Origin of the sequence: Spirillospora sp. NPDC052242 (genome assembly GCF_040679555.1) — a bacterium.
Lineage (GTDB): Bacteria > Actinomycetota > Actinomycetes > Streptosporangiales > Streptosporangiaceae > Spirillospora.
This window is the reverse complement of the sequence record NZ_JBFAUZ010000066.1, coordinates 1-46,530: the sequence shown is the minus strand read 5'-3', so window position 1 is coordinate 46,530 and position 46,530 is coordinate 1. Positions and strand designations below refer to the sequence as shown.

The 46,530-nt window shown below is 72.8% G+C and carries 41 protein-coding genes; 13 read left to right on the top strand and 28 right to left on the bottom strand.

Annotated elements, in window-relative coordinates; genetic code table 11:
• The first annotated feature begins 555 nt into the window (after nucleotides 1–555).
• The 3 genes from AB0L25_RS37000 to AB0L25_RS36990 all read left to right on the top strand — a co-directional run bounded on the left by AB0L25_RS37000 (nucleotide 556) and on the right by AB0L25_RS36990 (nucleotide 2,237).
• Complete coding sequence (locus tag AB0L25_RS37000; protein WP_034517076.1) at nucleotides 556–864, top strand: CD225/dispanin family protein; 309 nt, start codon at nucleotides 556–558, stop codon at nucleotides 862–864.
• 3 nt (nucleotides 865–867) lie between these two features.
• Nucleotides 868–1,347 (top strand): DUF2752 domain-containing protein, encoded by a 480-nt coding sequence (locus AB0L25_RS36995; RefSeq protein WP_500177788.1) that lies wholly within the window; start codon nucleotides 868–870, stop codon nucleotides 1,345–1,347.
• 65 nt (nucleotides 1,348–1,412) lie between these two features.
• Nucleotides 1,413–2,237 carry a patatin-like phospholipase family protein gene (locus AB0L25_RS36990; RefSeq protein ID WP_500177786.1) on the top strand — a complete coding sequence of 275 codons (825 nt, stop codon included), beginning with the start codon at nucleotides 1,413–1,415 and terminating at the stop codon, nucleotides 2,235–2,237.
• Between the two features lie 40 nt (nucleotides 2,238–2,277).
• Here AB0L25_RS36990 and AB0L25_RS36985 read toward each other — a convergent pair whose 3' ends face one another.
• The 14 genes from AB0L25_RS36985 to AB0L25_RS36920 all read right to left on the bottom strand — a co-directional run bounded on the left by AB0L25_RS36985 (nucleotide 2,278) and on the right by AB0L25_RS36920 (nucleotide 16,740).
• Nucleotides 2,278–3,636, bottom strand: a complete 1,359-nt coding sequence (locus AB0L25_RS36985; protein WP_500177784.1) for a nucleobase:cation symporter-2 family protein — start codon at nucleotides 3,634–3,636, stop codon at nucleotides 2,278–2,280.
• A gap of 140 nt (nucleotides 3,637–3,776) precedes the next feature.
• Entirely contained in the window at nucleotides 3,777–4,592 is an 816-nt protein-coding gene (locus AB0L25_RS36980) for a crotonase/enoyl-CoA hydratase family protein (RefSeq protein WP_500177782.1), read from the bottom strand.
• Nucleotides 4,593–4,625: 33 nt separating this feature from the next.
• Nucleotides 4,626–5,552, bottom strand: a complete 927-nt coding sequence (locus tag AB0L25_RS36975) for a phosphotransferase (RefSeq protein ID WP_500177781.1) — start codon at nucleotides 5,550–5,552, stop codon at nucleotides 4,626–4,628.
• Between the two features lie 23 nt (nucleotides 5,553–5,575).
• The gene (locus AB0L25_RS36970; RefSeq protein ID WP_500177779.1) at nucleotides 5,576–6,067 is read right to left on the bottom strand and encodes a metallophosphoesterase family protein; all 492 of its coding nucleotides are present in this window, start codon (nucleotides 6,065–6,067) and stop codon (nucleotides 5,576–5,578) included.
• 257 nt (nucleotides 6,068–6,324) lie between these two features.
• Entirely contained in the window at nucleotides 6,325–7,026 is a 702-nt protein-coding gene (locus AB0L25_RS36965) for a hypothetical protein (protein ID WP_500177777.1), read from the bottom strand.
• Between the two features lie 252 nt (nucleotides 7,027–7,278).
• Nucleotides 7,279–8,355, bottom strand: a complete 1,077-nt coding sequence (locus AB0L25_RS36960; RefSeq protein WP_500177776.1) for a 2-hydroxyacid dehydrogenase — start codon at nucleotides 8,353–8,355, stop codon at nucleotides 7,279–7,281.
• On the bottom strand, nucleotides 8,352–8,984 hold the full coding sequence (locus AB0L25_RS36955; protein ID WP_500177774.1) for a histidine phosphatase family protein: 633 nt from the start codon (nucleotides 8,982–8,984) through the stop codon (nucleotides 8,352–8,354). The genes AB0L25_RS36960 and AB0L25_RS36955 overlap by 4 nt, the downstream gene beginning before the upstream one ends.
• Nucleotides 8,981–10,468: an FGGY-family carbohydrate kinase gene (locus AB0L25_RS36950; RefSeq protein ID WP_500177772.1), complete on the bottom strand. Its 1,488-nt coding sequence runs from the start codon at nucleotides 10,466–10,468 to the stop codon at nucleotides 8,981–8,983. Before AB0L25_RS36950 ends, AB0L25_RS36955 begins: the two co-directional genes overlap by 4 nt.
• On the bottom strand, nucleotides 10,465–11,970 hold the full coding sequence (locus AB0L25_RS36945; RefSeq protein WP_500177770.1) for an FGGY family carbohydrate kinase: 1,506 nt from the start codon (nucleotides 11,968–11,970) through the stop codon (nucleotides 10,465–10,467). Before AB0L25_RS36945 ends, AB0L25_RS36950 begins: the two co-directional genes overlap by 4 nt.
• A 12-nt stretch (nucleotides 11,971–11,982) precedes the next feature.
• Entirely contained in the window at nucleotides 11,983–13,245 is a 1,263-nt protein-coding gene (locus tag AB0L25_RS36940) for a sugar ABC transporter permease (RefSeq protein ID WP_500177768.1), read from the bottom strand.
• Nucleotides 13,238–14,083, bottom strand: coding sequence for an ATP-binding cassette domain-containing protein (locus tag AB0L25_RS36935; RefSeq protein ID WP_500177766.1), 846 nt, complete (start codon nucleotides 14,081–14,083; stop codon nucleotides 13,238–13,240). Before AB0L25_RS36935 ends, AB0L25_RS36940 begins: the two co-directional genes overlap by 8 nt.
• A gap of 28 nt (nucleotides 14,084–14,111) precedes the next feature.
• Nucleotides 14,112–15,185, bottom strand: a complete 1,074-nt coding sequence (locus AB0L25_RS36930; protein ID WP_500177764.1) for an ABC transporter substrate-binding protein — start codon at nucleotides 15,183–15,185, stop codon at nucleotides 14,112–14,114.
• A 268-nt stretch (nucleotides 15,186–15,453) separates the two neighbouring features.
• Complete coding sequence (locus tag AB0L25_RS36925; protein WP_500177763.1) at nucleotides 15,454–16,242, bottom strand: DeoR/GlpR family DNA-binding transcription regulator; 789 nt, start codon at nucleotides 16,240–16,242, stop codon at nucleotides 15,454–15,456.
• A 108-nt stretch (nucleotides 16,243–16,350) separates the two neighbouring features.
• Complete coding sequence (locus AB0L25_RS36920) at nucleotides 16,351–16,740, bottom strand: hypothetical protein (RefSeq protein ID WP_378303830.1); 390 nt, start codon at nucleotides 16,738–16,740, stop codon at nucleotides 16,351–16,353.
• 175 nt (nucleotides 16,741–16,915) lie between these two features.
• On the opposite strand from AB0L25_RS36920, the gene AB0L25_RS36915 reads away from it, so the two are divergent.
• Both AB0L25_RS36915 and AB0L25_RS36910 read left to right on the top strand, forming a co-directional pair.
• Nucleotides 16,916–17,386 (top strand): RrF2 family transcriptional regulator, encoded by a 471-nt coding sequence (locus tag AB0L25_RS36915; protein WP_500177760.1) that lies wholly within the window; start codon nucleotides 16,916–16,918, stop codon nucleotides 17,384–17,386.
• Nucleotides 17,386–18,594, top strand: coding sequence for a globin domain-containing protein (locus AB0L25_RS36910; RefSeq protein ID WP_500177759.1), 1,209 nt, complete (start codon nucleotides 17,386–17,388; stop codon nucleotides 18,592–18,594). The genes AB0L25_RS36915 and AB0L25_RS36910 overlap by 1 nt, the downstream gene beginning before the upstream one ends.
• A 6-nt stretch (nucleotides 18,595–18,600) precedes the next feature.
• Here AB0L25_RS36910 and narI read toward each other — a convergent pair whose 3' ends face one another.
• The 5 genes from narI to AB0L25_RS36885 are packed head-to-tail and all read right to left on the bottom strand — an operon-like array spanning nucleotide 18,601 to nucleotide 26,740.
• Entirely contained in the window at nucleotides 18,601–19,359 is a 759-nt protein-coding gene (gene narI, locus AB0L25_RS36905) for a respiratory nitrate reductase subunit gamma (RefSeq protein ID WP_500177757.1), read from the bottom strand.
• Complete coding sequence (gene narJ / locus AB0L25_RS36900) at nucleotides 19,356–20,054, bottom strand: nitrate reductase molybdenum cofactor assembly chaperone (protein ID WP_500177755.1); 699 nt, start codon at nucleotides 20,052–20,054, stop codon at nucleotides 19,356–19,358. The genes narI and narJ overlap by 4 nt, the downstream gene beginning before the upstream one ends.
• Nucleotides 20,051–21,787, bottom strand: a complete 1,737-nt coding sequence (gene narH, locus AB0L25_RS36895; RefSeq protein WP_500177753.1) for a nitrate reductase subunit beta — start codon at nucleotides 21,785–21,787, stop codon at nucleotides 20,051–20,053. The genes narJ and narH overlap by 4 nt, the downstream gene beginning before the upstream one ends.
• A gap of 2 nt (nucleotides 21,788–21,789) precedes the next feature.
• The gene (locus AB0L25_RS36890; protein ID WP_500177751.1) at nucleotides 21,790–25,506 is read right to left on the bottom strand and encodes a nitrate reductase subunit alpha; all 3,717 of its coding nucleotides are present in this window, start codon (nucleotides 25,504–25,506) and stop codon (nucleotides 21,790–21,792) included.
• A gap of 31 nt (nucleotides 25,507–25,537) precedes the next feature.
• Nucleotides 25,538–26,740, bottom strand: coding sequence for an MFS transporter (locus tag AB0L25_RS36885; protein WP_500177749.1), 1,203 nt, complete (start codon nucleotides 26,738–26,740; stop codon nucleotides 25,538–25,540).
• A 145-nt stretch (nucleotides 26,741–26,885) separates the two neighbouring features.
• Between AB0L25_RS36885 and AB0L25_RS36880 the strand changes: the two genes are divergently transcribed.
• A complete protein-coding gene (locus tag AB0L25_RS36880; RefSeq protein WP_500177747.1) occupies nucleotides 26,886–29,747 on the top strand; it encodes an FAD-binding and (Fe-S)-binding domain-containing protein in 2,862 nt (953 codons plus the stop codon).
• 47 nt (nucleotides 29,748–29,794) lie between these two features.
• Here AB0L25_RS36880 and AB0L25_RS36875 read toward each other — a convergent pair whose 3' ends face one another.
• Entirely contained in the window at nucleotides 29,795–30,529 is a 735-nt protein-coding gene (locus AB0L25_RS36875) for an IclR family transcriptional regulator (RefSeq protein ID WP_500177745.1), read from the bottom strand.
• Nucleotides 30,530–30,644: 115 nt separating this feature from the next.
• Between AB0L25_RS36875 and AB0L25_RS36870 the strand changes: the two genes are divergently transcribed.
• The 4 genes from AB0L25_RS36870 (at nucleotide 30,645) to AB0L25_RS36855 (ending at nucleotide 34,712) form a co-directional block, all read left to right on the top strand.
• Nucleotides 30,645–31,439 carry a 2-keto-4-pentenoate hydratase gene (locus AB0L25_RS36870; RefSeq protein ID WP_500177743.1) on the top strand — a complete coding sequence of 265 codons (795 nt, stop codon included), beginning with the start codon at nucleotides 30,645–30,647 and terminating at the stop codon, nucleotides 31,437–31,439.
• Nucleotides 31,436–32,332, top strand: a complete 897-nt coding sequence (locus tag AB0L25_RS36865) for an acetaldehyde dehydrogenase (acetylating) (RefSeq protein WP_500177741.1) — start codon at nucleotides 31,436–31,438, stop codon at nucleotides 32,330–32,332. The genes AB0L25_RS36870 and AB0L25_RS36865 overlap by 4 nt, the downstream gene beginning before the upstream one ends.
• Complete coding sequence (dmpG, locus tag AB0L25_RS36860; protein ID WP_500177739.1) at nucleotides 32,329–33,381, top strand: 4-hydroxy-2-oxovalerate aldolase; 1,053 nt, start codon at nucleotides 32,329–32,331, stop codon at nucleotides 33,379–33,381. The genes AB0L25_RS36865 and dmpG overlap by 4 nt, the downstream gene beginning before the upstream one ends.
• A gap of 272 nt (nucleotides 33,382–33,653) precedes the next feature.
• Complete coding sequence (locus AB0L25_RS36855; RefSeq protein ID WP_500177738.1) at nucleotides 33,654–34,712, top strand: PP2C family protein-serine/threonine phosphatase; 1,059 nt, start codon at nucleotides 33,654–33,656, stop codon at nucleotides 34,710–34,712.
• A gap of 21 nt (nucleotides 34,713–34,733) precedes the next feature.
• Here AB0L25_RS36855 and AB0L25_RS36850 read toward each other — a convergent pair whose 3' ends face one another.
• From AB0L25_RS36850 to AB0L25_RS36830, 5 genes are all read right to left on the bottom strand, one after another.
• Nucleotides 34,734–35,654: an NADP-dependent oxidoreductase gene (locus tag AB0L25_RS36850; RefSeq protein ID WP_500177737.1), complete on the bottom strand. Its 921-nt coding sequence runs from the start codon at nucleotides 35,652–35,654 to the stop codon at nucleotides 34,734–34,736.
• A 29-nt stretch (nucleotides 35,655–35,683) separates the two neighbouring features.
• Nucleotides 35,684–38,488, bottom strand: coding sequence for a hypothetical protein (locus AB0L25_RS36845; protein ID WP_500177735.1), 2,805 nt, complete (start codon nucleotides 38,486–38,488; stop codon nucleotides 35,684–35,686).
• Nucleotides 38,489–38,544: 56 nt separating this feature from the next.
• Nucleotides 38,545–38,853, bottom strand: a complete 309-nt coding sequence (locus AB0L25_RS36840) for a hypothetical protein (RefSeq protein ID WP_500177733.1) — start codon at nucleotides 38,851–38,853, stop codon at nucleotides 38,545–38,547.
• 9 nt (nucleotides 38,854–38,862) lie between these two features.
• Nucleotides 38,863–39,519 carry an HAD family hydrolase gene (locus AB0L25_RS36835; protein WP_500177731.1) on the bottom strand — a complete coding sequence of 219 codons (657 nt, stop codon included), beginning with the start codon at nucleotides 39,517–39,519 and terminating at the stop codon, nucleotides 38,863–38,865.
• A gap of 150 nt (nucleotides 39,520–39,669) precedes the next feature.
• The gene (locus AB0L25_RS36830; protein ID WP_500177729.1) at nucleotides 39,670–39,972 is read right to left on the bottom strand and encodes a hypothetical protein; all 303 of its coding nucleotides are present in this window, start codon (nucleotides 39,970–39,972) and stop codon (nucleotides 39,670–39,672) included.
• Nucleotides 39,973–40,409: 437 nt separating this feature from the next.
• On the opposite strand from AB0L25_RS36830, the gene AB0L25_RS36825 reads away from it, so the two are divergent.
• Nucleotides 40,410–41,117: a hypothetical protein gene (locus AB0L25_RS36825; RefSeq protein ID WP_500177727.1), complete on the top strand. Its 708-nt coding sequence runs from the start codon at nucleotides 40,410–40,412 to the stop codon at nucleotides 41,115–41,117.
• 443 nt (nucleotides 41,118–41,560) lie between these two features.
• On the opposite strand, the gene AB0L25_RS36820 is transcribed toward AB0L25_RS36825, so the two are convergent.
• From AB0L25_RS36820 to AB0L25_RS36810, 3 genes are all read right to left on the bottom strand, one after another.
• On the bottom strand, nucleotides 41,561–43,273 hold the full coding sequence (locus AB0L25_RS36820) for a cyclic nucleotide-binding domain-containing protein (protein WP_500177790.1): 1,713 nt from the start codon (nucleotides 43,271–43,273) through the stop codon (nucleotides 41,561–41,563).
• Nucleotides 43,274–43,373: 100 nt separating this feature from the next.
• Nucleotides 43,374–43,760: a hypothetical protein gene (locus AB0L25_RS36815; protein ID WP_500177726.1), complete on the bottom strand. Its 387-nt coding sequence runs from the start codon at nucleotides 43,758–43,760 to the stop codon at nucleotides 43,374–43,376.
• A 9-nt stretch (nucleotides 43,761–43,769) separates the two neighbouring features.
• Entirely contained in the window at nucleotides 43,770–43,955 is a 186-nt protein-coding gene (locus AB0L25_RS36810) for a hypothetical protein (protein ID WP_500177725.1), read from the bottom strand.
• 925 nt (nucleotides 43,956–44,880) lie between these two features.
• Here AB0L25_RS36810 and AB0L25_RS36805 point away from each other — a divergent pair.
• Both AB0L25_RS36805 and AB0L25_RS36800 read left to right on the top strand, forming a co-directional pair.
• Nucleotides 44,881–45,870 (top strand): GIY-YIG nuclease family protein, encoded by a 990-nt coding sequence (locus tag AB0L25_RS36805; RefSeq protein WP_500177724.1) that lies wholly within the window; start codon nucleotides 44,881–44,883, stop codon nucleotides 45,868–45,870.
• Nucleotides 45,871–45,900: 30 nt separating this feature from the next.
• A partial coding sequence (locus tag AB0L25_RS36800) for a BCCT family transporter (protein WP_500177723.1) occupies nucleotides 45,901–46,530 on the top strand: 630 nt, incomplete at its 3' end.

Here is a 46,530-nt window from a genome sequence, read left to right as displayed (position 1 = left end):
CCTCGGGGGTGATCCGGCCTGCCGGCCGAATCGTTAAAGGCACTGGCTTTTAACACGCTGTTGAGTTCTCAAGAAACGGACACCCACCGCGCTCGACCGGCTTTCGTCGGTCTCGGCCCCGGGGCGACTTCTCTTACTTTATCGGTTCCGGCCGGTTTGTCAATTTCCGGCTTTTCCCGATGCCTTTCGGGTTCCGCTTGCGCGGTTCCTTCCGGGCGGTGTCGCTATTTCATCAGATCCGGCCGGTTTGTCAAAATCGGCTGTTTCCGACCCACCGTGGGACCCCGGGCACGGCGAAGCCGCTCCGGCGGAGTCTGGTCGGTGGTTTCCCCGGTCGGCCGGCCGCCGCTCGGGCGTCCTGCATCCGTAAGGGGACGAGGGGTTAACTTACGCGGTCGGGTCGGCGACGTCAAATCGGCGCGCGGGGGCCTTCGCCGAGGCCGGACGGACCGTGCCTCAACTGTGTTGAGGGGGACGTTTACCTGCTCAGGGGGAACCAGGCATGCTTGTTGACCATCTACTTGATGGAAACCCAGCCCACAGGGAAGGAACCACATGAGCTACTACCCGCCACCCGCCCCCGGTGGTCCCGGTTCGTACGGCGTCCCGCCGGCGCCGCCGCCGAACCACCTGGTGTGGGCCATCCTGACGACGCTGTTCTGCTGCCTCCCGGCCGGAGTCGTGTCGATCGTCTTCGCCGCGCAGGTCAACGGCAAGTGGAACAGCGGTGACCACGCGGGCGCCATCGCGGCTTCCAAGAACGCGAAGACCTGGGCGATCGTCTCGGCGATCGTCGGCGTGGTCGTCGGCGTCATCTACTTCATCTTCAGCGTCGCGCTCGCCAGCAGCAGCACGACGTACTGACGGATGACTCAGGAGCATCGGCTCGCCCCGCCCCGGCGGGGCGGGCCCTCGCCCGATCGTCACGGCGCGTCCCGCGGTCTGACCGCGGCGGCGCGCCGTCTGCTCTCTCCCCTGGGGGTCGCGGTGCTGGCCGTCGGGGCGGCCGGGTACGTCGCCGCGGTCGACCCGAACGAGCAGGGCCACTATCCGACGTGCCCGTTCCTCGCGCTGACCGGCTACCAGTGCCCGGGGTGCGGAGCGCTGCGCACCGTGCACGCCGTGGCGCACGGGCAGCTCGGTGAGGCCGTCGCGCTGAACGTGTTCACGGTCACGATGCTGCCCGTGCTGGTCTTCTTCTGGGTGCGCTGGGCCGTCGCGCGGGCCCGGGACCGCCCCACCCGGACCAAGGCGGCCGACTCGCGCCTGATCTGGGCCTTCTTCGCCGTCGTGCTCGTCTTCTGGGTGGTGCGCAACCTCCCGTTCGGCGCGGCGCTCGCCGCCTGACACCGGACGCGGCCGCCGTTCGGCCCGCCCCTACGCTCGGACGGTCACAGGGGAAAGGAACGGACATGAGCGACAACGGACGCGCACTCGTGCTCGGGGGCGGCGGCGTGGCGGGCATCGCGTGGCTGACGGGCGTGCTCACCGGGCTCGCCGACGAGGGGACGGACGTGACGGACGCCGGTCTGCTGATCGGCACGTCGGCGGGTTCGGTCGTCGCGGCGCAGGTCGCCGGGGGGACGCCAGTCGCGGAGCTGTTCGAGCGGCAGGCGGACGCGGGGCTGCAGAACCGGGAACCGGCGCCGTCGGGCGTCCACGAGTTCGCGGAGGTCTGGACGCGGCTGGCGTCGGAGCTGGACGACCGCGTCGAGCTGCGGCGCGCGATCGGGGCGCGGGCGCTCGCCGCGGAGACCGTCCCGGAGGACGAGCGGCGCGCGGTGATCGCGGGACGGCTGCCGGTGCACGCGTGGCCGGCGCGGCCGCTGCTGGTCACGGCGGTGAACGCGCTGACCGGGGAGCCGCGGGTGTTCGACCGGGAGTCGGGCGTCGAGCTGGTGGATGCGGTCGCGGCGAGCTGCGCGGTGCCGATGATCTGGCCGACGGTGACGATCGGCGGCGTCCGGTACATGGACGGCGGGGTGCGTTCGGCGGTGAACCTGGACCTGGCGGAAGGGTGCGGGCGGGTGCTGGCGCTGGCCCCGCTGGACGACGGCACGCTGGACGAGCAGGTCGCCGGGATGTCGGGGAAGGTGGAGGTGGTGCGTCCCGACGAGGCGTCTCTCGCGGCGTTCGGGTCCGATCCGCTGAACCCGTCGGCGCGGACGCCGTCCGCCGAGGCGGGACGCGTGCAGGGGCGGGCCGTCGCGGCGGCGGTCGCGGCGTTCTGGGAGTAGGCCGTGCGGCCCGCGGCGGGTTCCGCCGCGGGCCGGGGCGTCAGCTCGCGGGGGCCTTCTCGGCGTCGTCCTCGGGCGGGGGCGTGCGGGCGAGCACGTTGAACACGAGGTTGAGGACGATCGCGGAGATCGCGCCGAGGGTGATGCCGCTGTTGAGGATCGCGGAGATCTCGCGGGGCATCTGCGCGAAGACCTCGGGCGCGGCGGCGGGGAGCAGGGCGAGCGCGATGCTGACCGCGACGACGAGGGCGTTGCGTTCCTGCCGCAGGTCGACCTTGGAGAGGGTCTGGATGCCGACGACGCCGACCATGCCGAACATCGCGACGGCCGCGCCGCCCAGGACGTCCGGCGGGATGGACGCGACGTAGCCGGCGGCCTTCGGGAACAGCCCGAGGACCATCATGATCACGCCGGCGGCGACGACCACGAAGCGGCTGCGGACGCCGGTGAGGCGCACGAGACCGACGTTCTGCGCGAAGCAGGTGTAGGGGAAGGCGTTCAGGACGCCGCCGAGGAAGGTGGAGACGCCGTCGGCGCGGAGCGCGCGGGTGATGTCCTCGTCGCCGACCTCCTTGCCGACGATCTCGCCGGTGGCCTTGGAGTCGCCGACGGTCTCCACGACGGTCACCATCATCACCAGCAGCATCGCGACGATCGCGCCGATGTGGAAGGTGGGCATGCCGTAGTGGAAGGGGGTGGTGACGCCGATCCAGTCGGCCTCGCCGACCTGGTCGAAGGTGGTGTCGCCGAGCGCCCAGGAGACGAGGGTGCCGCCGACGAGGCCGAGGAGGACGGCGATGCTGCTGAGGAACGGGCGGTGCATCCGGTAGACGGCGAGGATGAACAGCAGGGTGCCGCCCGCGTACAGGAGGTGCTTCCAGCTGCCGAAGTCCTCGGCGCCCGCGCCGCCCGCGGCGTCCTTCAGCGCGTTCGGCAGCAGGATCAGGCCCATGATCGTCAGGACGGTGCCGGTGACGAGGGGCGGGAAGAACCGCAGGAGGCGGCCGAGGAACGGCGCGGCGATCAGCGTGACGATGCCGGCGGTGATCGTGGCGCCGTAGATGGCCAGGAGCCCGGCGGTGGCGTTCTCCGCGCCCTGCCCGATGGCGATCATGGGGGCGACGGCGGTGAACGTGACGCCCTGGACGATGGGCAGCCGGACGCCGACGCGCCAGAAGCCGAGCGCCTGGATGATCGAGGCGATGCCGCAGGTGAACAGGTCGGCGTTGATGAGGTAGACGAGCTGTTCGTCGGACAGGCCGATCTGCCCGGCGACGAGGATGGGGACGATGACCGCGCCGGCGTAGAAGGCGAGGACGTGCTGGAACCCGTAGAGGGCGAGCTTGGGGACGGGGAGCACCTCGTCGACGGGATGCCTGCGCGGTCCTGCTTCGGACATGCGTGTGTCGCCTTCCGGGGTCGGTGTGCCGGGCGCCCCGCGTTGACCTGTGCGGATGCGCCGATTCCGACGGCCGAACATACCGGCCTGCACCGGTTCGTCCCGAAACCGCCCCCGGTCGGCGCCGGGGGCGGCGCGCGTCAGGCGGGGTCGGTGAACGCGGGCGGGCGCTTCTCGAAGTAGGCGCGGACGGCCTCGGCCTGGTTCGGGGTTCCGCGCAGGGCGCCGAGTTCGCGGGACTCCTCGAGGAACTGGCCGGCGAGGTCGCGGTCGGCGGCGCGGTTGAGCAGCCGTTTCGCGGCGCGGACGGCGTCGGGGCTGTTCCCGGCGATCTCGCGGGCGAGTGCGGTGGCGGCGGCGTGCGGGTCGTCGGCGGTGCGGGTGGCGAGGCCGATGCGGACGGCGTCCGTCCCGGTGATCATACGGCCGGTGAAGGTGAGCTCCTTGGCGACGTCCTCGCCGACGAGCCGGATGAGCGCGGCGGTGCCGGTCATGTCGGGCACCAGGCCCCAGCGGATCTCCAGCACGGACATCTTCGTGTCGGGGGCGACGATGCGCAGGTCGGCGCCCAGGGCGATCTGGAGGCCGCCGCCGAGCGCGTGGCCGTGCACGGCGGCGATGACGGGCTGGGGCAGTTCCCGCCAGGTGTGGACGGCCTGCTGGCCGAGGTTGGTGATGCGGCCGGGCGCGCGGTCGGTGATGTCGGACGGGCCGCCGGAGCCGGCGGACGCGTGCTCGGCCATGGCGGCGAACGCGGCGAAGTCGAGGCCGGCGCAGAAGGCGCGGCCCTCGCCGGACAGGACCACGGCCCGGACGGACGGGTCGGCGGCGAGGGCGTCGCCGGTCGCGGCGAGCGCCTCGAAGGTGGGCAGGTCGAGGGCGTTGAGCTTGTCGGGACGGTTGAGCCGCACGTCGGCGACCCCGTCGTGGACCTTCACGGTGACGCGTTCGGTCATGCCGTTATCCCTCCTGCGAGATGTCTCCGGCGATCATTCCAGTCGGTCGCGGAGCCAGGCCAGGGCGACCTCGCCCTGGGCGTGCTGGAAGGCGCGGAGGGTGGGCAGGCCGGGGGGCGGCGGCTGGAGGCCGCCGTGGACGAAGAATCCAGCGACGGCGGCGAGGACGGCGGTGACCGCGCGGTCGTCGGCGGACGCGGCGAGGGGGTGGGCGGCGAAGGCCTCCCCGGGCGGCGGGCCGCCCTGGAGGCGGACGCTCGGCAGCATCGCGAGGAGGTCGAACCAGGGCGCGGACAGGCACGCCCAGGGCCAGTCGACGACGACCACCCGGTCGGGGGTGAGCAGGATGTTGTCGGCGCGGACGTCGGCGTGCGCGAGGGTGTCGCCGGCGACGGCCGTCCCCCAGGACGCCTCGAGTTCCGCGAGTTCGGGGAGGTGGGCGCGGGCCCAGGGGTCGAGCCCGTCGAGCCCGTCGCGGCCGGGGTCGGCGGCGAGGAGCCGCCAGCCCCGGAAGGCGGGGCCGAAGCGTTCGGCGGCCGTGGGCGCGTCGATGGGGGCGGGCGTCATCGCGGCGGCGAGGTCGCCGAGGGCCGCGAGGACGCGGGCGAGTTCGGCGGCGTCCCAGGGTTCGCGGGGCGGTGCGCCGTCGACGTCCTCGAAGACGAGGGTGACCCAGCCGTCCCGGTCGAAGGATCCGAGCAGTCTCGGGACGGGCGCGGACCGGGGCAGCGCGGCGGCGATCCGCGCCTCCGCGCGGTGGATGCCGGGCGAGTCGGGGTTGAGCTCGGCGCCGACGGACTTGACGAACGCGCGGCGCCCGTCGTCGAGCCGGAGGCGGGCGGCGACGCCGGGCGAGTATCCGCCGGGCTGCGTGGCCGCCTCGGCGACGCGGCCGCCGAGCAGGGCCTCGACGTCGGCGCGGACGTGGTCGGGTGTCTTCTCCCACGGCAACCGGGTCATCCCGGCATTGTGCCGTGCGGCGGTCAGGTGACGGGAACGATTTCGGCGCGGGCGAGCCGTCCGTCGCGGACGTCGAGGAGGCCGAGGGTGCCGTGGGGCTGGCGGCGCCGGTCGGTGGGCGAGCCGGGGTTGAAGATGCGGACGCCGTCGCCGGTCTCGTCGAGCGGGATGTGGGAGTGGCCGAAGACGACGAGGTCGGCGCCGGGGAACCAGCGGCGCATGCGGGCGGTGCGGCCGCGTTTCTGGCCGCTGTCGTGCACCATCGCGACGGCGAGGCCGTCGAGGTCGAGTTCGAGGCGTTCGGGGGCGCCCCAGGCGGCGACGTCCGGGCGGTCGTTGTTGCCGAGGACGGCGTGGACGGGCGCGTACTGCGCGAGTTCGTCGAGGACGGACGCGACGCAGACGTCGCCCGCGTGCAGGATGACGTCCGCGCCGCGCAGGTGCTCGGCGACCCGGGGCGGGCACGACTTCCAGTACCGGGGCGCGTGGGTGTCGGAGATCACGACCGCTCGCACCGTTCCATTGTGTCACCGGGGCCCGGTGATTTTGCGCCGGGCCGGTCCGGACACCGGTGGGAAAGAACTGTAAGCGCGATGTCATTACGGTGCGCTGACCTGCGGGGTTAGGCTCGTGGTCCTCGCGTTCGCCGGTGCGGCCGAACGCCCCCGGCCGTCCCGCGGCGACCCGGTGCGCGAGGATCGGGGCGGCCGGGCGCCGCGGGCGGAAAGCCACTCCCTTGCTCCGGCCCCGGCACCCGGCCGCCCGCCCCGCGCTACTCGGTGAGGTAGAGCTTCTGGTCGAAGACGCCGGAGCCGGGGGCGCTCTCGCCTCGGGCGACGGCGGTGCCGGTGCCGGTGCCGTCGGACGGGCAGAGGAAGTCGCTGCCGGGCTTCTTCACGAGGGTGATGTCGGTCGCCTCGCCCTGGGCGTCGTCGACGCCGGGGAGGGGGCGGTTCGGGTTGTCGCGGTTGTAGACGTCGAAGGACAGGCCGTCCTCGCCGTCGGTCTGGAAGCCGTAGTTGCAGGTGCGGACGCGGCCGAGGAACTCGCCCCGGAGGCTGACGGTCAGGTCGCCGTCGATGGTGAGGGTGCCGTCGCGGCCGCCGGGGATCGGGTCGTGGGCGACCCGGCCGGTGTTGGCGGGGAGTTCGCCGAGGTCGGTGGGCGGGGAGCTGAGGCCGTTGGACGTCGCGCAGGCGCCGATGGACGCGGACGTCAGCGCGCCGGCGCCCGCGGATTCGACGGTGCCGCGCAGTTCGGCGCCGTCGCACGTGCCGGTGACGGTGACGCCGAGGAACACGACGGAGAATTCGAGCGGGCCGACGGTGGAGACCTGCCAGGCGCCCGAATAGGGCGCGCCGGTGGCGGTGCCGGCGCGGACGGTGGTGGTCGCGGCGGCCGCTGGGCCGGCCGCGAGGGTCACGGCGGCGGACGCCGCGACCAGGGGCGCGGTGATTCTGCCGAGAGCTTTCACGGGGTCACTCCTCGGTGAGGCGTTCTGCTTCCGCGCACGGCGCGGCGCCGTGCGCGGCCCCCTCGCGCGGCCGGGGGTCGCCGTGACCGCGCGGATTACAGATCGTTTCTACCTCGGTGATCCCTGGTTGCAAAGGGCGCCGGGCGATTATTTTTACATTCTGTATTCCATTGATAAGCGCACACGGATGATCACTCAGTCATCGGCGGATAAAGCGTTCCAATGCACCTTTCCGCCTTCCGGGCATTTCCGTCAGCGGCGCTGCGGGACGCCCTGGACGTCCGGGTTCGCGCAGTGGACGAGGGGTTCGCCGCGCAGGTGGCGGGCGACGTCCCGGGCGACGATGCGGGCGGCGTTGGCGGCGGTCTGCTTGCTGGCGCCCGCGAGGTGCGGGGTGACGATGACGTTCGGGGTGGTCAGCAGGCGGGAGCCGGCGGGGACGGGTTCCTCGGGGAAGACGTCGAACGCGGCGGCGAACAGGTGGCCGGTCTCGACGGCGTCGCAGACGGCCTCGTAGTCGAGGAGGGAGCCGCGCGCGCAGTTGACGATGACGGAGCCGGGCGCCATCGCGGCGATCTCCCGGGCGCCGATCATCCCGGTGGTCTGCGGGGTCGCACGGGCGTGCAGGGAGACGATCTGCGCGCGCGCCAGGAGTTCTTCGAGGGTGACGAGTTCCGCGATGCCCGCGAGGTCGTCCAGGCCGTCCAGGTACGGGTCGTGGACGAGGACGCGGGCGCCGAGCGCGGCCAGCGCCCGGGCGACGCGGCGTCCGACGGCGCCGCAGCCGACGAGGCCGACGGTGCTGCCGAGCAGTTCGATGCCGACGTCGTCGTAGCGGTAGTAGTCGCCGCGCCAGCGGCCGCCGGTCAGGTCGACGTGGGTCTGCGGGATGCGGCGGACGGCGGCGAGGATCAGCCCGAGGGTGTGCTCGGCGGTCGCGTCGGCGTTGCGTCCGGGCGCGTAGCAGACGGCGACGCCGTGCTCGGTGGCGGCGTCCAGGTTGGCGTTGACGGGCCCGCCCCGGGTGATGCAGAACAGCCGCAGGTCCGGGGCGTTCTCCAGGATCCGGCGGGTGAGCGGGGCCATCTGGGTGACGCAGACCTCGGCGCCGCGCAGCGCCTCGATGAGCTGGTCCTCGGTGCCGGACGCCTCGTCGACCTCGGCGACCCGGCCGAACGGCTCGACGGGCCACGGCAGGGTCAGCTCGGCGAACTCGAGGTCGGCGGCGGGGCCGCCGCCGGGGCCGTCCGCCGTCTCGGCGCGGAGCGCGTCGACGAGGAGGCGGTTGAGGACGAAGTGGTCACCGGCCGCGAGGACGCGGGTCGTCATTGCTGGCTCCAGGGAACGAGCGATCGTTCGATCGCGGTGTTGAACTCCAGGAGGGCGGCGTCGCCGTCCCGGAGCCGTATCTCGGTCAGTGCGCAGTTGCCCAGCGACGGGAAGCGCCGCCGGTAGTCCTTGAGGGGGACGCCCAGCAGCGCGCAGAGCGCGAGCCGGATCGCCGTCGAGTGCGCGACGACGAGGACGCGGCCGCCGGTGTGGGCGGACGCGACGTCGTGCAGGGCGGCGGTGAAGCGGGCCGCGGCGCGGGCCGGGTCCTCCCCGCCGGGCAGGTGCCCGGCGACGGGGTCGGCGAGGAAGGCGCGCAGGGCGTCGGGGAACTTGCGGTCCATGTCGGCGCGGGTGAGGCCCTCGCCCTCGCCGAAGTCGAGCTCGCGGAGCCGGCCGTCCACCCGGACGTCGGTGCCGAGCGCGGCCGCGGAGGCGGCGGCGGTCAGCCGGGCGCGGGACAGGTCGGACGACCACACGGCGTCGGGCCGCGCGAGGAGCGCCCACGCGGCGAGCAGCCGGGCCTGGTCGCGTCCCCGGGCGGTCAGCGCGACGTCGCTGATCCCGGCGTAGCGGTTCTCCGCGTGCCATTCGGTCTCGCCGTGGCGGACGAGGACGATGCGGGTCATCGGCGTGCACCTTTCATGCCGGTCCTTTCCCGTGCACGGTCGGCGGTGGCCGCCGGTAGCCAGCCGCGCCGTTCGAGCTCGCCGACGAGCCGCAGGTAGGCGTCGTCGAAGCGGCCGGCGCGGTCGGGGCGCGGGTCGACGACGGTGCGGACGGCGACCATGCGGGCGGCGACCTCGGCGACCGGGCGCCCCGGGGACGCGGCGAGGACGGCGGCGCCGAGGGCCGACTCGGACCGGCGGGGCAGCACGACGGGCCGTCCGAGCACGTCGGCGCGCAGCTGCACCCAGTAGGGGCTGCGGGCCGCTCCCCCGGTCAGCGTGAGGTCGCCGCCGGTGGGGGCGCCGAGCAGGTCGAGGTGGTCGAAGCACAGCCGTTCGATGTAGGCGACGCCCTGCAGGACGGCGGCGTAGTCGTCGGCCTCGTCGCCGGTGCCGCCGAGCCGGAAGCCGCGGGCGTCCGGCGCGAGGAACGGGAAGCGCTCCCCGGCGGGGACGAGCGGGTAGGCGAGCGCCGCGGCGGGTTCGCGGGACGCGGCGCGGCGGTCGAGGTCGGCGAGGTCGCGGCCGGGGAAGTCGCGGGTGAGGGCGCCCGCGCCGGTGCTGGAGGCGCCGCCGGGCAGCCAGCGGCCGTCGGGGGCCTTGTGCGAGTAGACGGCGCCGAACGGGTCGTGGACGGGCCGGTCGGTGACGCCCTTGAGGACGAGCGTGGTGCCGAGGACGGAGTTCCACGAGCCGGGGGTGAGGCGGCCGGTGCCGAGCTGGGCGGCGCATCCGTCGGTGGCGCCGGCGACGACCGGGACGCCCTCGGGGATCCCGGTGGCGGCGGCCGCCGCGGCGCAGACGGTGCCGAGGGGGGTGCCGGACCGTTCCAGCGGCGGCAGCAGGCCGTCCGGGACGCCGAGCGCGTCGAGGACGTCCCCGGGCCAGCGTTCGGCGATCAGGTCGGCGCCGGTCTTCAGCGCGTTGGACAGGTCGGCGGCGACGGGGTGGCCGGTGAGGCGCCGGTTGACGAAGTCGGCCTGGTGGGCGAGGCGGGCGCCGTCCGGCAGGTCGGGGGCGTGCTCGAGCAGCCACAGCAGCTTCGGGAGCGCCCAGGCGGGCTGCATCCGCTGGTAGCCGAGGCTCCGCCACAGCTCGGCGCCCGCCTCGTTGACGCGGTCGACGTGCGCGGCGGCGCGCGTGTCGTCGTACATGAGCGCCGGGGTCAGCGGGTTCCCGTCGCGGTCGGTGAGCAGGATCGTCCCGGACGTCGCGTCGACCGCGACGGCGCGGACGGCGCCGGGCGGGACGTCCCGGAGCGCCTGCGCGCACGCGGCGGCGACGGCGTCCCACCAGTGCTCGGGGTCCTGCTCGTGGCGGGGCCCGTCGCGGCGCCCGGTCAGCTCGGCGCCGCCGGCCCCGGCGACGTCCCCCGCGGCGGTGACGGCGAGGGCGCGCGCGCCCTGCGTGCCAAGGTCGATCCCGAGCCAGACGTCGTCGTTCACGAGTTCCTTTCGGCGGTGCGGGCCCGCGCGGACGCGAGGGCGGGCCATGCGGTCGCCGTCGCGGCCCGGACGTCGAGGAAGTCGCGGTAGGCGTCGGCGTAGTGCGCGGCACGGGCGGGGTCGGGTTCGTGGACGTCGCCCGCACGGACGTGCGCGGCGGCCGCGGCGCCCGCGTCGGCGGCCCGCCCGGTGGCGAGCAGGCCCACGAGGAACGCTCCGCGCGCGCCCGCCTCCGTGTCGGCGGACCGGACGACGGGAACGCCGGTGGCGTCGGCGAGCATCGCCAGCCACACCGGGCTCGCGGACCCGCCGCCGCTCACCCGCAGCTCGGTCGGGCGCGTCCCGGCGGCGGTCAGGCAGTCGCGGACGACCAGGCTGAGGCCCTCGAGGACGGCGCGGGCGATGTCCGCGGCGGTGTGGTCGACGGTCAGGCCGTGCAGGCCGCCGCGCGCCGCCGGGTCGAGGAACGGGGCGCGCTCCCCCGCGGGCGACAGGTACGGCAGGAACACCAGCCCGTGCGCGCCGGGCGGTGCGGCGGCGGCGAGTTCGGCGAGTTCGCGGGGGGCGCCGAGGCCGAGCAGCCGGCACGCCCAGTCGACGACCTGGCCGCCCGCGAGCGTGGGGAACGCCCGCAGGAACCGGCCGGGCAGGCCCATCGCGACGGTCAGCCCGGACGGTTCGCCGGTCAGGTCGGGTTCCTCGACGACCGTCTCGGTGCACAGCGTCGTCCCGAGGATGGTGCACGCCCGTCCCGTCTCAACCGCGCCGACCCCGATGGCGGTGGACGCGATGTCGTAGGGGGCGAGGACGACCGGGAGCCCGGCGGGCAGGCCGAGCGCGGCGGCCGCGCCGGGGGCGAGGGGCGCGGCGCGGTCGCCGTCGTCGCGCGGGTCGGGCAGCAGCGGCCGCGCCCATTCCATGCCGTAGCGGCGCAGCAGGTCGTCGGACGGGCGCCGGGTGCGGACGTCCATGAACGGGGCGGACGCGTCCGAAGCGTCCATCGCGATCTCTCCGGTGAGCCGGGAGAAGATCCAGCCGCCGCAGGTGAGGACGGCGGCCGTCCGGTCGAGCCGGGCGGGGTCGTGCGCGCGCAGCCAGGTCAGGATCGCGTTGGGCAGGCCCGCGAACGTCAGCGACCCGTTGACGCGGAACGCGTCCGCCAGCACCCCGGCCCGCTCCCATTCCGCGACGACCGGGGCGGCGCGGCCGTCGTTCCACAGGATCGCCGGGCCGGCCGGGTCGCCCGCGCGGTCGACCGGCCAGCAGCCGTCGCCCTGCGCGGTCAGCGCGAGGTACTCGACCGCGCCCGGCAGCTTCGGGAGGATCTCGCGGACGGCGTCCGCGACCGCCCGCCACACCGATTCCATGTCCTGTTCGGCGTACCCCGGACGGGGCCGGCTCACCTCGGTCGGGCGCCGGGCGACGGCCAGTTCGGTGCCGTCGGCGGCGTACCCGACCGCCTTGATCATCGTGGTGCCGGCGTCGACGCAGATGACGGCCATCGCGCTCCTCCCCTAGGCCCGGCCGTGCGAGCGGCGGGACCGGCGGGCGGCCGAGTCCAGCGCGACCGCCAGCATCAGCACCGCGCCGGTGACCATGAAACGGTAGGACGAGTCGAGGTTCAGCAGCGTCAGCCCGTTCGAGATCGACTGGATGACGACGATGCCGAGCAGCGCGGCGAACGCGCCGCCGCGCCCCCCGAACAGGCTCGTCCCGCCGATGACGGCGGCGGCGATCGCGTTCAGGTTGACGTCGCCGGTGCCGCTGCTCTGGTTGGCCGCCGCGAGGCGCGACGCCGCCAGGACGCCGCCGAGCGCGGCGAGCGACGTGCACAGCACGAACGCCGACGTGTAGATCCGCTGGACGTCGATGCCCGCGCGGCGGGCCGCCTCGACGTTGCCGCCGACCGCGTACAGCGACTTGCCGTACTTCGTGCGGGACAGGGCGTAGTGCGCGGCCAGCACCAGGCCGAGGAAGAGGACGAACATCCAGCCGACGCCGCGGTCCCGGTTGAGGTACCAGACGGCGAGCCCGAGCCCGGCCAGCAGCGCGACGCTCCGCAGGATCAGCGTCCGCTCCCCCGTGGCGGGCAGTTCCGCGCGCCGCCGTTCGGCCGCGCGGAGGTGGCCCGTCCAGTAGAGGGCGGCGGCGCCCGCGGCGACCAGCGCGTACGCCAGCCACGGCGGGACGAACGCGAGCTGCGCGAACGTGACCGGCCAGGAGTCGAACGGCAGGTTGATCGAGCCGTTGGGGCCGAGGATCCACAGTTGCAGGCCGAGGAAGCCGAGCAGCCCGGCGAGGGAGATGACGAAGCTGGGCACGCCGAGCCGGTTGAAGACCTGCGCGTAGCACCAGCCGACGGCGGCGCCGAGCGCGACGGCCGCGAGGATCGCGGTCCACGCCGGCATGCCCCGGTCGACGAACAGGACGGCGGTGACGGCGGCGCTGAGCCCGCTGATCGATCCGACCGACAGGTCGATCTGCCCGACCAGCAGCATGAACACGACGCCGAGCGCGATCACCCCGACGGGCACGCACTCCAGCAGCAGGTTCACGAGGTTCGCGCTGGACAGGAAGATCGGGTTGAGGATCTGCATCACCGTCCAGATGACGACGAGCCCGGCGACGACCGGCGCGACGCCGAGGTCGCCGCCGCGCAGCCGGGCCCCCGCGGCGGCGAGCCGGGCGCGGGGGCCGCCGTCGCCGGGCGTCCCGGCCGGTGCGGCCGTCTTCGCGGGCGGCGCCGCGGCGGCGTCGCGGGTGGTGGTGTCACTCATCGTCGGTCCCCTCGTCTCCCGTCCCCGCCGCGGCGCCGGCCCGGGCGGCCGCGCGGGCGGCGGTACGGCGCGCCACCACGTTGTCGCCGGCGCCGGTGATCGCGGCGACGAGTTCCTCGCCGGACGCGGTCCGGGCGTCGAACACGCCGTTGTTGCGGCCGAGGCGCAGCACCGCGACGGTGTCGGCGACGGCCTGCACGTCCGCCATGTTGTGGCTGATCATGATGACGCCGTGGCCGCGCTCGCGGAGCCGCTCGATGAGGTTCAGCACCTCGGCGGTCTGCGCGACGCCGAGCGCGGCGGTCGGCTCGTCCAGAATGATGATCTTCGGGTCGCCGAGCAGCGAGCGGGCGATCGCGACGGTCTGCCGCTGGCCGCCCGACAGCGCGGCGACCGGCACCTCCACCGCCGGGATCTTCGCGGAGAGCTGCGCCAGCAGTTCCCGGGCCCGGACCTCCATCCGGACGTCGTCGAGCCGGAGCGCGCGCAGCTCGCGGCCGAGGAACAGGTTCTCGATGACGTTGAGGTTCTCGCACAGCGCCAGGTCCTGGAACACGGTGGCGATGCCGAGCTGCTGCGCGGCGGCGGGGGTGGGGACGGTCACCTCCCGCGACTCGAACGTGATGGTGCCCGCGTCCGGGCGGTGCACCCCGGACAGGACCTTCACGAGCGTGGACTTCCCGGCGCCGTTGTCGCCGACCAGGGCGACGACCTCGCCGGCGGAGACGTCCAGGGAGACGTCGGTGAGCGCGGCGACCGCGCCGAACGACTTGCTGATCCCGCGCAGCGACAGCAGGGGGCCCGCCGCGCCGGCGGTGGGGGTGGGCGATGGTGACATGGCGAACCTTCGAACGGGAGCGGCCGGCCTACTGGATGCCGAGTTCGGCGCACTCGGCCTTGTACTCGGCGGTGCACGCCTCGGCGGCCTTCAGCGGCCCGCCCGGACCGAACAGGACCTCCTTGATGTTCTCCCGGGTGACGACGGTCGGGGTGAACAGCTCGGAGGGGGTGTCGAAGAGGGTGGTGTTGCCCTTGGGGGTCTCGCCCTGGACGAACTTGTGGGCGGCGACCGCGGCGGCCTCGGCCACCGTCTTGATCGGCTTGGAGATGGTGTTGTACTGGTCGCCCTTGATGATCCGCTGCGCGGCGGCGAGCTCGGCGTCGTTGCCGGTGACCGGGGGCACGTCCTCGCCCGCGGCCTTGAACGCGGCGATGGTGCCGCCGGCCGTCCCGTCGTTGGCGGCGACGACGCCCGCGATCTTCCCGCGGAACTTGCTGATCTGCCCGCTGACCCATTCCTGGGCCTTGCTGGGCTGCCAGCCGGGGGTGTCGTACTCGGCGAGCAGCTCGAACCCGCCGCCGTCGACGGAGCCGTGGATGCCCTTCTTGATGAGGCCCGCGGCGGCGTCGGTCGGCGAGCCGTTCACCTGCAGGATGCCGCCCTCGGCGTCCTCGGCCTTGAGGTGGTCGACGAGCGACTTGCCGATCATCGCGCCGATCTTCTCGTTGTCGAACGAGACGTAGTAGTCGGACTTCGCCTTGGGGATCGGCCGGTCGTAGGCGATCACCTCGACGTCGCGCGACTGCGCCATCCGGACGATCGACGCGGCGGCGGCCGAGTCGACGGGGTCGATGACGATCACCGAGACGCCCTGGGCGAGCGCGGAGGTGGCCTGCTGCTGCTGCTTGGCCGCGTCGGAGTCGGCGTTCTGGTAGAGCACGGAGCAGCCGCCGCACAGCTCCTTCATCTTCGCCTTGAACAGCGGCGCGTCGTACAGCTCGTAGCGGGTCGAGGCGAGGTCCGGCATGAGGAACGCGATCTTCGCGTCGTCACCGCCGCCGCCGGATCCGGAGCTCTGCGACGCGCAGCCGGCGGCGGGGGCGAGCACGGCCAGCGCCGCGCCGATCGCGGCGGCCGTCCGGAGGGGGTAGGTCTTCACTGGGGGTTCTCCTCGGTGCCACGCCCGTGATGAAGGGCGACTGAGCCGGTGCGGCGGCCGTCCGGCCGGAACGATCGGGCCGCCGCGAGGAGAACGTAACACCAACAACGTTAGAAGTGTCAATACTCGACTGTTAATTAACACTCGAATACGTGATTTAGATGGTCGATGCATGGCGAAGCGGCAGGTCACAGGTCCATACCGGTCATGCGAAGAACGGCGGAACGCGCCCGCGGGAGGGCGGCCCGCACACCGCCGGCCGGGGCGGTCAGCGGCGGCGCGCCGCCACCTCGTAGCGCACGTTGTGCCGGTCGAGCTCGCCGAGCGCCTCCGCGGACGCCCCGTCGTCGACGATGACCCGCTCGAAGTCGCCGAGCGGCGCGACCCGGTGCAGCGCGGTCCGCCCCAGCTTCGTGTGGTCCACCAGGAGCACGTTGCGGGCGGCGCTGCGCAGCATCGCGCGCTTCACCACCACCACGTGCTGCTCCTGGTGGCAGGCGTTGCCGTTGGAGATCGCCGAAGTCGACACGAAGCACAGGTCCACCTGCAGCGACTCGATCGACTCGACGCACGACACGCCCATGAACGAGTTGTGCAGGGGGTCGTAGTCGCCGCCGAGCGCGATCAGCTTGAGGCCCTGCACGGGCGCCAGCAGGTTCAGCCCGTCCAGGAAGTTCGTGACGATCGTCAGCGGGCCGGCGTCCTTGAGCCGCCGCGCCACCGCGAGGGCCGTCGTGGAGTCGTCCAGCATGATCGCCATGCCGGGTTCGACGAGCTCCATCGCCCGGTCGGCGATGGCCTCCTTCTCGTCGCGCTGTGCCCGGCCCCGGTACCCGACGCTGCTCTCGAAGACGCCGGAGCGCTGCGCGGTGACGCCGCCGCGGAACTTGCGGACGATCCCCTGCCGCTCGAGTTCGTCGAGGTCGCGGTGGATCGTCATCAGGCTGACCCCGAACCGCTCGGCGAACTCGGCGGCCGTGGCCGAGCCGTGCGCGAGCACGGTCTCGGCGATGGCGTCCTGGCGCAGGGAGGGGCCCCGCCGGGTGCGTTCGCTCATGCCGCTCCTCCGTCCGGACGCCGGGAGGTGCTCCGCAGCCTCGGATGACAGGGGAGTAGTTAACACCACGAGTGTTAACTACTCAAGACCCGTCGACGGCGGGCGGCGTCAGCCCAGCTGGACGCCGAAGAACAGCGCGACGAGCGCGCCCACCGCGCCCAGGGCGCCCCACGCGGCGAGCCCCGCCTTGGACGTCGCCCGCGCGTGCAGGAACGCCGCGACGCCCGACAGCAGCACGAACGCCATCTTGACGTTCAGGGTCATCTGGGCCTCGTCGCTCATCTCGCCGGACGTCATGTTCCAGATCCCGGTGAGGACGAGCACGCCGAACGCGGGCCACGCGATCAGGTTGAAGCGGCGCGCGGCGACCTTGGTGACGCCGTCGAATCCGCGCAGCGCGGGGACGAGCGCGCCGAGCACGATCTGCCCGCCGACCCACACGGTCGCGGCGAGCACGTGCAGGAACAGCCGGACGTCGGCGAGCGTGACGCTGAGCACAGGGGCCTCCCGGGGCGAGGCGGCCGCGCCGGGTGCCGCGCGGCCGTGACCTGGACGATCTTTCTTGCGGAACGCTATCGCCCGCCCGCGCGGCGGCCCGCCCGGGGCCGGGTGTGGCGAGGCGCACAGCCTTAATCGGACTTTTCGATTCCTATTTGAATCTAGGCTCCCGGCCATGCACCTGACTCAGTCGACCGACCTGGGGCTGCGCGTCCTGATGTCGCTCGGCGCGGGGACCGGCCGCCGGTCCGCCGCCGAGCTGGCCGACCGGCTGAGCGTGCCGCCGCAGCACATGGCCAAGATCGTGCAGCGGCTGCGGCGGCACGGGTTCGTCGAGACGGCCCGGGGGCGCGGCGGCGGCGTCGTGCTCGCGCCCGGTGCCCGCGAGGCGACGGTCGGCGCGATCGTCCGGGCCCTGGAGGGCCCCGGCGAGGTCGTCGACTGCGACAGCCCGCCGTGCCCGCTGCGCGGGGGCTGCCGGCTGCGCGGCGCGCTGCGGGCGGCGCAGGAGGCGTTCCTCGCGTCGCTGGACGGCGTCCGCCTGCGCGATCTGGTGGCCGATCCCGCCGAACCCCTCCTGTTGTCACTCGCGCGCCCCGCCCCGCCCGTCCCGGACGCCGGCGGGCCGCCCCCAGAGGAAGGCTGATGATGCTGTCGTCCGACCACGCCGAGACGGTCCGGGCCACGCTGCCCGCGGTCGCCGCCCACGGTGTCGAGATCACCGGCACGTTCTACGACGCGATGTTCGCCGCGCATCCGGAGCTGCGGAACCTGTTCAACCAGGGCAACCAGGCCAACGGCGAGCAGCGGCAGGCGCTCGCGGGCTCGGTGGCCGCGTTCGCGGAGCACCTGGTGACGCCCGACTCCGGCGTCCCCTTCCAGCAGATCATGTCGCGGATCGCGCACAAGCACGCCTCGCTCGGCATCCGGCCGGAGCAGTACACGATCGTCGGGCGCCACCTGCTCGAGGCGGTGGCGGAGGTGCTCGGCGACGCGGTCACGCCTGAGGTGCACGCGGCCTGGTCGGAGGTGTACTGGCTGTTCGCGACGCTGCTGATCGCCGAGGAGGCGCGGCTCTACCGGGACGCGGCGTGCGACCCGGCGGCGCCGTACCGGACGTGGCGGGTCGTGGAGCGCCGGGACGAGGCGCGGGACGTGATCTCGCTCGTGCTGGCGCCCGCCGACGGCGGCCCCGTACCGGCCCACCGGCCCGGCCAGTACGTGAGCGTCGCGGTCACCCTGCCGGACGGGCTGCGGCAGCCGCGCCAGTACACGCTCTCGCGCGCGTCCGCCGACGGCACCGCGCAGATCACCCTCCGCCGGGTGCGCGGGACGGACGGCGCCCCCGACGGCGCCGTGTCCACGTACCTGTTCGAGCACGCGGCGGCCGGGACCGAGCTGGAGGTCTCGGCGCCGTTCGGCGACGTCGTCCTGCCGGACGAGGAGGACCCGCTCGTCCTGATCAGCGCGGGCATCGGCATCACCCCCGCCGCCGCGATGATCGACCGGCTCGCGGACGCGGGCACCGGCCGGCCCGTCCTGGCCGTCCACGCCGACCGCTCCCCCGCCGCGCACGCGCTGCGCGCGCAGATCGCGGACGCGGGCCGCCGGATCCCCGGGTTCCGGCAGGTCACCTGGTACGAGGAGCCCGGCGACGCCGCCGACGGCGGGGACGGGGACGTCCGGCGCGGGCTGCTCGACGTCGCCGCGCTCGACCTGCCGCCGAAGGCCCGGGTGTTCATGTGCGGGCCGCTGCCGTTCCTGCGGGAGACGCGGCGCGGCCTGCTGGACGCGGGCGTCTCGGACGAGCGCGTCCACTACGAGGTGTTCGGCCCCGACCTGTGGATCCGCTGAGCCGGATCAGCCCACGCGCTCCCATCCCCGGCGGGGTGGGAGCGCCCCCAGTCGCTCGTCGCGGCTGCGGTAGACGATGTAGGGGCGCGTCAGGTAGCCGACGGGGGCGGTGAGCATGTGCACCAGGCGGGTGAAGGGCCAGATCGAGAACAGCAGGAGCGCGCTGAGCGCGTGCAGCTGGAACAGGATCGGGACGCCCGTCATCAGGTCGGGATCGGGCTGGAAGTAGAAGATCGACCGGAACCACGGCGAGACGGTCGTGCGGTAGTCGTAGCCGCCCTCGACGATGTTCGCGACGACCGTCGCCGCCAGTCCCAGCAGGATCGTGCCGGTCAGCACCGCGTACATCAGCTTGTCGTTGCGGGTCGTCGCGGAGAACACGGGACCGACCGTCCGGCGCCGGTAGATGAGGATCGCCAGGCCCGCGAGCGTGCACACCCCGGCGATGGTGCCGAGCACCACCGCGATCACGTGGTACGCCGTCTCGCTCACCCCGGCGGCGTCCGTCCAGCTCTCCGGAACGAGCAGCCCGCCGATGTGGCCCACCAGCACGACCAGGACGCCGAAGTGGAACAGCGGGCTGCCGATGCGCAGCAGCCGGCTCTCGTAGAGCTGCGACGAGCGGGTCGTCCAGCCGAACTTGTCGTAGCGGTACCGCCAGACGTGCCCCAGGATGAAGATCGCCAGGGCGACGTACGGCAGCGCGACCCACAGCAGGACGGCGTCCACGCCCGGTTCGGCGTTCTGCGCGGCGAGGCTGTTCATGGGGCTCCTCCTGGAACCACGGGATCCGGTAGCAGGACGGGCCCGCTGGCCGGGGCGTCCGCCCCGTAGGGCGCGAGGCCCACCTCCTCCTCGGGCGGGCCCTCGGCGACGAGCCGCGCGACGGCGTCGCGGTCGCGGCCGGTGAGCGGCGGCAGCGTCGCCGACACCGCGTCGAGGACGCCGGTCCAGGGCGATTGCGCCTCGGTGAGGGCGAGGCGGAGCAGTTCGAGGCCGGCGCGGTGTTCGAGGAGGAGGCGCCGTCCTTGGTCGAGGTCGCCGGTGGCGGCGAACTCCAGCACGACCGCGAGATGGTCCGGCAGCTCCCCGTCGTCGAGTTCCAGACCGGCCGCGCGGTAGGCGTGCTTGAAGCGCAGCAGGGCCATGCCCCGCTTCCGGGTGTCCCCGTGCACGTAGTACGTCAGGTAGAGGCAGCAGCGCCTGCGGTGGTCGAACGTGGCGACGTAGTCGGCCTGCAGGTCGCGCAGCGGCGTCGCGTCCAGGTGATCGAGGACCGCACCGAGGCGCGTCCCGGCGTCGGCGGGCAGGCTCGCGGCGGCGCGGCGCAGCAGCGGGCGGCGGGCGAGCAGTTCCTCGTCCGGATAGCCGAGCAGCAGCGACGCCGCCTGCCAGGCCGTGACGAGCTCGGCGTCGCGCCACCCGGACGTCCCCGGCCGCCTGCTCCTCCGGCGCCTCACGGTTTCGGCTCCGTCTCGGCGGCGCCCGAGTCGGCGGGCGGATTCCCGTCCCCCGGGCCCTGACCGCCCTCGCGGGGCGGGAAGAGCCCGGCGGGCGCGCCCTTGCCGTCCCAGTTGAGGAGGTTGACGCGTTCGTGCTTGTCGGCGGGGTCGACGGAGCTGTCGGCGGTCTGGCGCTGCCGCAGCATGTGGAAGTTCTCGACGGCGATCGGCGGAGCGCCGCCGGACGCCTCGCCGAACGGGCCGGATCCGCCGCCGAGCCCCGCACCGCCCATTCCGGGTCCGCCTTCGTAGTCCAGGGCGCATTCGGTGGCGAGTTCTTCGAGGCCGTGGGCTTGTTCGGCGTGCGCGGGCGGGATGACGTACCGCTCGTCGTATTTGGCGAGGGCCAGCAGCCGGTACATGTCGTACATGGATTCGCCCGACATGCCCACTCCCTGCGGAATGCCGTCGTCGGGGTCGCGGCCGAGGTTGATGTCGCGCATGTAGGCGCGCATGGCGGCCAGGCGGCGCAGGACGGCGTCGACGGGTGCGGTGTCGCCGGCGGTGAACAGCTCGGCGAGGTATTCGACGGGAATGCGCAGGGCGTCGATGGCGCCGAACAGGTTCCCGGCGTTCTCGGCGTCGTGGCCGGTGTCGCGGACGACGTCCACCACCGGCGACAGCGGCGGGATGTACCAGACCATCGGCATCGTCCGGTATTCCGGATGCAGCGGCAACGCCACCTTGTAGGTGTTGATGAGCGCGTAGACGGGTGAGCGTTGGGCGGCTTCGATCCAGTCGGCCGGGATCCCGTCGCGTTCGGCGGCGCGGACGACTTCGGGGTCGCCGGGGTCGAGGAAGACGTTGCGCTGTGCCTCGTACAGGCCGGTGTCGTCCGGTGTCGATGCTGCCTCAAGGACGCGGTCGGCGTCGTAGAGGACGAGGCCGATGTAGCGGAGGCGTCCGACGCAGGTTTCGGAGCAGACGGTGGGGATGCCGACTTCGGTGCGGGGGAAGCAGAAGGTGCACTTTTCGGCTTTGCCGGTGCGGTGGTTGAAGTAGACCTTCTTGTAGGGGCAACCGGACACGCACATGCGCCAGCCGCGGCAGCGGTCCTGGTCGACCAGGACGATGCCGTCCTCGGTCCGCTTGTAGATCGCGCCGGACGGGCAGGAGGCGGCGCAACTGGGGTTGAGGCAGTGCTCGCAGATCCGGGGCAGGTAGAACATGAAGGTCTTGTCGAACTCCATCTTCACCTTGCCGGAGATCTCCGCGAGGACGACATCGCGGTCCCCGTGCTCGAGCGAGCCGCCCAGGTCGTCGTCCCAGTTCGCCGACCACGACACCTTCATGTCCTTACCGGACAGCAGCGACTTCGGCCGCGCGACCGGCGAGTTCTCCTGCAGTGGCGCGCTGGTGAGGGTCTCGTAGTCGTAGGTCCAGGGTTCGTAGTAGTCGTCGATCCCCGGGAGCTTCGGGTTCGAGAAGATCGTCACCAGCTTCCGCAGCCGACCGCCCGCCTTCAGCGTGAGCCGTCCGCGTTTGTTGAGGGTCCAGCCGCCGCGCCATTTGTCCTGGTCCTCGTAGCGGCGCGGGTAGCCCTGGCCCGGACGGGTCTCGACGTTGTTGAACCAGACGTACTCGACACCGCTGCGGTTCGTCCACGCCTGCTTGCAGGTGACCGAGCAGGTGTGGCACCCGATGCACTTGTCGAGGTTCATCACCATCGACATCTGCGCCATCACGCGCATGGCTAGTACGTCACCTCCTGAGACCGGCGCCGGATCACCGTCACCTCGTCACGCTGGTTACCGGTCGGACCGAGATAGTTGAACGCGAACGACAACTGCGCATACCCACCGATGAGGTGGCTCGGCTTGATCAGCAGACGGGTCAGGGAGTTGTGGATGCCTCCCCGGCGGCCGGACGTCTCGGCGATCGGGACGTCGATGAGCCGGTCCTGGGCGTGGTACATGTACACGGTGCCTTCGGGCATCCGATGGGAGACCACTGCCCGGGCGACGACGACGCCGTTGCGGTTGACGGCCTCGATCCAGTCGTTGTCGCGGACGCCGATCTTGGCGGCGTCGATCCCGCTCATCCAGATCGCCGGGCCCCCGCGCGACAGCGACAGCATGAACAGGTTGTCCTGGTACTCCGAATGGATCGACCACTTGTTGTGCGGGGTGAGGTACCGGACGGCCAGCCCCAGCTCGCCGGTCTCGCCCGGCCGGGGCTCACCGAACAGTGCGTGCATGTTCAGCGGTGGCCGGAAGACCGGTAGCTGCTCGCCGAGTTCGGCGATCCAGTCGTGGTCGAGGTAGAAGTGCTGCCGCCCGGTCAGAGTGTGCCAGGGCTTGCGGCGTTCGACGTTGACGGTGAAGGGCGAGTAGCGGCGGCCGCCGCTCTCCGACCCCGACCACTCCGGCGAGGTGATCACCGGCACCGGACGCGCCTGGGTGTCGGCGAACGTGATCCGCGTGCCCTCGTGCTCGGCCGCCAGATCCGCCAGCCGCGTACCCGTGCGCCGCTCCAGCGCCCGGAACCCCTCGACCGCCAGACGACCGTTCGTGGTGCCCGACAGCGCCAGGATCGCCTCGCAGGCGTGCACGTCCCGCCGCAGCGACGGACGTCCGTCCGCCGGACCACCGCGCACGGCGCCGTTCTTGTCGCGCAGGTAGGCGACCTCGCGGTCGGGGCGGAACGTGACGCCCTTGGTGGTGGCGCCGAGGCGTTCCACGAGCGGGCCGAGCGCGCCCATCTTCGCTCCGACGGCCGGATAGTCGCGCTCGACGGTGACGAGTTTGGGCATCGTGACGCCCGGGATCGGCTCGCACTCCCCCTTGGCCCAGTCGGCGACCCGGCCGTGCGGCGTCGCCATCTCGTCCGGCGTGTCGTGCAGCAGCGGCGCCGCGACGACGTCCGTCCGGACGCCGAGATGCCGTTCGGCGAGCGTGGAGAACGCGGCGCCGATGGCCTGGAAGGCGGCCCAGTCGCTCCGGGTCTGCCAGGGCGGGGCGATCGCGGGGTTGAACGAGTGGACGAACGGGTGCATGTCGGTCGTGTTGAGGTCGTGCTTCTCGTACCAGGTCGCGGCGGGGAGCACGATGTCGGAGTAGATCGTCGTGCTGGTCATCCGGAAGTCGAGGGACAGCAGCAGGTCGAGCTTCCCGGCGGGGGCCTCGTCCCGCCACACCACCTCCTTCGGCCGGGCGTCGGGGCCGGCCTCTTCGGCGCGGAGGGACGACTCGGCGCCGAGCAGGTGCTTGAGGAAGTACTCATTGCCCTTCGCCGACGACCCGAGCAGGTTCGACCGCCACACCGTCAGGATCCGGGGGAAGTTCTCCGGGGCGTCGGGGTCGTCGCACGCGAACTTGAGGCGTCCGGCCTTCAACTCCTCGACGACGTGGTCCGCCACGGGCCGTCCGGCCGCCTCGGCCTCGTCGGCGAGGTCGAGCGGGTTGCGGTCGAACGTCGGGTAGGACGGCATCCACCCCAGCCGCGCGGACTGCGCGATCACATCGGCCGTCGACCGTCCGGCGAGCGTGCCCGCGCCGGTCGTGGCCGACAGGGTGTCGGCACCGAACGGGTCGTAGCGGAACTGGTCGGTGTGCAGGTAGAACCACGCCGTGCCGATCATCTGGCGGGCGGGACGGGACCAGTCGAGGCCCATCGCCAACTGCGTCCAGCCGGTCAGCGGACGGCATTTCTCCTGGCCGACGTAGTGGGCCCAGCCGCCGCCGTTGACGCCCTGGCAGCCGGTCAGCGTCGTCAACGCCAGGAACGTCCGGTAGATCGTGTCGGAATGGAACCAGTGGTTCGTCCCCGCACCCATGACGATCATCGAACGGCCGCGCGTCTCCTCCGCGTTGGCCGCGAACTCCCGCCCGATCCGCGCGGCGGCCCGCGCGGGCACGCCGGTGATCGCCTCCTGCCATGCGGGCGTCCCCGGCTCGGCGGCGTCGTCGTACCCCGACGGCCACGAGCCCGGCAGGCCGGGACGTCCCACCCCGTACTGCGCCAACATCAGGTCGTAGACGGTCGTGACCAGGTGGCCGCCCACCGAACGCACGGGGATCCCGCGCCGGAGGGTGCCGGGTGAGCCGTCGAGGGCGTCGAAACGGGGCAGCTCGACCTCGACGGCGTCGCCGCCGATGCCGCCGTCGGGAACGTCGGCGACCGACAGCAGCGGGTCGGTGTCGCCCAGCTCGAGGTTCCACCTGCCCTCGCCGGACTCGCCGAACCGGAAGCCCAGCGACCCGTTCGGGACGAACGGCCGTCCGGTCGCGGCGTCCATCATCACGGTCTTGAACGCCGCGTTCTCCGACCGGGCCTCGGCGCCGGGCAGGTCGGCGGCGGTGAGGAACTTCCCCGGACGCCAGGGACCGTCGCCGGCCCGGTCGAGGCGGACGAGGAACGGCAGGTCGCTGTACCTCTTGACGTAATCGACGAAATACGGGACCTGCCGGTCGACGAAGAACTCCTTGAGCACCACGTGCCCCATGGCCATGGCCAAGGCGCCGTCGGTACCGGGCTGGGCGGGCAGCCACTCATCGGCGAACTTCACGTTGTCGGCGTAATCCGGGGAAACCGCCACGACCTTCTGGCCCCGATACCGCGCCTCGGCCATCCAGTGCGCGTCCGGAGTGCGGGTCACCGGCAGGTTCGAACCCCACATCACCAGGTAGCCCGCGTCCCACCAGTCGCCCGACTCCGGCACGTCGGTCTGGTCGCCGAACACCTGCGGGGACGCCACCGGCAGATCGGCGTACCAGTCGTAGAACGACAGCATCGTCCCGCCGATCAACGTGACGAAACGAGCGCCGGACGCATGCGACACCATCGACATCGCCGGAATCGGGGAGAACCCGGCGATCCGGTCGGGACCGTGCGCGGCGATCGTGTGGACGTGCGCCGCGGCGATCATCTCCACCGCTTCGTCCCACGACGCCCGCACCAGACCGCCACGACCCCGCGCGTCCTTGTACCGGCGGGCCTTCTCCGGATCGGAGACGACCTCCCGCCACGCCGCGACCGGGTCGCCGGTCCGCGCCCGCGCCTCCCGGTACGACTCCAGCAGCACACCCCGCACATACGGATACCGCACCCGCGTCGGCGAATACGTGTACCAGGAAAACGACGCACCCCGCGGACACCCTCGCGGCTCGTACTCCGGGCGATCCGCACCCACCGACGGATAATCCGTCTGCTGCGCCTCCCACGTGATGATCCCGTCCTTGACGTACACCTTCCACGAACACGAACCCGTGCAATTCACCCCGTGCGTCGACCGCACCACCTTGTCGTGCGACCACCGATCCCGATAGAACGCGTCCGCGGCCCGGCCGCCCTTCCGCGTCAACGTCCGCAGATCGGGCGACACCTCCGCCCGGGTGAAGAACCGGCGGGTCCGGACGAGGGCGTCTTCCAAGGGGCCGTCCAGGCCGGACCGGCCGTCGCGCGCGCTCACCGTTGCGTTCCCCTCCGTCGGCTGCGTTCGGCTATGTCTGGACGGGGCGGGTCCCACGATGCGCCACCGCACGTTGCACCGACGTGACGGTGAAGATCGCCGCGGTGCCCGCCACGGCCGCGAGGAGCAGCAGCCCGACGGCGTAGTTCCCGAAGGCGCCGTAGAGCCCGCCCATGACCAGCGGCGGGACGAACCCGCCCAGGCCGCCCGCCGCGCCGACCACGCCGGTGACCGCCCCGACCTTGGTCGCGGGCGCCAGTTGCGACACCAGCGCGAACGTCGCGCCGCTGCCCGCGCCGAGCGCCATCGCCATCACCAGGAACGCGATCGTGCCGAGCGGGATCAGCGGCGGCGCGAACGCCTGCACGACGGCGGCGACCGTCACGACAGCGAGGCCCATCGCGAGCACCCGCACGGCGCCGAACCGGTCCGACAGCCAGCCGCCGACCGGACGCATGATCACCGCGAGCAGCACGAAACCCGCCATCCGGTTCGCCGCGTCGCCCTGCTCGAGGCCGTACTGCGTCTTGAGGTAGGTCGGCAGGTACACCGAGAACGCCACGTACCCGCCGAACGTCACCGCGTACAGCGCCGACGCCTGCCAGGTGACGCCCATCCGCGCGGTCTCGCCGAGGCGGCGAGCGAACGGCTGGTCGGGGACGGTCCGTCCGGGGGCGTCCCGCAGCACCGCCCAGGCCACGGCGGCGTATATCGCGAGCAGGATCGCGGTGAGGACGAACGGGAACTCGATGCCGAACTCGTCGACCTCCTTGACCGTGGTCAGCGCGCTGATCGCGGTGCCGCCCATGCCCGCGCCGAACAATCCCAGCGCCAGGCCGCGCCGCTCCGGCGGGAACCACGCGTTCACGAACGGGACCCCCACCGCGAACGCCGTCCCGCCCACGCCGAGGAAGAACCCGCCGACCAGCAGCGCGGCGAGCGACGAGTGCCCGGCGAGCCCGAGGTACAGCAGCGGCGCGATCGTCACGAGCGACACCAGCGGGAACATCACCCGGCCGCCGTACCGGTCGGTGAGCGCGCCCACGGGGATCCGGCCGAGCGACCCCACCACCACGGGGACGGCCACCAGCAGCGCCTGCTCGAACGACGACAGGCGCAGGACGTCCTGGAACCGGGGGCCGAGGGGGCTCAGCAGCGACCAGGCCCAGAAGTTGACGACGAATCCGACCGTCGCGACGACCAGCATCGTCACGGCCCGCCGCGTACCGGTCACACCCCGCGCTCCCCCCTGCTCGCCCCGCCCCCGGAACGGAGGAAGATCTTCCCGGCGCGGCTGGAAGTAACCACCCGCCGCGGCGATACCGTTTCCGCAGGACGTGCAGGCGCGGGGCGACCCGGAACGGGAGGCGGAACCGACATTGACTGCTCAGCGTGACCTGGCCGCGGCGTTGCGGCGGGCCGGGGTGTCCGGGGTGGACGACTCCGCGCTCGCCCGCGCGATGTACTCGTCCGACGCGTCCCTGTACCGGGTGCCGCCGCAGGTGGTCGTGACCCCGCGCGAGGCGGGAGAGCTGCCGGCGGCGCTGGCGGTGTGCCGGGAGTTCGGGGTGCCGCTGACGATGCGCGGCGGCGGCACGTCCATCGCGGGCAACGCGGTCGGGCCGGGCGTCGTCGCCGACGTCTCCCGGCACCTGAACCGGGTGCTGGAGGTCGATCCGGACGCGGGGACGGCGCTGGTCGAACCGGGCATCGTCCAGGCGCGGCTGCACGAGATCGCGGGCGCGCACGGGCTGCGGTTCGGGCCGGACCCGTCGACGCGGACGCGGGCGACGCTGGGCGGGATGATCGGCAACAACGCGTGCGGGTCGCGCGCGCTGGGCTACGGCCGCACCAGCGACAACGTGCTGGGCCTCGACGTCGTGGCGGGGACCGGCGAGCGGCTGCGGATCGGCGACGTGCCGGGCGGCGCGGCGACCGGGGACCTGGAGAGCCCGCTGCTGGAGCGGCTGCGGTCCCTCACCGCCGATCATCTGGCGCTGATCCGGACGGAGTTCGGGCGGTTCGGGCGGCAGGTGTCGGCGTACTCGCTGGAGCATCTGCTGCCGGAGCGGCGGTTCGACGTGGCGCGCGCCCTGGTCGGCAGCGAGGGCACCCTCGCGCTGACCCTGGCGGCGCGGCTGCGGATGGTGCGGGAGCCGGAGCACCGGCTGCTGGTCGTGCTGGGGTACGGGTCGATGGCCGAGGCCGCCGACGCCGTCCCGGGGATCCTGCCGCACGGGCCGGTCGCCTGCGAGGGCCTGGACTCGCGGATCACGGGCGTGGTGGCGGAGCGGCGCGGGCCCGGCGCCGTCCCCGAGCTGCCGAAGGGCTCGGGGTGGCTGCTGGTCGAGCTCGCCGGGCCGGACGCGGGCGCGCTGCGGGACACGGCGGCGCGGGTCGTCGCCGACGCGGCCTGCACCGGCTCGATGCTCGTCGACGACATGGCGCTGGCGGACGCGCTGTGGCGGATCCGCGAGGACGGCTCGGGCCTCGTCGCCCGCACCCCGGACGGGGAGCAGGCGCACGCGGGCTGGGAGGACGCGGCCGTCCCGCCGGAGCGGCTGGGCGTTTACCTGCGGGAGTTCGAGGCGCTGCTCGGCGAGCACGGGCTGACGGGCGTCCCGTACGGGCACTTCGGCGACGGCTGCGTGCACGTGCGCATCGACTTCCCGTTGGGCCGGGCCGGCGGGACGCGGGTGTTCCGGGACTTCCTGCACGACGCCGCCGCGCTGGCCGCCCGGCACGGCGGCACGATGTCCGGGGAGCACGGGGACGGGCGGGCGCGCGGCGAGCTGCTCCCCCACATGTACTCGGACGAGGCGCTGGCGCTGTGCGCGGACGTCAAGGACCTGTTCGACCCGGACGGCGTCCTCAACCCGGGGATCATCGTGCGTCCCGCGCCGGTCGACGCCGACCTGCGGGCCGCGCGGGTGCCGCGGGCGACGCGCCGGGAGCTGCCGCTCGGGCTGGCCTACCGGGACGACCGCGGCGACCTGTCCCGGGCCGTCCACCGCTGCACCGGCATCGGCAAGTGCCGAGCCGACAACACGGGTGCGGGCGGTGTGATGTGCCCGTCCTATGTCGCGACCCGGGAGGAGAAGGACTCCACGCGGGGGCGCGCGCGGGTGCTGCAGGAAGTCGTGTCCGGGAAGCTGGGCCCGGACGGGTGGCGCTCCGAGGCCCTGCACGAGGTCCTGGACCTGTGCCTGTCCTGCAAGGGGTGCGCGTCCGACTGCCCGACCGGGATCGACATGGCGTCCTACAAGGCGGAGGCCCTGCACCAGCGGTACCGCCGCAGGATCCGCCCGCGCGCGCACTACGCGCTCGGGTGGCTGCCCCGGTGGACGCGCCTGGCCGCGCGCGCCCCCGCGACGATCCGTCCCGCGAACGCCGCGATGCGGTCGAGGGCGCTGCGGCCCCTGGTGGCGTGGGCCGCCGGGATCGACCGGCGCCGGACGCTGCCGGCGTTCGCCCCGGTCACGTTCCGCCGCTGGTTCTCCTCGCACACGTCCCCCGAGGGCCGCAACGGCGACGTCGTCCTGTTCGTGGACACCTTCACCGACGCGTTCTCGCCCGACGTGGGCAAGGCGACCGTGCGGGTGCTGGAGGACGCCGGGTACCGCGTCACCGTGACCGAACGGCCCGTGTGCTGCGGCATCACGTGGATCTCCACCGGGCAGCTCGACGGCGCCCGCGCCCAGGCGCGCCGCACCGTCCGGGCGCTGCTGCCGCACGTCCGGCGCGGCGCGAAGGTCGTCGGGATGGAGCCGTCCTGCACCGGCGTGCTCCGCGCGGACGCCGCGGAACTGCTCGACGGGGTGGACGCGGCCGCCGCCCGGGAGGTGGCCGCCGCGACCCGCACCCTCGCCGAGCTGCTCGCCGAGACCGGGGGCTGGACGCCGCCCGACCTGTCGGGCGTGTCCGGCGTCGCGCAGCCGCACTGCCACCACCACGCCGTCATGGGCTGGCGGCCGGACGCGGCGCTGCTGCGGGACGCGGGCGCCGACGTGCGCGGGATCGGCGGCTGCTGCGGGCTCGCCGGGAACTTCGGCGTCGAGAAGGGCCACCACGACGTGTCGGTCGCGGTCGCCGAGCACCGGCTGCTGCCCGCCGTCCGCGACGCGGCGGACGGCGACGTCGTCCTCGCCGACGGGTTCAGCTGCCGCACCCAGCTCGACTTCCTCGCCGGGCGGACGGGCGAGCACCTCGCCCAGCTCCTCGCTCGCCACCTGCCGAAGTAGCGCCCACCGGCCCGGCCGCCCGGCCCGAGTCTCCGCGCTCCCCCGCCTCAGCCCAGGGTGCGGGAGAGGGTGAGGGCGGCGGTGTGGACGGCCGGGGCGACGGCGGCGAGCCGCATGCCGGTGGACCAGCCGGACACCGACAACGCGCCGAGCGCTTCGCCCTCCGGGCCGAGGACGGGGCTGGCGGCGCACACGATGCCGTTGCCGGACTCCTCCCGGTCGTAGGCGACGCCCTCCGCGCGGATCGTCTCGAGCTCGCGGGCGAGCAGGCCGGGCGCCGTGACGCTGCGCCCGGTGGCGCGGACCAGCCCGGCGTCCATCACCGTCCGGACGACCTCCGGCGGGGAGAACGCCAGGATCGCCTTGCCGACCCCGGTGACGTGTGCGGGGAGCCGGCCGCCGACCTTGGACGGCATCGGCGGGCCGCCCGGGGAGCCGAGGATCTCCACGTACACGACCTCGGCGCCCTCCAGGACCGCGAGGTGGACGGTCTGCCGGGTCGCCTCCCGCAGGTCCGACATGTACGGCACGGCGGCGTCGCGCAGCACCCGCTGGCGCGGCACCCGCTGCCCGATCTCGAACAGCCGCAGCCCGAGCCGGACCCGGGAGCCCTGCCGTTCGAGGAGGCCGGCCTCGACCAGGTCGAGGGCGATGCGGTGCGCCGTCGACTTGGGCAGGCCGCTGCGGCGGGCGAGCTCCGCGGCGCCGAGTCCGTCGTCGTCCGCGCGGAACGCGGTCAGCACCGCGACGGCGCGCCGGAGGAAGCTGTCATCGGACGACATGGCCCCACTTTATGACCCACTTGGGAGAAGCGTCCCACCGTGCGGGACGCCCGCGTTGCCGCGCGGCCGTCCCCGCGGGCAGGCTCGAAACCGCCATAACGACGAAAGGACGGCCATGGACCCCGGTTCGGTGGAGAAGGCCGCGGGCGCGCTGCTGGACGCGTACGCCACCGGCACCCCCATCTCCCCCCTGACGACGGACTACCCCGACATGTCCATCGCCGACGCCTACGCCGTCCAGGCGGTGCAGGTGAAGACGTGGACGGACGCGGGGGCGCGCGTCAAGGGCCACAAGGTCGGGCTGACCTCGGCGGCGATGCAGCGGCAGCTCGGCGTGAACTACCCCGACTCCGGCGTCCTGCTGGACTCGATGTTCCTGCCGGAGAACGACGCCATCGAGCGCAGCCGGTTCCTGCAGCCGCGCGTCGAGCCGGAGGTCGCGTTCGTCCTCGGGCGTCCCCTGGCCGGGCCCGGCGTGACCGCGGCGGACGCCGTCGGCGCCGTCGAGTACGTGCTGCCCGCGCTGGAGGTCATCGACTCCCGCATCGCGGACTGGAAGATCAAGCTGCCGGACACGATCGCCGACAACGCCTCCAGTGGCGGCGTCGTGCTCGGCACCCGGCCCGTCCGGCTGGACGGCCTCGACCTCGCGCTGATGGGCTGCCTGCTGCACCGCAACGGGAACCTGATCGACACGGGGGCGGGCGGTGCCGTGCTGGGCTCGCCGATCAACGCGCTGGTGTGGCTGGCGAACGTGCTCGGCGAGAGCGGCCAGTCGCTCGAGCCCGGCCACGTGGTGCTGCCCGGTTCGATCACCGCGATGGTCCCGGTCGCGCCGGGCGACACCATGACCGCCACGTTCGCCGGGGTCGGCTCCGTGACCGCCCGGTTTGGAGAGGAGGACGCGTGAGCAAGCTCAGCGCCGCGATCGTCGGGCCGGGGAACATCGGCACCGACCTGCTCGTCAAGCTGCTGCGCAGCGACCTAATCGAGGTCCACTCGATGATCGGGGTGGACCCGGAGTCCGACGGCCTGGAGCGCGCCCGCAAGCTGGGCGTTCCGGCGTCGGCGGAGGGCGTGGACTGGTTGCTGAAGCAGCCGACGCTGCCCGACCTGGTGTTCGAGGCGACGTCCGCGAAGGCGCACCTGGCGAACGCCCCGCGCTACGAAGAGGCCGGGATCACCGCGATCGACCTGACGCCGGCCGCGACGGGCCCGTACGTGTGCCCGCCGGTGAACCTGGACTCGCTGGCGGACGTCCCGAACCTCAACATGATCACGTGCGGCGGGCAGGCGACGATCCCGATCGTGCACGCGGTGTCGTCGGTCGTCCCGGTGCCGTACGCGGAGATCGTCGCGTCCATCGCGTCCCGCTCGGCGGGGCCGGGGACGCGCGCCAACATCGACGAGTTCACGGTGACGACGGCCGGCGCGATCGAGCGGGTCGGCGGCGCCGACCGCGGCAAGGCGATCATCATCCTGAACCCGGTGGACCCGCCGATGATCATGCGGGACACGGTGTTCTGCGCGATCCCCGCGGACGCCGACACCGCGGCGATCGCGGCGTCCATCGAGAAGATGGTCGCGCACGTCGCCGAGTACGTGCCCGGCTACACGCTGCGGGCCGAACCGCAGTTCGACGAGCCCCGCGACATCTGGAACGGGATGGCCCGCGTCGCGGTGTTCCTCGAGGTCAAGGGCAACGGCGACTACCTGCCGCCCTGGGCCGGCAACCTCGACATCATGACCGCGGCCGCCGCCCGGGTCGGCGAGCAGCTCGCGCGCAGGAAGGTGGCATCATGACGACTCCGCAGACCGCGGCCGAGACGCCGCAGAAGATCCGGATCACCGACTCGACGCTGCGGGACGGCAGCCACGCGATGGCGCACCGCTTCACCGAGGAGCAGGTCCGCGGCGTCGTCCACGCGCTGGACGGCGCGGGCGTCGAGGTCATCGAGGTGACGCACGGCGACGGCCTCGGCGGCTCGTCGTTCAACTACGGCTTCTCGCTCGAGGACGACATCAAGCTCGTCGCGGCGGCCGTGGACGAGGCGACCCGCGCGAAGATCGCGGTGCTGATGCTGCCGGGCCTCGGCACCGTCGAGGACCTGCGCAAGGCGCACGGCGCGGGCGCGTCCGTCGCCCGGATCGCCACGCACTGCACCGAGGCGGACGTGTCGCTGCAGCACTTCGCCGCCGCCCGCGACCTCGGCATGGAGACCGTCGGGTTCCTGATGCTGTCGCACCGGGTCGGTCCGGACGAGCTGGCGAAGCAGGCCCGCATCATGGTGGACGGCGGCGCCCAGTGCGTGTACGTCGTCGACTCGGCGGGCGCGCTCGTCCTCGGCGACGCGCAGGAGCGGATCAGCGCGCTGGTCAAGGAGATCGGGCACGAGGCGCAGGTCGGCTTCCACGGCCACCAGAACCTGTCGCTGGGCGTCGCGAACTCGGTGCTGGCGCAGCAGAACGGCGCCCTGCAGATCGACGGCGCGCTGTGCGCGCTGGGCGCGGGCGCGGGCAACTCCCCCACCGAGGTGCTGGTCCCGACGTTCGAGCGGCTCGGCGTCCCGACGGGCGTGGACGTGCAGGGCGTGATGGCCGCGGCGGACGACGTCGTCAAGCCGTTCCTGCACCGGCTGCCGTTCGCCGACCGGGGCGCGATCACGCAGGGCTACGCGGGCGTGTACTCGAGCTTCCTGCTGCACGCGGAGCGGGCGGCGGAGCGCTACGGCGTTCCCGCGCACGAGATCCTGCAGCGGGTCGGCGAGGCCGGGTACGTCGGCGGCCAGGAGGACATGATCATCGACGTGGCGCTCCAGCTCGTCGCCGAGCGCGAGAAGGCGTCCGCCTGACACCGGGCACGACGACGCGGAGGGGCGGGGAGCACGGCTCCCCGCCCCTCTCCGCGCGTCCGGCGCGTCAGCGCCTCCGGCGGCCGACGCCGATCTCCATGAGGTCGTGGCCGACGGTGAGGGCGCCGTCGAAGCCGCGGCCCGCCCGCCGCCGCGGGCGGGACGGCGGGCGGGAGCGGGGGCGCCGCGGGCGCCTGAATCGGCGGGGCCGGGCGCCGTCTGTGGCGCTAAGCTGCTGATTCACGCAGTCGGCCGTCCGGGGGGCGTCACAGGTGGAGCTCGGCACGCGCCGCGACGGGCCGCTCCCCCTGCGAGTGCTGCCGTTCGCGGCGCTCGCGGTCATCTCCGTCATCGACTTCTCCGCCGGCCCCAGCGTCGGCTACCTGCCGCTGCTCGCGCTCGGCCCCGCGTTCGCCAGCCTCTTCGGCGGCGTCCCGCGCACCCTGTCGGTGGGCGTGCTCGCGATCGTCCTGTGCACGCTGCTCGGCGCCTACAGCGACGTCCTCGGCACCTTCCGGACGAACCTGACGTTCGTCTCCATCGGCGGCGTCACCGCGGCCGGGACGATCGCCGCGGTCTACCGGCAGCGCCGCGAGCGCGAGCTCGCCGACGTGCGCAACATCGCCGAGGTCGCCCAGCGGGTGCTGCTGCGCCCGATGCCGCGCCGCGTCGGGCCGGTGCGCGCGACCGTCCGGTACATCTCCGCCGCGGCGGGGGCGCGGATCGGCGGCGACCTCTACGAGGTGGTGCAGACCGCGCGGGGCGTGCGGGTCATCGTCGGCGACGTGCAGGGCAAGGGCCTGGACGCCGTCGAGACCGCGGCGGTCGTCCTCGGCGCCTTCCGCGAGGCCGCCTACGACGAGCCCGACCTGCACGGCGTCGCCGGGCGCATCGAGCGCGCGCTCGCCCGGCAGCTCGGCAGCGAGCAGTTCGTCACCGCCGTCCTCGCCGAGGTCCACGAGGACGACGGCGTCACGCTGCTGAACCGCGGGCACCCGCCGCCGCTGCTGATCCGCCCCGACGCCTCGATCACGATGCTCGACCCGCCCGAGCCCGCGCCGCCGCTCGGCCTCGCCGTCCTGGTCGAGGACCCCGCCCCGAGCGACCGCGTCGACCTCTTCCCCGGCGACCAGATGCTGCTCTACACCGACGGCGTCGTCGAGGCCCGCAACGCCGACGGGGTGTTCTACCCGCTCACCGAGCGGGCGTGCGTGCTGGCCGCGGACGATCCCGAGGACGCCATCGACGGCCTGCAGTCCGACCTGCTCTCCTACGTCGGCGCGCCGCTCGACGACGACGCCGCCATGCTCCTGCTGCGCCGCCGGATTTAGCCCGTCCCCGAAGCGGCGGGCCTACGGTTCGATGACCAGCTTGCCGCGCGCGTGCCCCTCGCGGCTGGCGTCGAACGCCTCGCCGACCCGGTCGAGCTTGTACGTCGCGGCGACGTCCACCGTGAGCGCCCCGCGCTCCGCCATGTCCGCGAGCTCGGCGAGCTTCGCGCCGTCCGGCCGCACCCAGATCCAGTGCCCGCCGTGCTCGGTGACGGACGGGTCGGCGACGGACGCGTGCCGTCCCCCGGGGGCCAGCACGGCCAGCGTCGTGTCGAGCTGCCCGCCCGCGAAGTCGGCGACCGCCGTGACCCCGCCCGGCGCGACCTCCCGCACCCGCTCGACGAGGCCCTCCCCGTACGCGACGGGTTCGGCGCCGCGTCCCCGCAGGTGCGGGTGGTTGCGCTCGGACGCCGTCCCGATCACGAACGCGCCCCGGCCGCGGGCGATCTGCACGGCGAGGTCGCCGACGCCGCCGGACGCGCCGTGGATCAGCAGCGTGTCGCGGGGGCCGACTTCGAGCCGGTCCAGGGTGCGCTGCGCGGTCATCCCCGCCAGCGGCAGTCCGCCCGCCTGCCGCCAGTCCAGCGTCGTCGGCTTGCGGGACACCGACCAGGCCGACACGGTCACGTACTCGGCGAACGTGCCCGCCCGCACCACGTCCTTGCGGGCGTACGCCATCACCTCGTCCCCGACCGTGAACTCAGGCGTGTCCGGCCCGACGTCCCGCACGACCCCGGCGACGTCCCAGCCGGGGATGACGGGGAACAGCGCCTCCATCATCCCGTCCAGCCCGCCCGCCATCACCTTCCAGTCGACCGGGTTCACCCCGGCCGCCCACACCTCGATCAGCACCTGCCCGGGTCCCACCCGCGGGTCCGGGACGTCCCCGATCTTCAGCCGCGAATTGTCCGCCGCATAGGCCGCATACGTAACAGCGCGCATGACCACACACATAACCAGCAGAAAGGGAACTAACCGCGGTGTGCGCGGGCCCACAGCGCGGGCCAGCCGCCCGACCCGAGCCACGAGGCCGGGACGCGCAGCCCGCGCTCGGCCGCCTCGTCCCAGAACGCGCCGGTGTCGGCCCCGAGCTCCCACGCGGCGGGGAAGGCCCGCCGCCACGGGCCGTCCTCGTCGGCGAGGGACGTGGCCGGGAACCCGGGGACGGTCACGCGGCGCGGCGCCGTGACCGCCGCCAGCGGGATCGCGGGACGCGCGCAGGTGACGTGGACGGCCAGCGCGCACAGCGGCCGCGCGGCGGCGCGGCGCCGGACCGCGCGGGCGAGGGCCGGGTCGTCCCGGACGGCCAGCAGCCCGACGGCGCGGCGGACGCGGCGGGCGGCGAGGTCGATCGCGTGGGCGTCCGCGATCCCGGGCAGCCGGACGAGGCGGCGCAGCGACTTCGGCAGCGGCGGCTCGCCGAACAGCAGCGGGAGCCGGTCGAACCGGTCGCGGACGGCCGGGTCCAGTGCCTCGACCGCGTCCCGCAGCGGGCGGTGCTCCGTCGCCTCCCACAGTTCCGCCAGGTCGGCGGCGCGCTCGTCCAGCACGCGGGCGCAGTCCCGCGCGAGCCGGTCGAGGCCCGACCGGCGGACCCGCACCGCGGCGGCGTCCGGCGCGGTCGCGGCGACGGCGGCGAGCACGCCGAGCGCCGCGCCGTCCACCCGGATCAGCTCCCGCAGCGCCGGGCCCGCCTCCTCGAGCAGGCGGTCCCCCGCGCCCCGCCGGACGGGACGCGCGGGCGGCCCGCCGGCGTCCGGGACGTCGCCCTCGACGGCGGCCGCGGGCGCGTCGCCCGGGAGCGCCTCGACACGCGCGCGGAAGGCCGCGGCGAGCTCCCGGGGCGCCTCCTGGTTGAACCGCCCCTCGATCTGGTCGACGCTCCATCCGCGGGACGCGGGCTTGAGCCGCGTCAGTTCCGCGTTGGCCGCCAGCCGGCCGTCCGGACCGTACAGGCCCACCAGCACGGACGTCCCGGCCTCGGCGTCGTCGGCGTACGCCGCGATGCAGTTGCCCATGTAGCCGGCCCAGTCGGCCAGGTCCCGCGCCGTGCGCGCCACCTTGACGCGGTGGCCGCCCACCTCCGCGCCGTCCAGCGCGGCGACGGGCGCCGGGACCCGGAACTCGCCGGTCAGGGCCTCCGTCACCGCGGTTCCGCCCCACATCCCGTCGACGAGTTCCGCCCACGTCCCGGCGCCCTTGGGCGGGACCGCGCCGAACGCGACGAGCTGGGCGGCGCCGGCCACCGCCTGCGTGACCGAGTCGTAGCCGGGGCCGCCGTCCGGCGCGGGCTCGACGTCGTGGGCGTACCAGGGCTCGCCGGTGCCGGGCTCGGCCTGCGCCCGGTCATGGCCGTGCACCTGCGCGAGCGCGTCGATCAGGTCGACGTACCAGAGGAAGTCCCCGATCACCTCGACGGCGGCGGCGTCCCCGCCGGCCCCGGCGACCCGGGCCGACAGCGGCTCCCGGTCGAGCATCCGCGCCGCCCACGGCCCGATGCCGTCCCACTCCCCCGGCGGGCGCGCGCCGTACCCGGCGCGGCCCCGCCATTCCGCCAGCGGCACCTCCGCCCAGCCCCGCAGCGCGGACTCGGGCACGCGCGTGTCGAACCGGTCGAGGGCCCGCACGACGTCCTCGACGATCACCAGCGCGTAGTCCCGGGCGCAGGCAAGGCGCGGACGGGCGTACCCGGCGAGCCTCGCGTCGTCCGGCTCGCCCACCTGGCGGCGCAGGTCCCGCACGTAGGCGCCGGGGCGGGTCGGCAGGCCCGTGAGCCCCGGCACCCTCCGCGCGTCGTTCACCGTCGCGTCGTCGCGGGCCTCGTGCAGGGCCGCGTCCAGGACGTCCGCGGACCGCGCCAGGCCCGCCGCGAGACCGTGATCGGCGACCGCGACCGCCGTGCGCAGCAGCGCCGTCGCGGCGAGCGCGTCCCGGAAGAGCCCGACGAGCACGACATGCCAGTAAGCGTCGGGCGGCACCCAGGCCGCGGCCGCCGCCATCGACACGTCCGTGCCCAGATCGCTCCTCATCCACTGCAGGACCTGCTCGTCCGCGAAGTGCCGGCGGCGCACGCGCAGATCTCCCACACGACCGCGGCGCGACTGCGTCGCCCGGCGGCGTTCCCGGCGCGCCTCCTCGGCCCGCCGCTCCACCACCCGCCCCCACAGATCGAGGACGAGATCCGCCCTGCGCGGACGCGGCACCGGCCCGAGCACCCGCCGCAGATCGGCGCCCAGCGCCGACGGCGGACCGCCGGGGATCACCGGCTCCGGCGCGTCCAGCTCCAGCACCCGCTCCAGCTGCTCCGGACCCAGGACGTCGCTCGCCGCCGACGCCAGGTGCAGCGCGTCCCAGCGGCCCTCCTCCGCGGCCCGCGCCGCCGCCGCGCCCACCCGCTTGGTGACCGAGGGACCGAACAGCGCGACCATGAGCGCGGCCCGGTCCCCGAGCCGCCGCGCGTCCCGCACGCCGACGGCCCGCAGCGCGGCCAGGGCGGCGTCGCGCCGGTCCCCCCGCGCCCCCTCCAGCAGCCCGGACCGGAAGCCCGCGCCGAGATCGACGCCCGCGCCAGCCGCGACGGCGCCGCCGTCCGCGACCAGCAGCCGCAGCGCCGCGACCGCCCGCCGCACCTCGCCGTCCGGCGCGCCCTCGGGGCCGAGCGCGACCGGGGCGCCGGGCTCCCCGCCCGGCTCGTCCACCCGCACGGGCCCGGACGGACCCGGGACCCACGCGCAACGCTGCGCGGCCACCACGCCGCCCGCCAACCGGATGCTCATCGCGAGCCATCATCGCCCGGCCCGGGCGGCCGCCCAAACGGTTTTCCGCTATGTGCTCACTCGGAATTCATCGGAAAGAAGCGTTCCGACAGAGCCATCCACGAGGCGAACGCCAGATATCCCGTCTCGAAAGCGACGAGATCGCGGTCCCATCGGGTCCCCGCCTTTCCCTTCCGCGCGGCGAGCAGCAGAACCGCACCGCCCGCCAGGTTCAGGCCGGCCCACACGCCGTTCGCCACCGGGCCCGACTCCCGCCCGGCCAGCGGCGTCATGTGCCGGCGCCCGCCGACGGCGGTGGCGATGTGCGGCGCGCTGTTGGCGACCAGCATCCCGGCGAAGAACGACTGCACCCGCGACGCGTTCATGCCGCGATGCTAATGCAGCGGGCTCTCGTCCAGCTTCGCGAGCAGAGCCCGCGGATCGTCATAAACCGCGACGGCGCCCGCCGCCTCCAGTTCGCCGCGCGCCCACCCGCCGGTGAGCACCCCGACGCACGGCACCCCGACCCGCCCCGCCGCCTCGACGTCCCACGCGGTGTCCCCCACGAACACCGCGCGTCCCGCGGGCACCCCCGCACGCTCGAGCGCCAGCTCCACGATGTCCGGCGCGGGCTTGCTCTGCCCGACCTCCGACGCCGACGTCGCCTCGTCGATCGCGTCCTCCGCGTCCAGCGCCGCCCGCAGCGCCCGCATCTCCGGCTCGGCCGCCGAGCTCGCCAGCACCACCCGCTTGCCCCGCGCCTTGCACGCCCGCAGCAGGTCCGCCGCACCCCCGAACGCCTGCAACCGGCCCCAGTACTGGGCGTACAGGGCCGTGTGCGCGTCCCGCATCACGTCGTCGGCGCCCCGGTCCCGCTCGTCCGGCAGCACCTGGTCGAGCAGCTTGTCCGACCCCATGCCGATCGCCCGATGGATCCGCGCCATCGCCACCGCGTGCCTCTGCTGCCGGAACGCCTCCCACCACGTGACGGCATGCAGGTACGTGGTGTCGACGAGCGTCCCGTCCACATCGAACAACACAGCCTCGGCCATCCCCCGGCCCTACCCGACCGATCCCGCCCCACTCCGCCCGGCCGGCTTCGGGGAACATCTCCGTGAGCGAGCCCGCCCGCATGTTTGTGACATCGATCGACCAGTAAGATTTCGCTTAACACATGTTTACAGATTCACCATGGGCGGTCATCACCCGCACCTTCGAAACAAGAACTCGTGGCCGCCGAGCGCGCGCGGCGCGCACGCAAGCGCGCCGACCGCGAAGCCGCGACCGCGGACCCCTCCCTGGAGGCCTGGGCGGACTTGGGCATCCACGGAAAGGACACGATCGACGCCGTCCGCGACGCGACAGGACTGCTCCTCGACGACCTCCCCGATCCAGCCGCCTTCGGCGCGCTGCGCGACGCGGTCGACGCCGTGCCCGCCCGTGATTTCCCCACAGTGCTGCGGGCGGCGCTCGACGCCGTGGACGTCGACCGACTGGTCTCCCATATGGCCTCGTTCGGCGCCGCGGGCGTTCCCTGGATCGGCAAGCGCGGCATCACCGAAACGCTGCTACTGACCGAGACGTCACCCACCGCCGAAACGACCGGCCCGCTGCCCGGGGAAGTCTTGGAAGGCACGGTGCACTGGCGGTTGTTCCTCGCCGTCCTCGGTCATCCCGTGCGGCTGAGCGCGGAGGAGATCGCGCCCAGCCTCGAGCGTCTGCCGCTCCCCTTGTTGGACGACCTGATCGACAACGGCACCTGGGCTCCGCAGATCAGCCCTGGAAGCAGCGTGCGGACCCGTACGAAGCCGCCTACCTGCGCGCCCGGCTGGCCCCTGAGGAGGTCACCGCCGAAGATGCCGCCGACCTCGGTTGGCGGGACGCCGCCGCACGCCACGCCTATCTCGCCGGCGCCCCGGAAACCGGGGACAGCGTTCTGGACATGCTCACCGCTCTGCACCGGGGAGACCAGTCCCTTCTGTTCGATCTCCGAGCCGCCCTGCCAAAGGAGCAGCGGAAGCTGCTGCAACAGGTCATGGACGGCGCTCAAGTCGGGCGCTGGCCCGAGAGGATCACCGACGATCGCCGCCTGTGGGGCCTTCTCTCCGCCCTCTGGAAGGCTTCGATCCGCGCGGAGGGGCGTCAGGACAGGTTGATCGACCCGAACCTCGGCGCCTTCTATGCGTGGCAGGCCTACCGAACGGCGCACGGACGGATCCTCGCCGGAGACCTCGACGGCGCTCTCCGCCAGGTCAAACTCTTCCGGAGGAATGAGGCCATCGACGAGCGAATCGACGTGGAGGTCGATAATCTACGCGCCTACCTCAGCATGCGTCCGGACAACCGGCGCCGGGAGGATCTCGAGCGTGCCGAGCGGCTGCTCAATGGTGCCGTCGACGGGCATCCGCAGGTGCGGAGGAACCTCGCGCTTGTCCGGGAACGCCGACAAACCCCCTCCAACAACCGCGAGTCATGGGAGGACCTCTACGTCGCCCTGGGACTACCCCACGGTGATCCCAGATGGACCGAACGGTGGCGCGAGCTGAGCCGACGACATCGCGATGACGTACTGCTCCCAGAAGCCCCAGAGGCGCGGCGAGTACCGGTGATCCTTGTCGTCTGCGTCGGCGACCCGCGCGGTCGGCAGTGACACCGAGGGAACTCTTCGTCTCGTCGGCCCCATGGGCCAGGCCTGGCCAGCCGTCGGGGTCGTCGTGCACCAGCGAGACTCCCGCCAGTACCGTCTCGCCGCGCCGCAGAAGCCTGCGGCACGCGTCACCGTCGAGCTCGTGCTCGGCGGCGTGCGCGGCCAGCGCGGCGTAGAAGGCGTAATTGCGGACGTAGCGCGTCTGCGAGGTGATCCCCGGGACGAGCAACTCGGCCACCCGCATGACCGGCGCCTCGACGCGCAGCGGATACCGTCCCGCGCGCTGCTCCAGACCTTGCGCCGACCAGCCGGGCCCGTCCACCAACGTCATGCGCGCCTCCGTAGATTCGCAAGATACCTACGCCCGAGATCTCGACACCATCTATCGTTTGCAAGAGCGCCGCCACGGAAAGGGCGCTTTCGCTCACCGTCTCCCTCGGTGCCCCTCAGCCGAGGCGCGCGTTCAGGTGAGCGAGGGTGAGCGCGGTCGCCGACCGTTTGGCACCCGGCGCCGCCCCACTGCGATCTCGGGCCAGCTTGTCCCGAATCTCCCGCATGCGTCGCCTGACGTCCGCCTCGGAGAGGGCGAGCTGTTCGGCGATCTGGTCATCGCCGAGTCCGCTGGTGACCATGCCCAAAAGCGCGGCCTCGAGCTCGGTCAACTCGTATCCCGGTGGATCGCGGCGGGCCTCTCCCGCGGACTGAGAGACAACGCCGGGCAAGTACATCCAACCGGTGACGTCCGTCTGGTCGACCTTGGTACTCACTGGCTCGTAGTCGGCCGCCTCGGCGGAACCCGACCCGTGAGCGATGGCGGATTCATAGACGAACGATGAGGCGATGAAGCCCACGCTTGCGTCGCCGGCCGCCAACGGCTGCTTCAGCGGCTCAACGTCCAATAGATGGGCGCTGTAGTCGACTGGCCAGCCCGACATGCTCGCTCCGTCCGCGATCACGGGGCCGACGTGCAGCGCAATTTTGAGCCGGACGTGCAGGGCTTCGCTGGAACGGCGGTTGTGCCGACGCAGCCGCGCGGCGACCCACGGAATCATGGGATTGACGACCGACGCGGTCGGCACCTCTGGCGGGACAACGATCAGCACGCCATCACCACGGTCCTCACGATGGCAGTCGTCCCACGGCACGCGCGATATTGCGAACGCCTCCTCCAGCGCCTCGTACATGATGCGCTTGACCTCGAGCAGGTCCTCATCGCTGCGGCCGGGTACGTTGCCGCCGACGATGGCGATGAACATGATGGTGCATGCCTGGCCCGACCAGAACGGCACCGTGAGCCCGCGCTCGTCACAGGCATTCCCAGCAGGCGGAGTGGACCAGGCGGTTGGGTGGGCCCTGTGTTGCTGCACTGACCGCCTACGCTTGTGGTGGCCGCCCAGGCGCCGCTCGTAAGCCCGGGCGCGGTCGTGCTCCGTCAGGACGCCCTGTACGTCTGCGGTCAGCTGCTCGGACTCTTCGGCAAGCCGTTCGTACAGCTCTTCTTCCAGGACGGCGAACACCTGCGGGTGTTCTTCCAAAAACTCGGCGAACTTCCGAGTGGACATGACCAGGACGGTGACATCACCCAAGGCAACGACGGTCCCCGACCGCCGTTGCGGTGTCATCATCGCACGCTCTCCGATGATGTCACCGGCTTCACGAACAGCAATGAGCCGTTCACGTCCTTCCCAGTCGACACTTACCGCGACCCGGCCGACCATGATCACGGCAACGAAATCGCCCGTTTCACCTTCACGCCAGAGCACCTCTCCGAGGACAGCAGCAGCGGTCCCGGCCGAGGCGCGGAACGCGGCTTGTTGATCGCGAGTCAGCTTCCCCCAGAAACCGCCGGCCCGGGGGGTGACCGATCTGGGCATGCACACATCGTCGATGTGGCTTCGAGACGCCCGCCGAAGCTCGACGCGTTCCCATGCTTCCCTCCAAGCAACGACCTCGCCCGGCTCCACTCGGCACGCCCGCAGGAATTCCTCCAGCACTGGCGCGCTGGGCATACGACGCCCGGCAAGGATGTCGGCGATCGTCGACCTGCGCAGCGGATGGGAAGAGTCTCGGGTGATGGCCTCGAGTTGCCGGTATGAGGGGGCACCCACACGGACGTGCAGTTGCTTCAGAGCCGCCGTCAGTTCCGCAGGCGTGTTCACATCCCCCAAGGCGGAGGGGTACTCCCACCTCCGCTTGGAGGAGACAGGTTCGCCTCCGCGAAACGGAGGGGGCTCGAAGTCGGAATCACTTCGTGCGGCGCTACCCCTCATGGGCACCGCCTTCCCCCGCTGCCGCACCGTTCGCACCCGGAAGCTGGGGAACATTGATGCGCCGCCATGCCGTAGCCCATCGTTGCTCCTCCCGTAGATCTCCGCCGCAGCCCCTGATGCAGCCGCACAGGTAGTCCAGGCTCAGCCTCGGCGTTTTGGCGCCGCCGTACAGCAGCTTGGACACGGTCGAGTGACAGAAGACGCCACCCGACGCCTTCGCCACCTTCCGGGTCGACGGCCTGCCGCTCCACAGCCAGTACGTACGCATCAACTCTTCCAGTTCCCGCATGGTGCGCGCGGTCAGCGGATCGGGTTTGAGGACGTGCCCGGGCAAATCATCCGGGGGGCGCCGATCTTCCTCTTCCGGTGTCGCCATGGCCCGGGCTCAGCCTCGCGATCCAGCGAGGAAGGCGGTGAGCTGGCCGTAACCGCTAACGAGCGCGATCTGCGCAGCCTCATGCAGTGCCAACTGGTAACCGAGCGCGATGTACAGGATCGCCGCAACCGAGATGAGCAGCGTCCCAAGGCCGACCGCTTTCGGTCCACCTTCGCACAAAATTACAACCTTCACAAAATGGACCTTTCGGTGCTGGGATCCGACTTCCGACCGAGCGAGCGAGGTCGCCGCGACACGTCGGTTTCCCGGGAGCGGCCTGCCAACCGCACCCGTGCTCGCGCCCCGGTCGAACACAACCCACGTTCACTCATATTCCACCAGAACCACCCGGCGTACAACGACACATTCGACAATTAGTCACCTTCCGGCAGCCTTCACCATCAATAGACAGCGCTATACAGCTTTCGACACGGTCGGTTTCCGCTGTCCGAACTCGTCCAACCCTGTCCGGTTCTCTAGCCGGACACCTGCGGCGGGACGCACTCTGTTTGAGGAGGTGGCCCAACGCCAACCTCACCCCGTGACCACTCGGTATGGGATCCGACATGCGACCGGGGACTGGCCGGTCCGGCTGCCACCGCACCGGCCTTGCACGAACGGGAGCCCCGCCACATAGCTGGCGGGGCTCCCGCGCTCCGGCGGCGGGCGCAACGGCACCGGCGCCTCGGAGAGAGACGGTGCCGCAGGCCGTTCGATGGGGCCGCAGCCATTGCGGTGCCTGGACGGCTCAGTGCGTTCGAGTATCAGGTCACTGGACGATTCGATCTCCTGTCCGGCCGTCAGGTGGACGTGCGCGCCGGGAGAAACGCCGTCCTGCCGCCAGGGGCAGCAGATGGCGCGCCAGGAAGATCAGCCCCTCGCGGTTGGCGGCCACGGCCACCTCGCCAGCACCGACCTCGGCCGATATGTCGTACCCGTCGTCCCAATTGGACGTCGGCCCCGCCCGTCGCGCAGAGGGCGACTTGACCTCGATGGGCCACTGCACCAACATCACTTCCAAGCTGATCGATAGAGATGTGCCGGTTCTCGACGACCTGCACTGAACGCCGGCACTCACCTTCCAGTTGGGCCGTTGAAGAGCGAATATAAGGGGTAGTGCATGACCGGTCACACGGTCGGGTTCGTCTACGTCCTGAGCAATGAGGCGATGCCGGGAATCGTCAAGGTCGGCATGACGGGGAACCTCGCCGAGGATCGCGCGAAGCACCTCCACGGCACTGCCGTCCCGCTCCCCTTCGAAGTCGAGTTCCGAGTGGTGACCTCCTTTCCCTCGAAGGTCGAACGCAAAGCTCACGACATTCTGGACCCCTGGCGGGTGGCCCCGAACCGGGAGTTCTTCCGCGTCTCCCCAGAGGATGCCACCAATGCCGTCAAGGAGGCATTGCAGGAGGAGGCAGGCATACTCGCCTGGCGCTCGAGCGAGCAGCACCACATCGATGAGGGTGACCGAGTCGCGCTCTCCCTGAAGGCCGGCGACTATTTCGTCGTCCTGACTTACCCGAACATCATGGTCGAACGTGCTGACATCCTCGACGTCTGGGAAGCCCACTCCGACGGGGACATGCTCGAGTTGATGGGCACCGCGCGGCCGGGACACGTGGCGGGGTTCAGCGACGGCGACCCGAGGAGCGAGGAGGACCCCGTCCCGTATCTCGACCGGTCGGGAACGGTGGCGAACGTTCCCCTCTTCGCACGCGAACGCCTGGTCATCGGTGAGCGTCTGCTCTGGTTCCGTCCCGTGGGCAACGGGGAGAGCTGTCTACTGACGATGTTCGAAATGCGCGCCCACTGCCAGGCCGTCGGCCGAACGTGGAATCCGCGGTTCGATGAGAGCGGTTTCCCTCTCCTCCTGACAGATCTCTCCAGCGATGAGCCGCCCCGGTGCATGGTCCGAACCGTCCAAGCCGCAATGCGGATGCGGATACCGCGTCAGTGGGCGCCGAGGAACCCGGACCCGGAGGACGGCTGGGAGCCGAGGCACCCGATCGTGGGTGACGAAACGGCCCTACGGATCGAGGGGCCGCAGCCTTCAGAGCACTGGCTCCCCCAACTGCGGTCGCGCCCACGCGGCCGCGACCGCAGGCGTTGACCGGTTCGTCGGCCTGCCCGCTCGGCGTGATTGTGGTTCGCGATCTTCGGCTGGTCGGCCATGCGGCTCGACGGCATCGGCGGCGACGGCGGCGCGCTGACCCAGAAGGTCATTGAGGAGCAACAGGTTCCGCTGGCGATGTTCGAGTTCTTCTCGAGCTTCCCGGCGATGACTCTGGTCCAGGGCATCGCGGTCGTGGTGGTGGCGCTGTTCTTCGCGACGTCCTCGGACTCGGCGTCGCTGGTCGTGGACATGCTCTGCTCCGGCGACGAGGACTCCGGGCCGGTACGGCAGCGGCTGTTCTGGGGCGTCTCCGAAGGCATGTTGGCGGCCTCGTTGATCGTCCTGGGCGGTGACAAGGCATTGGCGGCCCTGCAACAGGCCATCACAGTGATCGGGCTGCCGATCTTCATCCTGGCCTGCATCATGATGTTCAGTCTCGCCAAGGGGCTGAAACAGGAATCGCGCGCGGTGTACGCGCTGCAGTTCAAGGAGATGCAGCCGCGCGCCGGGCTGGCGGACGAGGCGAAGCCGCCGCCAGAAGAGCCGGCCGGTGCCTCCGCGCCTTCCCCGAGCCGGACGGGCCGACCAGCGCGCACACCGTCCCGGCCGGGATGTCGAGGTCGACGCCGTCCAGCGCCGGCCGCGCGTCCGGCACGT

What these genes read in the sequence shown, in the direction of transcription:
- AB0L25_RS37000 (WP_034517076.1), top strand. Translation starts at nt 556, where the DNA reads ATGAGCTACTACCCGCCACCCGCCCCCGGTGGTCCCGGTTCGTACGGC.
- AB0L25_RS36995 (WP_500177788.1), top strand. Translation starts at nt 868, where the DNA reads ATGACTCAGGAGCATCGGCTCGCCCCGCCCCGGCGGGGCGGGCCCTCG.
- AB0L25_RS36990 (WP_500177786.1), top strand. Translation starts at nt 1,413, where the DNA reads ATGAGCGACAACGGACGCGCACTCGTGCTCGGGGGCGGCGGCGTGGCG.
- AB0L25_RS36985 (WP_500177784.1), bottom strand. Translation starts at nt 3,636, where the DNA reads ATGTCCGAAGCAGGACCGCGCAGGCATCCCGTCGACGAGGTGCTCCCC.
- AB0L25_RS36980 (WP_500177782.1), bottom strand. Translation starts at nt 4,592, where the DNA reads ATGACCGAACGCGTCACCGTGAAGGTCCACGACGGGGTCGCCGACGTG.
- AB0L25_RS36975 (WP_500177781.1), bottom strand. Translation starts at nt 5,552, where the DNA reads ATGACCCGGTTGCCGTGGGAGAAGACACCCGACCACGTCCGCGCCGAC.
- AB0L25_RS36960 (WP_500177776.1), bottom strand. Translation starts at nt 8,355, where the DNA reads ATGACGACCCGCGTCCTCGCGGCCGGTGACCACTTCGTCCTCAACCGC.
- AB0L25_RS36955 (WP_500177774.1), bottom strand. Translation starts at nt 8,984, where the DNA reads ATGACCCGCATCGTCCTCGTCCGCCACGGCGAGACCGAATGGCACGCG.
- AB0L25_RS36945 (WP_500177770.1), bottom strand. Translation starts at nt 11,970, where the DNA reads ATGGCCGTCATCTGCGTCGACGCCGGCACCACGATGATCAAGGCGGTC.
- AB0L25_RS36940 (WP_500177768.1), bottom strand. Translation starts at nt 13,245, where the DNA reads ATGAGTGACACCACCACCCGCGACGCCGCCGCGGCGCCGCCCGCGAAG.
- AB0L25_RS36935 (WP_500177766.1), bottom strand. Translation starts at nt 14,083, where the DNA reads ATGTCACCATCGCCCACCCCCACCGCCGGCGCGGCGGGCCCCCTGCTG.
- AB0L25_RS36925 (WP_500177763.1), bottom strand. Translation starts at nt 16,242, where the DNA reads ATGAGCGAACGCACCCGGCGGGGCCCCTCCCTGCGCCAGGACGCCATC.
- AB0L25_RS36915 (WP_500177760.1), top strand. Translation starts at nt 16,916, where the DNA reads ATGCACCTGACTCAGTCGACCGACCTGGGGCTGCGCGTCCTGATGTCG.
- AB0L25_RS36910 (WP_500177759.1), top strand. Translation starts at nt 17,386, where the DNA reads ATGATGCTGTCGTCCGACCACGCCGAGACGGTCCGGGCCACGCTGCCC.
- narI (WP_500177757.1), bottom strand. Translation starts at nt 19,359, where the DNA reads ATGAACAGCCTCGCCGCGCAGAACGCCGAACCGGGCGTGGACGCCGTC.
- narH (WP_500177753.1), bottom strand. Translation starts at nt 21,787, where the DNA reads ATGCGCGTGATGGCGCAGATGTCGATGGTGATGAACCTCGACAAGTGC.
- AB0L25_RS36875 (WP_500177745.1), bottom strand. Translation starts at nt 30,529, where the DNA reads ATGTCGTCCGATGACAGCTTCCTCCGGCGCGCCGTCGCGGTGCTGACC.
- AB0L25_RS36870 (WP_500177743.1), top strand. Translation starts at nt 30,645, where the DNA reads ATGGACCCCGGTTCGGTGGAGAAGGCCGCGGGCGCGCTGCTGGACGCG.
- dmpG (WP_500177739.1), top strand. Translation starts at nt 32,329, where the DNA reads ATGACGACTCCGCAGACCGCGGCCGAGACGCCGCAGAAGATCCGGATC.
- AB0L25_RS36850 (WP_500177737.1), bottom strand. Translation starts at nt 35,654, where the DNA reads ATGCGCGCTGTTACGTATGCGGCCTATGCGGCGGACAATTCGCGGCTG.
- AB0L25_RS36845 (WP_500177735.1), bottom strand. Translation starts at nt 38,488, where the DNA reads ATGAGCATCCGGTTGGCGGGCGGCGTGGTGGCCGCGCAGCGTTGCGCG.
- AB0L25_RS36840 (WP_500177733.1), bottom strand. Translation starts at nt 38,853, where the DNA reads ATGAACGCGTCGCGGGTGCAGTCGTTCTTCGCCGGGATGCTGGTCGCC.
- AB0L25_RS36835 (WP_500177731.1), bottom strand. Translation starts at nt 39,519, where the DNA reads ATGGCCGAGGCTGTGTTGTTCGATGTGGACGGGACGCTCGTCGACACC.
- AB0L25_RS36830 (WP_500177729.1), bottom strand. Translation starts at nt 39,972, where the DNA reads ATGGGAGACCAGTCGGTCGACGTCCACGGCGTCGAGCGCCGCCCGCAG.
- AB0L25_RS36825 (WP_500177727.1), top strand. Translation starts at nt 40,410, where the DNA reads ATGCTCACCGCTCTGCACCGGGGAGACCAGTCCCTTCTGTTCGATCTC.
- AB0L25_RS36815 (WP_500177726.1), bottom strand. Translation starts at nt 43,760, where the DNA reads ATGGCGACACCGGAAGAGGAAGATCGGCGCCCCCCGGATGATTTGCCC.
- AB0L25_RS36805 (WP_500177724.1), top strand. Translation starts at nt 44,881, where the DNA reads ATGACCGGTCACACGGTCGGGTTCGTCTACGTCCTGAGCAATGAGGCG.